We start from the raw sequence: 54,868 nt of genomic DNA on the forward strand, positions 1-54,868 counted from the left end.
GCCTTCGCCGGCATGCTGGAGGGGGCCGAGCGGGTGCGCGACATCGTGGCGGACCTGCGCCGCTTCTCGTCCGACCAGCGGGGCGCGCGCGAGCTGTTCGATCTCGGCTCGGTGGTGCGCTCGGCGGTGGACTGGGTGGCGAAATCCCAGATGCCGGACCTGGAAACCCACGTGGACCTGCCGGCGGATTTCGAGACCATCGGCCATCCCGGCCATATCCATCAGGTGGTGATGAACCTCGTGCAGAACGCGATTGATGCCATGGAGGGGTCTTCAGAAGGCCGTCCCGCCCCCCGCCTGGACATCCATGGCAGCCGCACCGCCGACGCGCTGGTGCTGGAGGTGCGGGACAGCGGGCCGGGCCTGTCGCCAGAGGCGGTGGGGCACGCGTTCGACCCCTTTTTCACCACCAAGCCGGTGGGCAAGGGCACGGGCCTGGGCCTCGCCATCTGCTATCGCATCGTGGAGGAGCATGAAGGCCGCCTCACGGTGGAGAACGCGCCCGGCGGCGGGGCGGTCGCGACCCTCACTTTGCCGGCGCCCTCCGGAGCCCGTGTGCGATGAGTGCGGTCCCCTTCAACATGCTCTGGCTGCAATCGGGCGGCTGCGGCGGCTGCACCATGTCGCTTCTGTGCGCCGAGGCGCCGGACCTGTTCGCGACCCTCGCCAGTGCCAATATCCGCATGCTCTGGCACCCGACCTTGTCGGAGGAGACCGGGGCGGAGGCGGTGGGGCTGTTCGAGCGCATCCTGGCCGGCGAGATCGTGCTCGACGCCTTGTGTGTGGAAGGGGCGCTGCTGCGCGGGCCCAATGGAACGGGGCGCTTCCACATCCTCGCCGGCACCGGCCGCCCCATGCTGGACTGGGTGCGCGAGCTGGCCGCGGTGGCGCGCCATGTGGTGGCGGTGGGCACCTGCGCGGCCTATGGGGGCGTCACCGCCGCCGGGGTCAATCCCACCGATGCCTGCGGCCTGCAATATGACGGGCGGCAGAAAGGCGGGGCGCTGGGCGCGGATTTTTCCGCCCGCGGCGGGCTGCCGGTGATCAATGTGGCGGGCTGCCCGACCCACCCCAACTGGGTCACCGAAACCCTGATGCTGCTCTCCGCCGGCCTCATCAAGGGGGATGATCTCGACGTCTATGGCCGGCCGCGCTTCTATGCCGATTACCTCGTGCACCATGGCTGCCCGCGCAACGAATATTACGAATACAAGGCCAGCGCCGAGAAGATGAGCGATCTCGGCTGCATGATGGAGCATCTGGGGTGCCTGGGCACCCAGGCTCATGCGGATTGCAACACCCGCCTGTGGAATGGCGAGGGCTCCTGCACGCGCGGCGGTTATGCCTGCATCAACTGCACTGCGCCGGAGTTCGAGGAGCCGGGCCACGCTTTCCTGGAAACGCCGAAGATCGGCGGCATTCCCGTCGGCCTGCCCACGGACATGCCCAAGGCGTGGTTCATCGCCCTGTCGTCCTTGGCCAAGGCCGCGACGCCGGAGCGCCTGCGCCGCAATGCCACCGCCGACCATGTGCTGACGCCGCCAAAGGTGCGGGACATCAAGAAGAGATGACCGAAAATTCGACCCGCCTCATCGTTGGCCCCTTCAATCGCGTGGAGGGCGACCTGGAAGTGCGCCTGGACGTGGCCGATGGCGCCGTGCGCGCGGCTTATGTCTCCTCGCCGCTGTTCCGGGGCTTCGAGCGCATCCTGGAGGGGCGCGACCCGCGCGATGCCCTGGTGATCGCCCCGCGCATCTGCGGCATCTGCTCGGTGTCCCAGTCCCATGCGGCGGCGCTGGCGCTGGCGGGGCTGCAGGGCATCGCGCCCACGCCCAACGGGCGCATGGCCACCAATCTCATGGTGGCCACCGAGAATGTGGCGGACCATCTCACCCATTTCCACGTCTTCTTCATGCCCGATTTCGCCCGCGCGCTTTATGAAAGCCGGCCGTGGTTCGCGGAGGTGGAGCGGCGGTTCAAGGCGGCGCGGGGGGCGAGCGTGACCCGCGCTCTGGCCACGCGGGCGACGCTGTTGCACGTGATGGGCCTCCTCGCCGGCCGCTGGCCGCACACTTTGGCCCTTCAGCCCGGCGGGGTGAGCCGCAGCGCCGATGCGCGCGACCAGATGAGATTGCTCGCCACCCTGTCCGCCGTGCGCGCGGCGCTGGAGGAGCATTTGTTCGCCGGGCCGCTGGAGGAAGTGGCCGCTCTGGCGAGCATCGCCGAGCTGGAGGCGTGGGCGGACGGGCGGGGCGGGGACCTCTCCTTGTTTCTCGCAATCGCCGATGACCTGGGGCTGAACCTCATGGGGCGGGCCTATGACCGCTTCCTGTCCTATGGCGCCTATCCGCAGGAGGACGGGCGCCGGCTCTATGCCGCCGGCACGTTCGCGCGGGGCCGGCCGGGCGCGCTCGACGTGGAGGCCATCACCGAGGACCACAGCTTTGCCCGCATGGAGGGGCGCGAGCGCCCGCACCCGCCTTTCGAGGGCTCGACCTTTCCCGATGCCGCCGACGAGGCCGGCTACACCTGGTGCAAGGCGCCGCGCCTCGCCGGCCAGCCGTTCGAGACCGGAGCCCTGGCGCGCCAGGTGGTGGATGCCCACCCCTTGGCGCGGGACCTGGCGGCGCGGGAAGGGGCGAGCGTGCGGGCGCGGGTGGTGGCTCGGCTGCTGGAGACCGCGCGCACGCTGCTCGCCATGACGGACTGGGTGCGCGCGCTGGAGCCTTCCGCCCCCTGGTGCGCCCAGGGCGATCTGCCCGTGAGCGGCCGCGCCTTCGGCCTGACGGAGGCGGCGCGCGGGGCTTTGGGCCATTGGGTGGTGGTGGAGAAGGGGCGCATTGCCCGCTACCAGATCATCGCCCCCACCACCTGGAATTTCTCGCCCCGCGATGCCTCCGGCGTGCCGGGCCCGCTGGAAGCGGCGCTGGTGGGCGCGCCCGTGCGCACGGGGGAGACGACGCCAGTGAGCGTGCAGCATATCGTGCGCTCCTTCGACCCCTGCATGGTGTGCACGGTGCACTGACCATGGCAGGCGAGCTGGAGAGCGCCATCGAGATCACCCTTGGCGGCATCGTGCAGGGGGTGGGCTTCCGCCCGTTCGTCTATCGGCTGGCGCGGCGGATGGGGCTTTGCGGCCATGTGTGCAACCTGGGTGACCGGGTCATCATCCGGGTCGCGGGGTCGCCTGCCGTTCTCGACGCCTTCGCCGCCGCGCTCCTGGCCGAGGCGCCGCCTCTGGCGCGGATCGACCAGGTCTCCCGCGCGCCCGCGCCCCGGCCGGACGAAATGGATTTCCGCATCATCGCGAGTGGGCCGGGCACGGTTTCAGTGGGGGTGGTGCCGGATGTGGCCACCTGTCCCGCCTGTCGGGCGGAGATGGCGGACCCCAAGGCCCGTCGGTTTCGCTACGCCTTCACCAATTGCACCGATTGCGGGCCGCGCTTTTCCATCGTCACCGGCCTGCCCTATGACCGCCCGGCCACCACCATGGCCGGCTTCATCATGTGCCCGGACTGCGCGGCGGAATATGCCGATCCCGCCGATCGCCGTTTCCACGCCCAGCCCATCGCCTGCCCCGTCTGCGGGCCGCGCGTGTGGCTGGAGAGGGGGGAGGGGCCGGGATCGCCTTCCGCGCCGGATGGGGGCGAGGCGGTCGCGCCTGATTCGGCCTCGGGGGCGGCACGGGTCGTCCAGGGCGGAGCGGGGCACATGGAAGAGGCCGGCTCCAGCATCGCGGCGTTCGCGGCCGGACGCGCTGCGGAAGAAGAGCGAGCGGCTGATGGCCCCCTCCGCCCCCCACTTCGGGCTTTGGATGGGGGGCTGGCAAGGACCGCTGATCCGGCGCGGTCCGGGCCGGCCGCAGGCTTTGACTCAAGTTCAACCCCGGCGTCGGTCGGTGCCGGCACGGGTCTTCCGTCCGGCGCGGGGGAGGAAGTGCTGCGCAAAGGGCCGGCTTCCGCCGAGGTCGATCCGCTCGCCCAGGCGGCCGCGCTCCTGTGTGACGGCGGAATCGTCGCGGTGAAGGGCATTGGCGGCTTTCACATTGCCTGCGACGCCACCAATGCCGCCGCGGTGGACGAACTGCGCCGGCGCAAGCGGCGCCCCGCCAAGCCCCTCGCCATCATGGCCGATGGCGCCATGGCGGCGCGGCTCTGCATTATCGGCACCGAAGAGGCCGCCGCGCTGGCCGCGCCCAGTGCGCCCATCGTCCTCCTGCCGCTGCGGGAGGGGGCCGGCCTTGCCGCGGGCATCGCGCCCGGACAGCGGCATGTGGGGGTGATGCTGCCCTACACGCCCCTTCATCATCTGCTGCTGGAGGCGGTCGGCCGCCCGCTGGTGATGACCTCGGGCAACAGTTCGGGCGCGCCGCAGGTGATCGGGAACGGGGAGGCGCGCGCGGCGCTCGCCGGCATCGTCGATGCCTTCCTGATGCACGACCGGCCCATCGCGCGGCGGCTCGATGACAGCGTGATGCGCCTTGCCGCGGGGCAGGCGCGGGTGCTGCGACGGGGGCGGGGCCTTGCGCCCATGCCCCTGGCTTTGCCCGAGGACTTCGCGCCAGCGCCGCCCATCCTGGCGCTGGGGGCCGAGCTGAAGAGCGCCATCTGCCTCACCCATGGGGCAAAGGCGCTCCTCTCCCACCATCTGGGGGACCTGGACGAGCCGGGCACGGCCGATGCGTTCGACGCGGCCATCGCGGATTACGGCGCCCTGTTCGCCCATGCGCCGCAGGTGGTCGCGGTAGACGCCCATCCCGGCTACCACGCCACCCGCCTTGGCACCGCGCGGGCACTGGCAGATGGCCTACCGCTGGAGATCGTGCAGCACCACCACGCCCACATGGCCGCCGTCATGGCCGAAAATGGCTGGCGGCGCGGTGATGGCCCGGTCATCGGCATTGTGCTCGATGGGCTGGGGCTCGGGGCCGACGGCACCATCTGGGGCGCGGAGATCCTGTGTGGAGACTATGTCGCGGCCGAACGGGTGGCCCACCTCTCCCCCATTCCCCTGATGGGCGGGGATGCCGCGAACCGCGAGCCATGGCGCGTTCTGCTCGCCCATCTCGACCGGGCCCTGGGGCGCGCGGCTGTGGACGCGGATGCGAGCCTGCGCCCGCTGTTCGCGCACCGTCCGGTGGCGACGCTGCGGGCCATGGCGGACAAGGGGCTGAACGCGCCGCCCGCCAGCTCCGCCGGGCGGCTGTTCGATGCGGTGGCGGCGCTGTTGGGTCTGGCGCCCACCCGCCTTACCCATGAAGGCGAGGCAGCCATGGCCCTGGAAGCGTGCGCGCGGCTGGAGGGGGAGCCCTATCCATTCGCTTTAACGCAGGAGAATGGCGCGGGCGGTGTCCAGGAGCTCGATCCTTCTCCCCTGTGGCGTGCCCTGGTGGCGGATCGGGCCGCGGGGCGCGACACGGGCGCCATGGCCGGCGCCTTTCATCTTGGCCTTGGCACCGCCTTCGCCGATGCGGCCGCGCTGCGCGCGGAGGAGAAGGGCGTGCGGGCCGTCGCCCTTTCCGGCGGGGTGTTCCAGAACGCGCTGCTGATGGAGATCGTGACGCGACGCCTGGCCGATCACGGCTTGCGGGTTCTTCTGCCGGCGGCAGTGCCGGCCAATGATGGCGGCCTCGCGCTGGGCCAGGCTGCGGTGGCTGCGGCCCGGCAACTCGCGCGCGAATGACGGAAATGAACGCCCGGCACCGCTCCGGAGGCAAAAGACCGCAGATACGGCTCCTTGCGCCCCTTTGGATAAATGTTGCGGCGCACCCGGAAGGTGACTAACGGTATTAGGCGGCATGGTCCGACCGCAATGCCGGGGCCGCAAGAGAATGTCTGATAGTTATTGGCGGGAATAACGCTGCTTTCAGGCATCCGCATGGTTGTTGTGAGGGGCGGTGGTCGGGCCGCATTGAGAGATCGGGTCCTTCTTTCACACCGCGGGATGCGCGCGAATGTGAGAGCTCTGGGGAGGGGAAAGGCCGGTGCGAGGCCATCCGCGGCAGTCATCTCGTTTTTCGTGCTGCTCGTGGCGTTTCAGGTTCTCGGCGCTGGTTCAGGTCTCCGATTTGTGATGTGAACGAGGTGTGGTCGGGTTCTGTTCGGGTTTTGGTCGTATTGAAACGATGCGATCCTGTGTTAGTCTAAGTAAAAATGCCTATCTTGTTATTGCGTTGGCATTGGAACGTGTTGTTCTGATCCGAGAGCCGCCTTTTTTCGGTGAGCAATCACGTTTTTATTTTTTGCGGGTTATTTCCTGTCGGATGGCGGGACAGGGCGAGAGGCAATATGTCGTCCGATCTGAATATGCGTGACCGGCTGAAATTTAATCTCATCGACAATGAGACCGCGGCGCTTCTGAAATCGTCAAAGGCAGATATTCTTCATCTTCTTTCCGATGTGCTTGATAGATTTTATGAGCATGTCGGCTCCGAGCCGGAAACGCGCCGCTTCTTCGGCAGCCCGGAACAGATGCAGCGCGCCAAGCGCATGCAGCTCAACCACTGGTCCGTCATCCTGGATGCGCGCTTCGATGAGGAATACGAGGCGTCCGTCACCCGTATCGGCGAGATGCACAACAAGCTGGGCCTGGATCCGCACTGGTATATCGGCGGCTACAGCTTCCTCATCAGCCATCTGGTGGCGTCCCTCGGCCACGAGCACATGAGTGGCGCCCTGTTCGCGCGCCGCAAGGCCGAGCACGCGATGAAGCTGCAGACGGCGGTCATCCGCGTCGCCATCCTCGACATGGATCTCGCCATCCAGGTCTATCTCCAGGCCGGCCAGCGCGACCGCACGGCGACGCTCAACCGCCTTGCCCATTCGTTCGAGGAGACGGTGGGATCGGTGGTGTCGGTGGTGTCGTCCTCGGTGGCGGACCTGCACACCACGGCCCAGGGCATGACGGCGTTCGTGGAACAGACCTCGGCCCAGTCCCAGGCGGTGGCCGCGGCATCGGAGCATGCCTCGGACAATGTGGCGACGGTGGCCGCCGCGACCGAGCAGCTCTCCGCATCGGTGCGCGAGATCAGCCGGCAGGTGGCCCAGTCCGCGGAGGTGACGACCCGCGCGGTGGCCGATGTGGGACAGGCGAGCAGCAAGGTGAAGACCCTGGCGGACGCCACCGATCACATCGGCAGCATCATCGGCCTCATCAGCGAGATTGCCGGCCGCACCAATCTGCTGGCGCTGAACGCCACCATCGAGGCGGCCCATGCGGGCGAGGCCGGGCGCGGCTTCGCGGTGGTGGCCGACGAGGTGAAGCAGCTGGCCGAGCAGACCAGCAAGGCCACCTCCGAAATCCGCTCGCAGATCGAGACCATCCAGGCGGACACGGAAGCCACCCTGGTCACCATCGAGGGCATTTCGGGAACCATCGGCACCATCAATTCGGTGGCCGAATCCATCTCGGATGCGGTGCGCCAGCAGGAGAGCGCCACCCAGGAGATCGCCCGCAACATCCACGATGCCTCCCAGGGCACCATCGAGGTGACCTCCAGCATCGGCCGGGTGACCGAGGCCATGACCGAGTCCAACTCGGCGGCCACGCGGGTGTTCTCCGCGGCCTCCGATCTCACGCGGCAGCTCGATACCCTGAACCAGGAGGTGCGGCGCTTCCTGAGCGACATCAAGGTGGCCTGACGACTGGCGTTTGACCGGACGCGCCGAGGACGGTGCGTCCGGCGGAAAGCTGGTTTTTGATTGCGCCCAGCGGCAGCCATCGCGCTATCCCGCCGGCGCCGTCGTGCCGGGGGCATGGCACCCATCGGCGTCCGCGCTGTCCTTCAGGTCATCCGGCGGGCGCGTTTCGCGCCGTCACCGCGCCGCCGGCGTGGAGGCTGGAGCAGAGCTGCGGCCGCGTTGGTGCGCGTCGCGTATTGTGTTGGGGAATGTAGCCGGCTCCCACGCTGCCGCCGTCTGTGATCTGGGCGAGCCCCTAGCGTGCGTCGATGCCGTCGCGGATGGCGCGGAAGCGGGGGTAGAGCTCGGGGAAGGCATCGAGCTTGGAAATGCCAACCATGCGAATGTGCCCGGTCTGGCCGAAGCGCAGCCATTGCACGATCTTCACCGCGTCGCCGGTCTTGGCGTCCACCGCCTGGGCCATCACCTCATAGCCGGGCAGCTGGGCGATGCGCAGGGGCTCGGCGCGCTCCAGCCGCATGTCCTTGAGGCCCGAAAGGGTGGAGAGGGCCCGCAGCGCGAACTGGCGGCGCTCATCCTCGCGCGGCGCGCCGGATGCCACCGACACGACGAAATAGGGCTGCTCCGCGCCCTCGATGGTGTTCTTCGGCCCATCGGTGAGCATCACGGTGGAGCCGCCGAATGTGCGCACCACGCGGAACCCGGCCAGGTCCGTCACGGTGAAGGGCAACGCCGCCACCTGGTCCTGCGGCGAGCGGAAGGCGAGGGTGGCGAGGGCCTTGCGCACCTCCGCGTCGGGCAGGGCCGCCGCATCGGTCTCCGCCACCTGCACGGTGACGAGGGCGGTCACGAGGTCGGTGCCGGCGAGGAGGATCCACTTGCGCACGCGGAAGGGGCCGGCGGTCTGCGTGCCGGTGACCAGATAGCCCTTCGCGCCGGGAATGGTGAAGGGCCCGCGGGATTCCACGGTGATGCCCTTGCTGGCCAGCGCGGTATCGGAAAAGCCATCCTCGATCTGCGCATAGGCCTGGGGCGGCATGTCCACCATCAGGATGGAGGCGTTGTGCGCCCGGTCCTCAAAGCCGGCGAAGGTGGTGCTTTCCACCATTCCGGGCGGAGGCTCCAGCCCCATCACCGAGCCGCGCGGAAACACCACTTCGCCCGCAAGGGCGGCGGCGGCCATCAGCGCCAGGGTCGCGACCGAAAGGCCAAGGGCGGCAAGCCCGTTCATTCCACGGCGCAGCAAGCCATGAAGCATCGGGAGGGGCTCCATCGAGGCGGCCGGGCGCACGCGGAAGGCGAATCGGCCCGGCAAATCCGCGTCAGGTTCGCACGAATGCGCGGTCCCAGTCACCCGCCCCCATCACCCGGCGCAGGTGACGCGCCGCAGGGTGAGATTGAAGCGCCCGCCTTCCGCCAGCAGCCGCGACGACCCGCCCATGATCCGGTCCACCCCGTGAAAGGCCAGGCGGCTCGCCCCCGAGAGCACGAACACGTCGCCGGAGGCCAGGCGGATGGAGCGCGTCGGCCCCGACCGCTCGGCGCCGCCCAGCCGGAACAGGGCCGTGTCGCCCAGGGAGATGGAAACCACCGGGGCGGTCAGGTCCGCCTCGTCGCGGTCCTGGTGCAGGCTCATGCGCGCGTCGGGGGCGTAATAATTGATGAGGCAGGCCTCCGCGGGGGCCATGGGTGTGCCGAAGCGGGCATAGGCGTCCTGCAGGCGCTCCGGCATGGGGGGCCAGGGGGCGCGGGTGTCGGGGTGGAAGGCCTGGTAGCGATAGCCGCCGGCATCGGAGACCCAGCCCAGCGGCCCGCAATTGCTCATGCGCACGGAGAGGCTCTTGCCGGTGCGCGGCATGGTGGGCGTGAACAGGGGCGCCTGCGCGAGCACCGCGCGGATATCGGCCAGCAGGGCCACCTGCTCCTGCGGGCCAATGGCTTCCGGATACCACAGGGCGCCGGGGGCGAGCTCAAGGACGTGGGTCATGGTGGCCTCCGGTCCGCGGACGCGCGCATCATACCATTGCCCAGCTCCCCGGGCGCGCCGTGCGCTGGCCTCGGGCCCGCTGTCCACCGGATCCCGCCGGATCGGCGAAATGGGTGCGAGCGCGGGCCTGGGTCATCGTGTACACAGGAGCGCCCAACAGGAGGAGGCGCCCATGGCCCAGCATGGAAAATTCTACTGGAACGAGCTGATGACGGACGACGTGGAAAAGGCCAAGGCCTTTTACGGCGCCACTCTTGGCTGGTCGTTCGCGGAAATGCCCACCGATGGGGCTCACCCCTATTACGTCGCCCATCTCGGCGAGGAGCCCGTGGCGGGCCTGATGGACAAGACTGAGATCCTGCCGCCGGAGGTGCCGCCCCACTGGTTCCCCTACATCAACGTGGACAATCTCGAGGCGCGCCTCAAGCTCCTGGAGGAGAATGGCGGGCAGGTGATCCGTCCCCCGTTCGAGGTGCCCGGGGTGGGCCGCATCGCGATCGTCACCGACGCCACCGGCGCGGCCATGGGCTGGATGACGGCGGAGATGTGAGCCCGCGAGGGCTCACGCCACGATATCGTCGAGCCGCAGCCGCCGGACCCCGGCGGCATCCATCTGGTCAAGGGCCCGCGCCAGGGAGCCGTTGACGTCGATGGCGCGGCAGGCGTCCTCCACCACATAGGTGGTGAAGCCGTGGCGGGTCGCGTCCACCGCCGACCACGCCACGCAGAAGTCGGTGGCCAGGCCCATCAGGTAGACAGTGTCGATCCCCCGCTCCTTGAGGTAGCCGGTAAGGCCTGTGGGGGTGGTGCGGTCGGCTTCGTAGAAGGTGGAATAGCTGTCGATGGTGCGATGGTGGCCCTTGCGGATGATGAGCTGGGCGTGGGGGATCTCCAGCCGGGTCGCGAAGCGGGCGCCGATGCTGTCCTCGACGCAATGGTCCGGCCACAGCACCTGCTCGCCATAAGGCAGGGCGATGGTGTCGTAGGGCGCCTTGCCCGGGTGGTTGGAGGCGAAGGAGACATGGTCCGCGGGGTGCCAGTCCTGGGTCAGGACGACATTGCGGAAGGAGCTCGCCGCGAGGTTGGCCAGGGGCACGACCTCGTGTCCGCCGGGCACGGCGAGGGCGCCGCCGGGCAGGAAGTCCACCTGCAGGTCCACCACAACCAGGACGGAGCGCGCATCGGCGCTCCGTCCCGAGGTTCCGACGGGGCGGGAGAGGGGCATGGTCGGCATCCTCGCGAGCGAGTGAAAAAGGGCGCATCCGCCTGCTACCACGCCTTGCGGCGCCAAACACCCCCCCCTATATCCGCCTCGATCGTCGTTTTCGCGACGAACCCCAATTTCAAGTGAAGGGGGCCGGCGGATCGGTTGCGGCAGGGGCCCGCGACCTATCCCAGGCGGGTGCCGAAAGGGCCCGGCCGGTCTGCCGGCAAGGAGAAACTATATGGCCAAGATCATCGGTATCGACCTCGGCACCACCAATTCGTGCGTTGCGGTGATGGAGGGAACCACCCCGAAAGTCATCGAGAACGCCGAGGGCGCGCGCACCACGCCGTCCATCGTCGCTTTCACGGAGGATGGCGAGCGTCTGGTGGGTCAGCCTGCCAAGCGGCAGGGCGTGACCAATCCGGAGCGCACCTTCTTTGCGGTGAAGCGCCTCATCGGCCGCCGCTTCGATGATCCCACCGTCACCAAGGACAAGAACCTGGTGCCCTACCACATCGTGCGCGCCGACAATGGCGACGCCTGGGTGGAGGCCGACGGCAAGAAGTATTCGCCTTCCCAGATCTCTGCCTTCGTCCTGCAGAAGATGAAGGAGACCGCCGAGTCGTTCCTCGGCGAGAAGGTCGAGAAGGCCGTCATCACCGTTCCCGCTTACTTCAACGACGCCCAGCGCCAGGCCACCAAGGACGCCGGCAAGATCGCCGGTCTCGAGGTGCTGCGCATCATCAACGAGCCGACTGCGGCGGCGCTCGCTTATGGCCTCGACAAGAAGTCGGCCGGCACCATCGCGGTCTATGACCTCGGCGGCGGCACCTTCGACGTGTCGGTGCTGGAGATCGGCGACGGCGTGTTCGAGGTGAAGTCCACCAACGGCGACACGTTCCTGGGCGGTGAAGACTTCGACATGCGGCTGGTGAACTACCTGGCCGACGAGTTCAAGAAGGAGCAGGGCATCGACCTGCGCAACGACAAGCTCGCCCTCCAGCGGCTGAAGGAAGCCGCCGAGAAGGCCAAGATCGAGCTCTCGTCCGCCGCGCAGACCGAGATCAACCTGCCCTTCATCACCGCCGATGCCTCGGGCCCGAAGCATCTCACCATGAAGCTCACCCGCGCCAAGTTCGAGGCGCTGGTGGAAGACCTGATCCAGCGCACCATCGAGCCGTGCCGGAAGGCGCTGCAGGATGCTGGCCTTTCCGCCGGCCAGATCGACGAAGTGGTGCTGGTGGGCGGCATGACCCGCATGCCCAAGGTCCAGGAAGTGGTGAAGCAGTTCTTCGGCAAGGAGCCCCACAAGGGCGTCAACCCGGATGAAGTGGTCGCCATCGGCGCCGCCATCCAGGCCGGCGTGCTCCAGGGCGACGTGAAGGACGTGCTGCTGCTCGACGTGACCCCGCTGTCGCTGGGCATCGAGACCCTGGGCGGCGTGTTCACCCGCCTCATCGACCGCAACACCACCATCCCGACCAAGAAGAGCCAGGTGTTCTCCACGGCCGAGGACGGACAGACCGCAGTGACCATCCGCGTGTTCCAGGGTGAGCGCGAGATGGCGGCCGACAACAAGATGCTCGGCCAGTTCGACCTCGTCGGCATCCCGCCGGCGCCCCGCGGCGTGCCGCAGGTGGAGGTGACCTTCGACATCGACGCCAACGGCATCGTGCAGGTTTCCGCCAAGGACAAGGGCACCGGCAAGGAGCAGCAGATCCGCATCCAGGCTTCCGGCGGTCTCAACGAGGCCGACATCGAGAAGATGGTCAAGGACGCCGAGGCCCACGCGGCCGACGACAAGAAGCGCAAGGCCCTGGCCGAGGCCAAGAACCACGGCGAGGCGCTGGTGCACTCCACCGAGAAGGCGCTGTCCGAGCACGGCACCAAGATCGGCGAGGGCGACAAGAGCGCCATCGAGACCGCCATCTCCGACCTGAAGGGCGTGCTCTCGGGTGAGGATGTCGAGGCCATCGAGGCCAAGACCCAGGCCCTGGCGCAGGTCTCCCTCAAGCTCGGCGAGGCCATGTATGCGGCCCAGCAGGGCGGCGGCGAGGACGGCGCGGCCGCCAAGCCGAAGGACGACGTGGTGGACGCCGAGTTCACCGAAGTGGACGACGACAAGAAGAAGTCGGCCTGATCATGAAGCGGCGGGCCTCAGCCCGCCGCTTCTTCCTTCCGCCCACCGTGGCGGAGCGTGTTGTTTCAACCGCTGCATGGAACCGGCCCCCAGGGGATGCCGGGATGCGGCGACAGATAGCGTGACCGCCTGTTCCCGGCGCCCGGCTGCGAGCGCCCCGCACATCCGGCGCATTCAGCCGGAGGCTTCGCCCAAGGTTCCTCTCCGGGTCGCTTCGGCGCCGGCGGAACGGGGTGAAAACGGACCAGGGCCGGTTGCGGCGGGTGAAGAGTGAGCATGGCCAAGCGCGATTTTTACGAGATCCTCGGCTGCGACCGCGGCGCCGACGAGACGGTGCTGAAGGCCTCCTACCGCAAGCTGGCCATGAAGTGGCACCCGGACCGCAACCAGAATGACGCGGACGCGGAAATCCGCTTCAAGGAAGTCAACGAAGCCTACGAGATCCTGAAGGATCCGCAGAAGCGCGCCGCCTACGACCGCTTCGGCCATGCCGCGTTCGAGAATGGGGGCGGCGGGGGCCCCGGCTTCGGCTCCGATTTCGCCTCGTCCTTCGCGGATATCTTCGACGACCTGTTCGGCGGCGCCATGGGGCGCGGCGGCGGTGGCGGCAGCCGTGGTGGCCAGTCGCGCGGGCGCGGCGCCGACCTGCGCTACAATATGGAGATCACGCTGGAAGAAGCGTTCTCCGGCAAGACCGCGCAGATCAAGATCCCCACCTCCGTCACCTGCGAGGCCTGCAACGGCAGCGGCGCCAAGGCGGGCACCAGCCCGAAGACCTGCCGCACCTGCGGCGGCGCCGGCAAGATCCGCCATGCCCAGGGCTTCTTCACCCTGGAGCGCACCTGCCCGAGCTGCCAGGGCCGCGGCTCCATCATCGAGGATCCGTGCGGCTCCTGCGGCGGCGCCGGCCGGGTGACGCGCGAACGTACCCTTTCGGTGCAGATTCCCGCGGGCGTGGAAGACGGCACCCGCATCCGCCTGGGCGGCGAGGGCGAGGCCGGCGTGCGCGGCGGGCCGGCGGGCGACCTCTATATCTTCCTGTCGCTGGAGCCCCATCCCTTCTTCCAGCGCGAGGGGGCGGACCTGTATTGCCGGGTGCCCATCTCCATGGTCACCGCCGCCCTCGGCGGGCAGGTGGAGGTGCCCACCATTGGCGGTGAGAAGACCAAGGTGAAGATTCCCGAGGGCACCCAGTCGCAGAAGCGCTTCCGCCTGACGGGCGAGGGCATGCCGGTCCTGCGCACCCGCAATTTCGGCGACATGTATGTGCAGGTGGTGGTGGAAACCCCGCAGAAGCTCACCAAGCGCCAGCGGGAGCTGCTCACCGAGTTCGACAAGGAATGCTCTGGCGAGACCCATCCCGAGTCCACGGGCTTCTTCTCCAAGGTGAAGGAGTTCTTCCAGGGCGCCACCGGCCAGGGCGCCAGCGGCGCACCCAGCGACGGCGCCTGACGGCGCCGCTCAGGCCGGGCGCAGGGCCCGCCGGGCGGCATCCATGGAGCGGGCGATGCCCTCCGCATAGGAGGTCTTCGTCAGCGGCCCGAGGAGCTGGGTGAGGGCGGTATCGTCGAAGATGACCGGGTCGGTCATCAGATAATGCATCTCCACCAGTTCGCGCATCAGCGGGTCGAACAGGCCCGCCAGGCGCAGCATGAGCCTGTTGGCGACGAACAGCCTGGGATTGCTGCGCACCAGCATGAAGGCCTGTTCCGCCACCTGCCGCACGGTGATGGTGCCGGCGCCGCCCAGATTGAAGGCGCGGCCGAAGGCGCCCTCGCGCATCAGCAGCCGGCGCACCACCTCCCCCACATCGGGCACGAAGACGAATTCATGGGGCGTGTCGATGGGGCCGATGACCTTGGCCCGGCGCCCGGCGGCCGCCGCGGCGAAGATGTCGGCCAGATAGCTGCGCTCCACCTGCGGCCCGTAGAAGTCGGGCAGGCGGAGGATGGCGGTGGCGATGCGGCCTTGCGCGCCGGCCTCCAGCACCAGGTCTTCCTGTTCCTTGCGCATGCGCCCCTTGAATGTGTGCGGTTCGCGCGGATGGCTCTCATCCACCCGGGCCGCGCGCGGCCGCCCGAAGGGGTAGGCGGTGCCGATGAGAAGCAGCCGGCGCACGCCTTCCGCCTCGGCGGCCTCCAGGGTGCGGCGCATGAGCTCCGGATGCAGGCGGAACGCGTCATAGGGAACACCCACCATATAGACCAGCGTTTCGAGCCCGCGCACGGCGGCGCGGATGCGCGCCGGGTCGTCGGGGTCCCACTGCCGCGCTTCCACTCCCGGCACGCCACGGAAATGGTCGGTGATGGAGGGGAGGCTGCGGCCGATCACGGCGAAGGGCGTGCCGGTGGCTGCAAACGCCGCGCCGATGCTGGCGCCAATGGGGCCGGTGCCGCCGACGAGGCCGATGCGGGCAGGCGCGTGTGCTTGCATGGAGGACGCGTCGGTCATAGAACCGCTCCTGAACACTGTTCATAAACTAAACGCCGTTCACGTCAACAGGTTTGCTGCGCCCATGGACGAAAATCAGAACCCCAGCCCCCGTGCCCGCCGGAAGGAGGATGCCCGCGAGCGCATCCTGCAGGCGGCCCGGCGCATCGTTCTCGATGAGGGATTCGCGGCGCTCACCATGCGGCGGATCGCCCAGCAGGCGGGTTATTCACCGGCGGCCCTGTACCTGCACTTCGAATGCCGGGAGGCCATTGCCCGCGAACTGGGCGAGGCAGGTATGCGCTCCCTTCATGCCCGCCTGTCCGAGGCGGGGTGCGAAGCGGGCCCGCTGGCCCGCCTTCGCGCGCTGAGCCGGGCCTATGTGCAGTTCGCCCGTGAGGAGCCGGAAACCTATCGCCTGATCTTCATGGAGCCGGGCTTTGCCGCCAGCGCCCTTGGCGGCAAAGATGAGACGGGGGCGGCCGCCTTTGCCCTGCTGGCGGGCGTATTTGCGGAGCTCGCCGCCGCCGGACGCCTGCGCGCCGGGGCGCAGCCGGAGAGCCTGGCGACCGGCCTGTGGGTGCTGCTCCATGGCCTTGCCAGCCTCAAGATCACCTGCTCCGCGTTCCTCTCCGCGCCGGAGGAGGAACTGCTGGCGGGAATGCTCGACAACCTGTTGCATGGGGTGCTGCGGGCGGCCCCTGAATCTTGACCATCGCCCCGATCCCGTCTAATCGCCTGACACTCCTTGATTGGGCGCCAGAGGTGCCGCTGATGTTTCATTCCCGAGAGCCGCGCAATTCTTCCCCGAAGGGGGGCCTCAACGACGAGGTGCGCTTCCTGCAGTCGTGGTTCCGGAACCCGCTGAAAACCGGTGCGGTCTCCCCCTCCAGCCCCGGCCTCGCCAAGATGATGGCGAGCTATCTCGATCCGAGCAAAGACGGCCCGGTCATCGAGCTTGGCCCGGGCACCGGCCCGGTCACCAAGGCGCTGCTGGCGCGGGGCTTCGCGCCCGAGCGGCTGTTCCTCATCGAGTACAATCCGGAATTCTGCGCCCTGCTGCGCCGCCGCTATCCGGGTGTCACCGTCATTCACGGCGATGCCTATGCCATGCGCAAGACCCTGGGCAATGCGCTGCCGGGCAAGGCCGTGGGCACCATTTCGTCGCTGCCGCTGTTCACCATGCCCCAGGCCGAGCGCCACCGGATGGTGAATGAGGCGTTCGACCTCACCGTGCCCGGCGCGCCGTTCGTGCAGTTCACCTATGCGGTCGTGTCCCCGGTGCCGCTCCTGCCTGGCAAGATCGAGGGCAAGGTGTCGCCGCGGGTGTGGATGAACATCCCGCCGGCCCGCGTGTGGGTCTATCACCGGCCCTGAGCCCCTCGGGGCCCTGAGCCGCTTGCTGTCGAGAATTCCGGCGGCGCACCTTGCCACCCATCGTCGCGGCGGCTACGCCTCCTCGATCCGGCGGTGAGATCGGGTGGAGCCGTCCACCCGCGCAGCCCCGCCGGAGCCATTGAGGAGGGGCCATGAGCGCAGCGCTTTCGGGCGGAGACCACCAGCAGCGCATCGACGCGGCGCGCGAACGTCTCATCGTCGCCCTGGACTTCCCCAGTGTGAGCGCGGCTGAAGCGCTCGTGTGGCAGCTCGGCGACGACGTCTCCTTCTACAAGATCGGGCTGGAGCTCACCATTGCCGGCGGGCTGGACCTCGCCGCCGACCTCATCGGCTCCGGCAAGCGGGTGTTCCTGGACCTGAAGCTGCACGACATCGGCAATACGGTGGAGCGCGCCACGGCCGCCGCCGCCGCCCGGGGTGTGAGCCTGCTCACCGTTCATGCCTATCCCCAGACCCTCGCCGCCGCCGCGCGCGGCGCCGCCGGCTCGCCGCTGAAGGTGCTGGGCGTCACCGTCCTCACCTCCTATGACGATGCGGACCTTGCCGCCGCCGGCTATGCCGCGGGCGTCACCGAAACCGTGCGCCGCCGCGCCGGGGATGCGCGCGCCGCCGGTGTCGCCGGCGTCATCTGCGCCCCCACGGATGCGGCCATGGTGCGCACCGTGCTCGGGCCGGACGGGCTGGTGGTCACGCCTGGCGTGCGCCCACGCGGCGCCGCCGTGGGAGACCAGAAGCGAATTGCGAGCCCGGCCGAAGCCGTGGCCGCCGGAGCCGACATGATCGTGGTGGGGCGTCCCGTGATCGCCGCGCCGGACCCGCGCGAGGCCGCGCGGCAGATCCTGTCCGAGCTCGCCGGCGACTGATGTGGGAGAGGGGGTAAGCATGGCCAAGGGATATTGGTTCATCAATGTCGACGTGGTCGATCCCGTCGATTTCATCACCTATGCCAACGCCAACGTGGCCTTCCTGGCCGAGCGCAAGGCCAAGTTCCTGATCGCCGGCGGCGATTTCGAGCACATGGAGGGCATCAAGCGCCACCGCAACGTGCTGGTGGAGTGGCCCTCCTATGACGAGGCCGTGGCGGCCTGCAACTCGCCCGAATACCGGAAGGTGGCGGCGCTGCGGGGTGACTGCGCCATCACCGACCTCGCCGTGGTGGAAGGCTATGATGGCGAGCAGCCGAGCGCCCAGGCCCCGGCCGAAAGCACGCACGAGTTCCCCCGCGGCTATTGGATGGTGCGCATGGATGTCACCGACCCGGCGGCCTATGACCAGTATCGCGCGGCCAATGTGAAGGCGTTGGCGGAGTTCGGCGGCTGGTTCCTGGTGCGCAGCGGGCGCAGCGTGGTGGTGGAGGGCAAGGGCCGCTCGCAGTACATCGTGATCGCCTTTCCCGATCTCGCCAGCGCGAAGGCCTGCTACCACTCCTTCGCCTACCAGCAGGCCTTCTCCCGCCGCAAGCGCGCGGCGGAAGGCGACCTCATCATCATTTCCGGCTATGCGGGCCGGCAGCCCGCTGCCTGAGCCCGTCCCCCCATTCTCTTGAGGAGCACGCGCGTGTCCGACCTGCGCATCGTCATCGCCGGAGCCGGCGGCCGCATGGGCCGCACCCTCGTCAAGGCCATTTCCGAGCAGAAGGGTTTGGTGTTGGCCGGTGCGCTGGAGCACGCCGGCAGCGCCTATCTCGGCGCAGATTCCGGCGTGGTGGCGGGGCTGCCGGCCAATGGCATTCCCGTTCGCAGCGATGAGACGGACCTCCCGCAGGTGCTCGATGGCGCGGATGTGGTGATCGATTTCTCCTCGCCCGCCGGCTCGGTGCGCCTCGCGGGCGTGGCGGCGGAACGCGGGGTGGCGATGGTGATCGGCACCACCGGCTTTTCCGCCCAGGACACGGTGGCGCTCACCGCGGCGGCGAAGGCCACGGCGGTGGTGAAGTCCGGCAATATGAGCCTCGGCGTCAACCTGCTGGCCGCGCTGACCCGGCGCGTGGCGGCCACGCTGGATGAGACGTTCGATATCGAAATCCTGGAAATGCACCACAACAAGAAGGTGGATGCGCCTTCCGGCACCGCTCTGCTGCTAGGCGAGGCGGCGGCCGAGGGGCGCGGGCGCGACCTGGATGAATGGTCCGAGCGCGGGCGTGACGGCCAGACCGGCGCGCGCAAGCCGGGCACCATCGGCTTTGCCAGCCTGCGCGGCGGCTCCGTGGTGGGCGAGCATGCCGTCATCTTCGCCGGCCCGGCCGAGCGCATCGAGCTGGTGCACAAGGCCGAGGACCGCATGATTTTCGCCCATGGCGCGCTGGTGGCGGCACGCTGGGTGAAGGGGCGCGCGCCGGCGCTCTATTCCATGGCCGACGTGCTCGGCCTGTCCGATTTCTGAACCCGCGTTTTCGGAGCTGTTGATGTCCGACCGTATCCTCGTGCTCGTCCGTCACGGACAGAGCGAGTGGAACCTCAAGAACCTGTTCACCGGCTGGCGCGATCCGGCGCTGACCGAGCAGGGCGTGATGGAAGCCAAGCGCGCCGGCGCCAGCCTCAAGGCGCAGGGCCTGGTGTTCGACGCTGCCTTCACCTCCGCCCTCAGCCGCGCCCAGACCACCTGCTCGCTCATCCTGAACGAGATGGGCCAGGGCGCCCTGGAGCCGGTGAAGAACCTGGCCCTGAACGAGCGGGACTATGGCGACCTCTCGGGCCTCAACAAGGACGACGCCCGCGAGAAGTGGGGCGAGGAGCAGGTGCATGCCTGGCGCCGCTCCTATGATGTCCCCCCGCCCGGCGGTGAGAGCCTGCGCGACACGGTGGCCCGCGTGCTGCCCTATTACGTGCAGGAGATCCTGCCGAGCGTGCTGCGCGGGAACCGCACTCTGGTGACCGCCCACGGCAACTCCCTACGTGCGCTCATCATGGTGCTGGAGAAGCACACGCCGGAAAGCATCCTGAAGCGCGAGCTCGCCACCGGCTCCCCCATCATTTACCGCCTGAACGCTGATTCCACCGTGGCGGAAAAGCAGGACCTGGCGGCCTGAGTGACATCGGGGCCCGGAGTGCCCGCGATGGCACTCCGGGGCACTGTTTCAATCGAGGACCTCTTTCAATCGAGGATCTGCGGCGTCGCGTGGGTCCAGGTGCCCGCTTGCGGCGCGGGCCCGTCGCGCACGGCTCGTTCCACCTCAGTGGGCGGCAGCACGTAGCGGGCGGCCAGGGCCTCGGCGCGCCGCGTATTGGCGGTGATGAGGCACAAGGCGCGCTCTTCGAAATTGCCGATGCCCCTTTTGCCCTCGAAGGGGGCGACGCTCTGGCAGTCGAAGTTGCGATAGAGCAGGAACCGCGACTGAGCCTCGTCCAGCAGGCTTTTCCAGCGGTTGCGCTGCACCGGGGCCAGATCACTGCGCGCGTCGATCACCCGCAGCGCATTGGCCAACTCGGCTTCCAGGGCCAGCTCGCTGGTGCGGATGGTATCGTAGAGGCAGCGGTTGCGCTCGGCGGCGGGCACCGCGTCCAGGGCGCAGGGACCGCTCCTGCCGGCCTCCGCGAGAGGCTGCGCCTCCGCCGAAAGCGTCGTGTCAGCCGGGGCGGGGGGGGCTTCGGCGGGCGCTTCAAGGGGCGAGGAATCCTTCGCCGGCACATTTCCCGCGATGATTCCCGGAGCAAGGGCCGGCTCGGGGCTGTGCCCCGGCGGGCGCAACGCCAGCACGGCCACGGGGCTCACGGCGAGAACCAGCGCGGCCAGGCCCATGGCCCACTGCTGCCTCACCTTCCCGCGCGCCTCTCCGGTTCCCGGCGTCATGGCGCGCCCGGCCCACGCATGACCCCACCCCCGACGGCATCGGAAAGCGGGCGCGCTGCGGCCGTCATTGCCGTTGGGCCGATGGGGCGGGCACCGGAAGGCGCGCCGCAGGGGGCGCCTCGCCTGGGTGAATGGCTGGGGTGGGAGCTGAAGGGGCCCCCCTGTTTCAAGGTGTCCCCGCGATGCTCCGGCGGATTGCCATGAAACGCCTTCGGCGCGTGCGTCCGCAGTCGCTTCACCGGGGTGGGCTTCACGTCGCGTGTCTCGGGCCGCGAAGGCGACATGCGGGCGCTGGCCCCGGCGCTGGCACGACCGTTTTCTGAGCGGATGCCTTTGGCGCGCAGCAGCTTGGCGAAGGGGCTGGGCACGGGCCATCCTCTCGAATGATGCGTCGAAGGCGACGGCCAATGGGTGGCCGGTCGCGGTCGTCCGGCGCCCGCCGGGCGCTTCGGTGGCCCTGGATAGCATCATTGAGGGGCGGTGCGCGAGCGGGCCGGGCGGAACCGATGAGGAGCCCGCAGCCCCTAGGGCTGGGCGGGGCCGACTTCCACGACCGTGATGCGCCGCCGGTCATTGCTGCCGGTGGAACGGGGGCGTGAACGACGGTGGGCGTATGGTTGGGCGATCTCAGTTTCTAAGGAAACGCCGAACCGCCCGGGCTCTTGTTTCGACCCGTGCCCTTCACGCGAACCGGTTCCCCCTTCGCTCGCAGACGCTCTCGAGCGTCTCCCCCTCGCGCGATTAAGGGAGGACGCTGGATCATTGCGCTAAGGCGCCGTCCTGAAGCGAACTTGCGTACCCGGCGCTCGCAGGGGTTTTGGGGCAACTCCCGTCTCAGCAATTCGGGACATGCCCGGGCGTCTTGAGTTCGCGCATTCTCTCCGCGCGGCCGGGAGCGGCCGTGCGCGAAAAACCTCGGACGGATCGTGTGCAGGACCGAAGGCGGACACAGGGGCTGCCCTGACCGCCCGTGCCCATGCGCGCCCACGAAGGGCCGGCCCGCCTCTCACGAGGCCGGCGAGCGCTTGGCGTCAGGCCGTGGCGAGAGCGGCGCGGGCGTGGTTGCGGATGCGTTCCACCATGGAGCGCAGGCCGTTGGAGCGCTGGGGCGTGAGATGCCCCTCAAGCCCGATCTGCCGGAAAATGGCGAGAACGTCCGTTTCCAGGATCTCCTGGGGGCTATGGCCGGAAACGAGGGTGAGCAGAACCGCCACCAGCCCCTTCACGATATGCGCGTCGGAATCGCCCTGGAACTCCAGAATGGTGCCCTTGGGCGTCGTCTTCAGCTCGCTGATGAGCCACACCTGGCTGGCGCAGCCCTGCACCTTGTTGGCTTCGTTGCGCTCCGATTCCGGGAAGGGCGGCAGCGCCTTGCCGAGCTCGATGACGTGGCGGTAGCGGTCTTCCCAATTGTCCAGGAATTCGAAATCGGAGATCAGGTCGTCCTTCGTGGTCATGAAACCGGTCCCTTCGTCCAATGCGCCGGGCCTATGGATGGTCTAGCAATGGGCGCCGCTGAGGCGGCGTGCGTGCAATGCATCATCCAGCATATCGCGAGAGCCGCGGCGGGGCAAAAGGAACCTCGGCGCACCCTGGTGCGTGTTCCGGCGCGGGGGAGACCGGTTCGCGTCAAAAAGCGCGAGCGCGAGAGGCGCGCCCGTGTCCCTGAGGGCGAGAGACGGGGAAACCCACCCCGCCGGTCGTGCTCAGCTCGGCCGCTTGGCGGGGGCGGGAGCACCCTGGGGAGCACTGGCGGGCTGCACCTTGTCTCCGTTGCCCCAGGCGGGGGCGAGGTCCTGCGGGGTCAGCCCCTGGCTGTCGGCGGCACCGGTGGCGGGCGTTGCCGCCGGGGGCGTGCCGGGCGCGTGGGGATCATGGGAGCCGAGGGTTTCCGATAGCCACTGCGCGCCGGCCTGGGCCTTCTCCACCAGGTGGCTCGCCATCTGCCCGCCCACGGCGCAGGCCTCGGGCTGGCGATCGCAGAAGCCGCGTGCGTCCGCCACCACGGCCTGCACCGCGCCGAAGGCGTCGAACACGCTCACATCCTGCCCGGTGGTTCCCTTGAGGCCGAGCGGCAGCAGCAGGAGCACCAGGGCGATCCAGAAGGCCATACGCAGCAGGAAGAACATGGCGCCCTCGTCAGATCGAGCCGTCGCCCGCGCCCCTTGTGAGGGCACCGCGGGCCGGGACGGCAAAGGTCTTGCCGGCGTGCCGCGGGGCGGATGAGATCCTCATGCTCCCTTTCCAGGCCTGACGCCGCACGCCTCGCGAACATACCATCGCCGGGCCGCCCCGTGAGCGCTGGCGGCGTGCGCGCACAGGGTCTTTTCAAGACATCGTTAATGCTGGTGTCGGTCCCGGCTTAGCGTTCGCTTAAAGGCTGGCGTGGCAGAGTGCTCCCATTCCGGATCACAACGGGGACCGATTCATCCCCCTGTGGGTCCACATGTCGGTCATTCCCATGTCGGCGGTTGAGATGTCGGCGGTTGAGAGGAAGATGGTGCGGCCACGCGGTTTGGACAGGCTCGGCGATCAGGCCCGCGCGACGTCGCAGGCCGAGGCTGAAGGCCTGCCGCGCCTGGCGGTGCTCGGCCGTGTGATGGCCATGGTGCTGGGCGTGCTCGGGGTGCTGGCGCTGGTGAGCGCCGGTGTGGTGCTCGTGGCCCAGGCCGTCGGCCTGTTCGCCGGAGAGCCCGCCGATGCGCTGTCGCTGCTGGCGGCCGGCTTGTTGTGCGGCACGCTGGCGGCCATGTCGGCGGGGGTCGCCCGCGCCGCCACTGGTGTCTCGGATGCGGAGCTGCGCTCCGGCGCCGTGCTGGTGACCATTCACGATGCCCAGGGCGATGTGGTCCGCGTGGAATTGCAGGATGGCGCTCTGGCCCGCGCCCCGCGCGAGGGGCTCCAGGGGCCGGGCCTGTTCGGCCGTGTCCTGGTGGCGGATCGCCCCGCTTTCATGTCCGCGGTGCGCGAGGCGGCCGAGGGGCGCAGGCCCGTGGCGTGCGACGTCCGCCTGAGCTGTGCCTCCGAGGCCGATGGCACATCGTTCCTGCCTCTGGAGATCCGCTGCCTGCCGGCGCCGGAAGGCCGGGCTCGCCTGGTTTGGCGCGAGGCCCGCGTGTCGCGCCAGGAGGTGGATGAGGAGGCCCGCGCCCGCGCCGACGCGGAGCAGGCCAATGCCGCCAAGAGCCGTTTCCTGGCCGCCATGAGCCATGAGCTGCGCACGCCGCTCAACGCCATACTGGGCTTTTCCGAGCTGCTGGCGACCGATACGGGCGCGCCGATGGATGATGCGCGCAAGGCGGAATACGCCCGCATCATCCATGAGAGCGGCCAGCACCTGCTGGGGCTCGTCAACGATATTCTCGACCTCTCCCGCGTCGAGGCCGGGGCCTACGCGCTGGAGCCGGAGAGTATCGACATGGTCGAGCTGGTGGCCGGCTGCGGCGAGATGGTGGGGCTGGAGGCCACGCGCAAGAGCGTGCGGGTGCGCACGCTGGTGACCAGCGCGCTGCCGCCGGTCTGCGCCGACCGGCGGGCCCTGCGCCAGATCGTGCTCAATCTTCTGTCCAATGCAGTCAAGTTCACGCCCGAGGGCGGCCGCGTGCAGCTGACGGCGCGCCGCCGGGGCGACCGGCTGGCCCTTCGCGTGCGCGACACCGGTCCCGGCATCCGGCCGGAGGACGTGGCGCGCCTGGGCGAGCCCTTCTTCCAGACCGGGGAGGTGGCCCAGCGCGCCCGTGGCAGCGGCCTTGGCCTCGCCGTGGTGAAGGGGCTGGTGAAGCTGCATGACGGCACCTTCCGCGTGGACAGTGTGCCCGGGCGTGGAACGACTGTGACCGTGACCCTGCCGCTGGCGCCCGCGCGCGCCGCGTCGGATGAGGCGACGGTTCGGAATTCAGCCCGCGAGGGTGACGTGGTGGCCGCCTTTCCGGCCCGTCGCGGCGCCGAACCCCGGGTGAGGAGAATGGCATGACGCTCGACACCGCCGCCGCGCTTTCCGAGGCACCCTCCATCGGCGGGCCCGGAGATCCGTTCGCGCCGCCGCCGCCCCGCGGGGGGCGCCGGCTGAAGGTGCTGGACGTCCTCGTGGCCGCCGTGGTGGTGGCGGCGGGCGGTGCCGTCGCGGCGAATGCGCTGTTGATGCAGGTGCCGCCGCCCCACGTCCTGGCGGCCATGCCGGGGGCCCCGGCGGCCCTGGCCGGGAGCGAGAAGGGCAAGGCGCCGCGTGGCACTTCCGGCCCGGTCTCCATTCCCCTGCCGCCGGTGAATCCCAATGGCCACGGTTCCACCGCCGCCGGCGGGGAGACCAATGGCACGCTGGGCTATCTGGCGTCCAAGACCTCGGTCACCGGCATGACCACGCAGCTCAAGCCGGTGAGCGCGGAGGAGGCGGCAGCTGGCGCCATCGCCGCGCCACGGCCGGTGTCCAGCCTGCGGCCGCCGCTGAAGGTGGGGCCGCTCTCCGCCACCGGGCCCATGACGGTGTCGACATCCTCAAGCGGGGCCGGTGCCTCGGGCGCGGGCGCGCCCATTCGCCCGCCGGCAAACGTGCCCGCCTCGCCGCGCGTGGCCTCGGTGCAGCGGGCGCTCGACAAGCTGGGCTATGGCCCGCTCAAGGCGACAGGCGTCCTGAACGTGGAAACGCGCGAGACCATCCGCCGCTTCGAGCGGGATCGCCGCATGCCGGTGGATGGCGAGCCCACGGACGCGCTGGTGCGCGAGCTGAGCCTCATTTCCGGCATCGCGATCAACTGAGCGGCGAACGATTCAGCCATGCGCCTCAAGAGTGGAATTTTCGTCTCGGCCCTGCTGCGCCTTGCCCAGGTGGAAGGCGCCTTCGGTGTCGTCGCCCGGCGCGGCTCGGAGGAGGCGGGCGCCGTCTTCGTCAAGGTGACGCCGCTGGACGGCACCGCCGCCCTCTATGGGCCGGCCCCGCAGAGCGCGTTCGGCGAGGATGATGACGGCGACCGCAAGTTCTGCCTGCTGGTGCCCCCGGGCCGCCCGGAGGCGGAGGCCGATGCGCGCATGGCCAAGGAGATCCGCTTCGACCCCGATCTCTATCTGGTGGAGATCGAGGACCGGCAGGGGCGGCATTTCCTCAACGTCGTGGAGCCTTGACGCAGCGTCGCCTCCGCGCGCTTGCCCCGAAGGTTTGCCTTTACGCCTTTCGGCGAATGATCCAGTGCGCCGCCTGTTCACCCAAGGAGAGCATTAACGGGGCGTTAAGCTTCGTGAAACCATAAGAGCGCGATCGACGTTGTGGTCATGGCTGTCGCACTGGAGGACCAGGGCATGAGCACTGTCATTGCGTTTCCCTCGAGGCGGGAAGCGCGGGCGCGGTCAGCGCCCATAGACCGGCGGGCGGAGCTGCCGGGACCGAAAATCGTCATTCTTCCGGTGGTGCGAATCGAGCGTCACGCGGATCCGGTTGCCGCTGACCCCGTGCATGTGGAAGCGGGGCCTGGCGCGCCGGTGCGCCTGGATGCGGGCCGTGCCCCACGGGGCCTGGAGCCGGCCGGGCGGCGTCACTGAGCCCCCGGGTCGTCAAGCGAGCCCTTGGGCGGTTGAGAGAGTCCTGGCGCGGTTGAGTAGAGGCGGGTTGAACGGCCCGGCAACCTGCGGGGCGCCGCGTCAGTTGGCCGGCGTGCAGGTGGCCGCTTCCAGCTGGCGACGCACCAGCTCGCGCATGCTGCGATCACGCACATGGGCGCGCACCAGCACGATGCCTTCTTCCGAGGGGGATTCGATCACCAGCCGGTCGGCGGCGGTGATTTCCTCGTCTTCCGGCAGCGCGGCCTTCTGGTCGGCATTCATGAGATCGAGCTCGATCACCTTGCCGGCGGCCTGGTCCGAGAGGGCGTAGAAGGGCAGAGCCTGGTCCGTGTAAAACGAAACGGACGTGTAGTCGGCCGTGGCCGGCACCCTCACCTTCAGCGGCTTGTCATTGAGATCATAAAGGCACACGGCCGAAATGAAGGCCGGGTCCTGCATGGGCAGCACCGCCGACAAGGGGGTGGGGTCCGGCAACAGCTTCATCTCATTGCTGTCGGTGAGCGCGGCGAGGCGCGCGAAGGCGTTGTGCTCCGCCAGCGCCGGCATGGCGAGGATGGATACGATATGGGCGATGCCGGCCAGCACCAGCGCCACCGCCGCCGGCAGCAGCAGGCCGGCGGGCCACAGCCAGTTCACCCGCGCCAGCTGGCGGCGGAACCAGCCGCGCCCATTGCTCCCCTTGCCGTCCTTGCCCGGCCGGGGCACCCGCACGGTGAAGGTATCGAACAGGCTCACGGGCAGGCCTCCTGCACGATATGGGGCAGCACCGTGGTGGCATCTCCCGCGCCCGAGGCGAAAGAGAAAGGCGCGTCATAAAGGCGAAGCGCCACCTGCAGCCGCCCGCGCGCGCCGGTGGGCAGCCAGTTGCCGGGCCGGGCGCGCGGCGAAAGGCGGATGTCCAGGGCGCCGTCGGCCCGATAGAGCGCCTCGGAGCTGGTGAGGCCGTAGCGCTCGGCGTCGTTGGGAATGAAACGGCCTTCCTCGTCCATCACCGCCAGCGTCCACAGCCGGGCCTGGGGCAGGGTGCCGGTGATGCGCGTTTCGCATCGCCCGTCGATGGGCCGGCCCTTGTCGTCGGTGGTGGCGAGGAACAGCAGTCCGTCCGCCAGCTCCAGCGGCAGCTCGCCGGAACGGGCGACGGCGGCGCGCGAATACGGATCGGCCTTCACCGTGCCCGAGCGGGGCCAGCCCTGCCAGGGCCCCGCCTGCACCACGTCGAGCCCGCGCGAATGGGTGACCATGAACAAGGTCACCCCCAGCCCGAGCGCGATGGCGACGAGAAGGGTAAAGGCGAGAGGCAAGAGGCGCACGGCACCGTTCCGGCTATTTTCCCCCGCGAGGGAGCGACGCGCATCAGTAGAGCACAATCGTGGCGGGGCAAAGAGACCTGCGCCCCGCTATGCCCCTCACATATATTGCGACAGGAACGCGCGGCTTTCCGGCGGCAGCTCGGCGGCGCGGCGGGTCTGCGGGTCGAACAGCACAAGCACCGTGTCGGCGGTGGCGACGCACTTGCCGTCCTGGAACAGCCCCTGGACGATGCCCACCGAGCTGCGGCCGAGATTGGACACGCGGGTGCCGATATCCACCGTGCCCGGCCAGATGATCTCGGCGCGATAGTCCAGCACCAGGCGCACGATAACGAAGGCGAAGCCTTCCGGCGCCGCGCTGTGGCCGGGGCCGAGCAGCATCTGCGAGCGCCCGCTCTCCAGATAGCTGGAGAACACTGCGTTGTTCACATGGCCCTGCTTGTCCGTGTCGCCGAAGCGGATGGTGTCGAACGACTTCAGGGGGAAGTCGTCCAGCGTGGGCAGCGGGGCCTTTTCAGGCGGGCTCGAGGGTGCGGTCATCGCGACACCTTACGGCACCGGGCGCAGCGCGCGCCAGCCGATGTCGGAACGGTAGAAGCCGTCCGGCCAGTCGATGCGGGCGATGGCGGCATAGGCCCGCTCGCGTGCCTCCGCCAAGGTGGGGCCGGTGGCGGTGACGTTCAGAACCCGCCCGCCGTTGGAGACGAGATCGGCGCCCTTGCGCCGGGTGCCGGCCTGGAACACCAGGACGTCGTCAGTGCCCGCTTTGTCGAGGCCGGAAATGATGCTGCCGGTCTGGTGCGGCCCAGGATAGCCCCGGCTCGCATAGACCACGGTCATGGCGCTCGCGTCGTGCCATTGGGGGGTCACGCCGGCGAGGCTGCCGGTGGCGGTGGCGTAGAGCAGCTCCAGGAGGTCGCTGGCCAGGCGCGGCATCAGCACCTGGCATTCGGGATCACCGAAGCGGCAATTGTATTCCACCAGCTTCGGGCCGTCCTTGGTCAGCATGAGGCCGGCATAGAGCACGCCGCGATAGGGCGTGCCGGCCGCCACCATGGCGCGGGCCGTGGGGCGGATGATCTCTTCCATGGCGCGGCGCTCCAGCTCGGGCGTCAGCACCGGAGCCGGCGAATAGGCGCCCATGCCGCCGGTATTGGGGCCAAGGTCGCCGTCGAAGGCGCGCTTGTGGTCCTGGGCGCTGCCGAAGGGCACAACGGTCTCGCCGTCCACCAGAGCGAACAGGCTGGCCTCCTCGCCCTCCATGAATTCCTCGATGAGCACCTCGGTGCCGCCGCTGGCGAACACCTGCTCCACCGCGTCCACCGCGTCATCCACGGTGAGGGCCACCACCACGCCCTTGCCGGCCATCAGCCCGTCGGCCTTGATGACGATGGGCGCGCCCTGGGCCTTCACATAGGCCGCCGCCGCGGCGGCATTGTCGAAGCGGGCGAAGGCGGCGGTGGGAATGGAATTGGCTTTGCACAATTCCTTGGTGAAAAGCTTGGAGCCTTCAAGCCGCGCGGCCGCAGCGGTGGGGCCGAAGGCGGGAATGCCGGCCGCCTGCAGCCGGTCCACCAGGCCCGCCACCAGCGGCGCCTCGGGGCCCACCACCACGAACTCGATGCCGTGGTCCTTGCACCAGTTCACCAGCGTGTCGTGGGCGGAAAGGGGAATGCCCTCGATCAGCTCGGCATGTTCGGCGATGCCGGGATTGCCGGGCATGGCATAGAACTGGCCGATGTCGCGGCTCTGCGCCAGCTTCCAGGCGAGCGCATGCTCGCGGCCTCCTGAACCGAGCAGCAGAATGTTCATCGGCTCTCCACCCCCGCGCCTGTGATCGTCCTTGGGATTCTTCCTTGGCAGGGGTCATTGGCTATCGGCTCGGACGCGCGCATACAAGACCCTTCGCTCTGCGCTCGCCGCATAGGGGTGCCGCGGGCTATGCTCCGCACCCATTTCCGGTTGGATTGATTCGATGGCCGATCTTCCCGAATCGCGCGGCAATGCGCCTGAATGGAGCGTGTCCGAGCTCTCCGCCGCGCTCCGGCGCACGGTGGAGGATGCCTACGGGCATGTGCGCGTGCGCGGCGAAATTTCCGGCTATCGCGGCCCCCATTCCTCGGGCCACGCCTATTTCAGCCTCAAGGATGCGGGCGCCCGCCTTGATGCGGTGATCTGGAAGGGCACCTTCCAGCGCCTCAAGCTGCGGCCGGAAGAGGGGCTGGAGGTGGTGGCCATCGGCCGTCTCACCACCTATCCCGGCAAGTCCGGCTACCAGATCATCATCGAGTCGCTCGAATTCGCCGGCGCCGGCGCCATCATGGCCATGCTGGAGGAGCGCAAGCGCCGGCTGGCCGCCGAAGGCCTGTTTGATCCCGCCCGCAAGCAGGAGCTGCCCTACCTGCCGCAGGTCATCGGCGTCGTGACCTCTCCTACCGGCGCCGTCATCCGCGACATTCTGCACCGGCTGGCGGATCGCTTTCCCCGCCGGGTAGTGGTGTGGCCGGTGCGGGTGCAGGGCGAAACCTGCGGGGCGGAGGTGGCGGCCGCGATTCGCGGCTTCAATGCGCTGCCCGAAGGCGGGCCCATCCCACGCCCCGACGTGATCGTGGTGGCGCGCGGCGGCGGCTCGCTGGAAGACCTGCTGGGCTTTTCCGAGGAAGCGGTGGTGCGGGCCGCGGCGGACAGTTTCATTCCCCTCGTTTCCGCCGTGGGCCACGAGACTGACGTGACCCTGATCGATTTCGCCTCCGACGTGCGTGCGCCCACCCCCACGGCCGCCGCCGAAATGGTGGTGCCCGTGCGGTCCGACCTCGTGGCGGCGGTGGAGGGGCTTGGCGCCCGGCTCGCGAGTGCGCCGTTGCGCATGCTGGAGCGCCGCCGGGCCGACCTGCGCGGCCTCACGCGGCTCTTGCCGACCGCGGAGGACCTGTTCGCCATTCCCCGCCAGCGGCTCGATGCGGTGGGGGACCGGCTTCCGCTGGCCCTGAAGGCCAATGCGGCGGCCCATCGCCTGCGCCTGCTCCAGGCCGGCGCGCGGCTGTCGCCGCTCACCCTGCGCGCGCGCTTCGAGCGGGTGGGCGAGCGGGTGGACGGGCTCTCCGGCCGCCTGTCGCGGGCGGTGGAAATGACGCTGCGGCAGGCGCAGGAGCGGCTGCGGAGCAGCGGCCAGAGCTTCGCCCTGGCGCGCGGCGCCCATTTGCGCGCCCAAAGGGAGCTGAACGCCCGCCGCGCCGAATGGGTGGCCGCCTTCGGCCTGCGCGCCAGCCGTGCCATGGCGGGCCGGCTGCGGGATGATGGCCGCCGGCTGGATGGCCTGGCGCAGCTTCTCTCCGCTTTGTCCTACCACGGTGTCCTGGAGCGCGGCTTCGCCCTGGTGCGTGATGCGGAGGGCCGCGCCGTGCGCCGTGCCGGCGGCCTCGGGCCCGGCGCTGTCATTGAGATCGAGTTCGCTGACGGCCGGGTGGGGGCGCAGACATCAGGCGCGTCCGCGCACGCTGGCGTGTCGCCCGTCGCCGATGTGGGGGCGGCTGATCCCGTACTGTCGCCGCGCCGTGCGCCCGTCCGCCGCAAGAAGCCGGATCCGGGGCCAACCCTGTTCGATTGAGGACCCGATGACGGACACGCGCTCAACGGGAACGGGCCGCGCCTCTTTCGCGCGCCTCATGGAGGCATTATGCTTAAGGCCTCTCTTGAGGACGTTTCGTAAAGTGATGAACCGATTTGAACGCTTCCCCGAGCCCCACGGCGAGGCGGAGCTGCGCTATCTCGACGGGGAATTCCGCATTGTCCGTCCCGGCAGCTTCGTGCGCTGCGCGGTGACCGGCCAGTCCATCCCCCTCGACGACCTGCGCTATTGGAGCGTGGACCTGCAGGAGGCCTATGCCAGCCCCGAGGCCGTGCAGACCCGCATGCAGGAGCGCGGCCGCCCCGTCCCCTGAGCGCGGCTGTTCCGCGTGGGGGGAGCCAGCAGGCATCGGGTCCACACCGTTGGCATCGCGCTGAGCGTAAGCGCGTCCTGCCTCCCTTCAGCCCCTTCACGTGCCTGATCGTCAGGGAATCGCCCCTGAGCCGGCTGCTCGGGTCTCCGCAAGGGCAGGGGGCCCTGCGCCTCAGTCAAAGGGCGCGGCGCACTGTGCCCGCTCGCCACGGACTTCGGCGTGCCATCCGCGACTGAAATGACCACGCCGTGGAACCGCGCCGCTCAGCAGTGCTTTTCTGGCGGTGGTGAGCCGGAGGGCAGGCCGCATGGGTGCGGACTTGCGCCGGTTTTCGTGGTGAGCGCGGCGGACCACGTGGCTTTTGGCCTCCGCCTCTGAGCGCTGTCCCTGTGAGCGATCGCCGTCCAGGGAGGCCGTCCGCGAGCCGAGCAGCCCACGTTCACCATGCTCTTCCGGCTGTGGTCACCGATGGCTAGGCGAGCCCCATTCGCACGGACTTGCGCCTTTCTTCATGAGGAGCGTGGCAGGCTGCGGACCTATGCTCGGAAGCCTCCTGCCCTCGATCGCCCGCCTGTGAGCGATCCACATCGAAGGAAGCAGTCCGCGAGCTGCGTAGCCTCGCTCACCCATGCTCTTCCAGCGATGGCGACGCGATGGGGCGGCGAGCTCCATTCGTGCAGACTTGTGCCTGTCTGCGTCAGGAGTGCGTCAGGCCGCGAGCCTTTGTCGGGAAAGCCGCCCGCGCTGGGGCGCCACCCTTGTGAGTGATCGCCAACCAGGGAGCGGTCGGCGAGCTGCGTAGCCTCGCTTCCCCCCACTCTTCCGGCGGTAGGTACCAGATAGGCAGCAGAGCCTCATTCGCACGGACTTGCGCCTGCCTGCGTGAGCAGCAGGGCAAGCCGGGTCTTTTGCACGGGAGCTTCCCGCCTCCGGGCGCTTCCCCTGTGAGTGATCGCCATCCAGGGAAGCGGTCTGCGCCGCCTTGCTCACCAGTGCTCTCCCGGCTGTGGGCGCACGATGGACAGGTGAGCCCCGTGCGCGCGGACTTGCGCCTGCCTGGGTGAGGAGCGTGGCAGGCCTCATGCCTCTGCCTGGACGCCTTTCCCTCCAGGCTCGCCTCTGAAGAGGGATCGACATTTATGCGCCAGGGGCGGCAGGGCGCGCGCTCACTCTTCCGCTTCGAGGGGCTGTCGCTGCGGTTGGCGGTGAAGATCGGCGCTCCATGCGTAACGGTGCTGCGGCTTTTCGGGGCAGGTGGTCCGCGCCGCGGGCTCCGCGTTCGCGCTGCTTTGCCCCTCCAGGCGCAAGCAGGGAGGTGGGCGCCTGCTGGCGGATCGCTGCCGCCCGCCTATGCCCGCGCCGCGCCAAGGCGTGTGCGGGCGCGCTCCTCGGCCAATCGCAACAGGGCGTCGAAGGCGGAGGGGTCGTCCGGAACCAGAGTGACGGATAGGACCGCGATGTGCGCCGCGAGGTCCTTCAATGGTGTGGTGCCGAGACGCGCCATGTCCTTGGCGGTGGTCACCAGGGTGGCGTTTGCCGCCCGCGCCTCGCCCCGCAGCGTCTCGATTTCCTGGCGGTCATAGGGGTGGTGATCGGCGAACGCCGTGCGGCGGCGCAGGTCGAGCCCCTGGGCCGTGAGTGTTTCGAAGAATTTCTCCGGCCGTCCGATGCCGGCGAAGGCGTGGAGCGGCCGGCCCCGGAGCGCGGCCACCGCCTGCGGCGCGGGCGCGAGGCGGGCGCGCAGGACCGGTCGCCGGAGCCGCTCGGCGATCCGCGCGACGGCGTCGCCGGCAGCGCCCTCGCCCACCAGAAGAACCGCATCGGCGCGGGCGATCTGCGGGGCGAGCGGCGCGCGCAGGGGGCCGGCGGGCAGCACCGCGCCATTGCCCACGCCCACGGCCGCATCCACCACCAGCAGGCTTGCATCCTTGGCGAGGCTGGCATTCTGGAAGCCGTCATCCATCACGATGTGGCTGGCGCCCAGGGAGGCGGCAAGCCGCGCGCCGCCGGCCCGGTCTCCGCCGGCCACGATGGTGGGGGCTGCCACCGCCAGCAGCAGTGCCTCATCACCCACCGCCTGTGCATCGTGAAGATCGGGCTCGACCCGGACCGGGGCGGAGACGGAGCCGCCATGGCCGCGCAGCAGAGCGAACGGGCGGTGGCCGCCCTGCGTCAGCCGGTCGAGGCACCACAATGCGGTCGGCGTCTTGCCGGCACCGCCCACCGTGGGATTGCCGATGCAGAGCACCGGAATCGGTACGCTCTCGCCGGGCCGCGCCATGCGGCGGAGCGTGATCGCCCCCACCAGGGCGCCGATGGGGGACAGCAGCGCGGCCATGAGCCCCGGCGGACGCCACCAGAAGCCGGGCGCGCGGGCGCTCATCGATGCTGCAGGCGAATGTGGATGAGATAGGGCTCGATGGCGCGCAGCGTATGCTCCAGCGCGCCGCCGAGGGCTTCCATGGTCTTCAGCCCCTGGCTTACCGCCTGCGCCCTCAGGTCGGGATCTCGCATGAGGGCGAATGTGGTGCGCGCCAGCGTCTCCGCGTCCTTTACCGGCAGGGCGCCGTAGTGGGTGTCGAGATGGCTGTAGATCTCGGCGAAGTTTTCCACATGGGGGCCGTGCAGGACCACGCTGCCCAGCTTCACCGCCTCAATGGGATTCTGGCCGCCATGGGGCACCAGGGAGCCACCCACGAAGGAGACGGGGGCCAGGCGGTAGAACAGGCCGAGCTCGCCCACCGTGTCCGCCACATAGAAGTCGGCATCGGGTGCCGGCAGTTCGTCGTGGCTGCGCTGGGCCGCCGCCCAGCCCCCCGCCTCGGCCAGGGCGACGATGGCGCGGCCGCGTTCGGGATGGCGCGGCACGATGACGGTGAGCAGATCGGGGATCTGCTCACACAGCAGCGCATGGGCCGCCATCACCACCTGATCCTCACCCGGATGGGTGGAGGCGGCGAGCAGCAGCGGCCGGTTGCCGATGGTTTCGCTGAACTCGCTGAAATCCGCGGGGTCGGCGGCCGGGGGCGGCACATCGAACTTCAGGTTGCCGCACACTTCCACCCGCTCGGAGCCGAGGGAGCGGAAACGCTGGGCATCCTCCTCGGTCTGGGCCAGGCAAAGGTCCACCCGCGAGAGTAGAGCGCGGGCGCTGCCGGGCAGCTTGGCCCAGCGCTCCGCCGAGCGGTTGGACAGGCGCCCGTTCACCAGCACCACCGGCGTGTCCCGCCGGCTCAGCTCCGACAGGAGGTTGGGCCACAGCTCAGATTCTGCCAGCAGCACCAGGTCAGGCTGCCAGTGATCGAGAAAGCGCCGCACGAAGGCGGCCGCATCCAGCGGGCAGAACTGGTGGATGACGCCCTCCGGCGCGCGGTGGGCCGCCACCTTGCTGGAGGTGAGGGTGCCGGAGGTCAGCAGCACCTCATAATTATGGGCGCGCAGGTGCTCGATCAGCGGCAGAACGCAGCTCACCTCGCCGACGCTGGCACCGTGTACCCAGATGAGGGGGCCTTCGGGGCGTTCCGCGCTGGCATAGCCGCGGCGCTCGGAGAGGCGCTCGGGATCTTCCTTGCCCTTGCGGACGCGATAGCCGAGCCATGCGGGCGTGAGCAGGGCGGCGGCGGAGCTGGCGCCGCGATACAGCCGCAGGGCCATCGGCAGCGCGCGCGATTTCTTCATGCGAGCCTCGATGGGGTGGAGCTGGCGCGGCCGCGGGCCAGGGCCTCCGCCCGCTTGGTGACGGCTTCGAGCCGCGTCTGCAATTCGTCGCGGGCGGCGGCCAGGGCGGCTTCGTCCGCGTCGCGCGGCACGTAGAGCGGTTCTCCGACCACAGCCGCGCCTTGCCCGAACGGCAGGTTGAGGCTGGCGCGATCCCAGCTTTTCAGGGTGATGCGATGTCGGGTCGCCATTGCGACCGGGATGATAGGCCGTCCCGAGTACCGTGCAATAGTAACGACGCCGAGGCCGACCTTGCGCGAGATCTTGGGCACGTCGGCGGTCATGGCGACGTTGATTCCGGCCTCCAGGGTGGCCAGCATCTCATAGGTGGCGGAAACGGCGCCCTTGCGGTGGAAGTCCCGGCGCGAGGTGGCGCCGGAGCCGCGGATCGTGCCGACACCCAGTTTTTCGGCCGCGATGGCGTTGATTTCCGCATCGGCATGACGGGAAATCAGCACCTTGGCTCGGTGGTGGGGCTTTTTGGCGAACGGCGTGAGGAAGTGCTGGCCGTGCCAGAAGGTCAGGATGGCCGGCAGCAGGGGATCGATCTTGTCGAAAACGTCGGGTGGTTCGATCACGAACCTCGTGGTGTGGGCCACGAGCTTGAAATAAGAAGCAAAGGTCGTTCCCGCCGCGAGTTGGAACGCGCGGTTGGTCCTCAGTCGCCGCCACATTGTTTTTTTTGCTCGCTGTGGTGAGAGGCACGCGGCCATGGACGGCCGCGCACGGCGCCATCCATAGCCGCTCTCGGGCTCCAGTCAAAGGGCGGGAGCGGATATGCCTCGGTCAGCGGGCGTTTTGGCTGGCTTTCCGCGGTGTCCCGATGGGTCACACCTCGTGGGTAGTGCCGGTTTCCGGGTCCAGCAGGCGGTGCAGGTGCACCACGAAATAACGCATCATGGCATTGTCCACATTCTGCTGGGACTTCGCCTTCCAGGCGGCCGCGGCGCTGGCATAGTCGGGAAAGATGCCGACGATGTCGAGCTTGGACAGGTCCTTGAACTCGGACCCGTCGAGGGCGGTGAGCTCGCCGCCGAAGACGAGGTGGGGCAATTGTTTGGAAGAGCTGGTCATGGCGTGTCCGGATGGATGGTCACGGTCGGGGTTGGGCCGCCCGGGACTGGGCAGAAAAAGCGGATGGGTCGTTCGCGGCGTCGAGCGCGACCTGATGCAGCGCGCCGCCGGCGCACAACAGAGCGGGGTGGCGCGGCACGGCGCGATTGTAGAGCAGGGGGGCGGCGTCCAGCGTGGTCAGGCGGCCGCCGGCTTCTTCCACCAGCAGGTCCGCCGCCGCCAGATCCCAATCGTGGCTGTCGGCGCGGGAAAGGGCGATGTCCACCTCGCCGGTGGCGACGCGCGCCAGCCGCAGCGCCAGCGAGTGGCCGCGCGGCATGCGGGTGATGGCGGCGGCGCGGGCCAGGGTGTCTAGGGCGTCGGCCGGACCGGCGCTCAGCGCGCCTTCGAGCGCGGTGCGGGAGCTGGCGGCCAGGGCGGCGCCATTGCGGGTCGCGCCCGCGGCCCGCGCGGCCAGGAACATCTCGTCGAGCATGGGGGCGAACAGGGCGGCCAGCACGGGCCGGCCATTCTCCACCAGGGCGACCGACACCGCCCAGTCGGGCGCACCGTTCATGTAGCCGCGGGTGCCGTCGATGGGGTCCACGATCCACAGCCGGCGGGCCGCGAGGCGGGCGGGATCGTCGGCGGTCTCCTCGGACAGCCAACCATAATCGGGGGCGAGGGCCGTAAGATGCTGGTGCAGGAAGCGATCAACCGCGAGGTCGGCTTCGGTCACCGGGGAATTGTTGCCCTTGGTCCAGGCCTTCACGCCGGCGGCCGCCATGGTGCGCGCAAGCTCGCCCGCACCCGCCACCACATCGGTGAGGTGGCGGGCCAGGGTTTCGTCGTCCGGGTGAGGGGCGCTGGCCCCGCCGGCGGCGGCGCTGACTGGCTCGACGCTCATGGCCCCGCCACATAGGAGCCCCGGGACACGATGGCAATGGGCCTTCCGTCTGCCCGGTGCCGCAAACGAAGGGGGAGAGGGCGCTCCAAGGGATGAAACACAGTGCAATTCATTGGTATACAACGAAGAAAGAATTTACGCCGCACCCTGCTTCATTTTGCATCTTCATTGGGCGCTGCTTAAGGCAGCAGCACCTGCAGCAAAGCGGGCACCACCATGTCGAGGCTCAGGCCGGCGAACAGGATGAGGCCGGCATCGCGATTGGAGCGGAACAAAGCCAGGCAGCGCGCGGAATCGTCGATGTCCAGATTCACCACCTGCCAGCGCAGATGGAGGCCGAAGCCGATCAGGCCGAGCATGGAGAACAGGCCCGCCGGCACCAGCATCAAGGCGCCCGCGAACAGCGCCACCACCAGCGTGTAGCACACCGCCACCGCAAGGCGGGTGCTGCGCCCGAACAGGAGCGCGGTGGAGTGCACGCCGACGATGGCGTCATCTTCCTTGTCCTGGTGGGCATAAATGGTGTCGTAGGCGAACACCCACAGCACCGAGCCGGCGAACAGCAGCAAGGCGGGGTCGGAGATGGTGCGGAACACGCTCGCCCAGCCCATCAGCGCGCCCCAGGAAAAGGCGATGCCCAAGGTGAGCTGCGGCACCGACGTGATGCGCTTCATGAGCGGATACACTGCCACCACGCCCAGGGAGGCGATGCCGGTGACCACGGCGAAGCGCGGCAGGCTCAGCAGCACGGCGAGCCCGATGAGGCATTGGAGCGCAAGGAACGCGAAGGCGCCGGGCAGGCTCACGGCACCGGAGGCGAGCGGGCGCGAGCGGGTGCGGGCCACCGCGCGGTCGATCTTGCGATCGAGAATATCGTTCCAGGTGCAGCCCGCCCCGCGCATGGCCACCGAGCCGATGGCGAACAGGATGAGCAGCGTGGGGTCCGGATAGGGCGAGCCGGCGGCGATGCCGGCGAGCGCGGTGGACCACCAGCAGGGCAGAAGCAGCAGCCAGGAGCCGATGGGGCGGTCAAGCCGCGCCAGATGCAGATAGGGACGCACCGGGGCCGGCGCGTGGCGATCGACCCAATTGTCCGGCGGCGCATCGGCGACCGTGGGACCCACGGCCCCCTGCTGTGTGCTCAAGGCGAGGCCTATTTCTGCAGAACGTTGCCGCTCAGGGTGTCAAACACGCCGCTCTTGCCGTCCGAGGCCTTGGTGGCGGAATAGCCGGTGGTGATGCCGAGCGCACTGGACAGGGAGCCCTGGGCCGGGGGCTTGGCCGGGCCGCTGGGGCCGGCGCCGCCATTGGCGGCCACCTGGCACACCTTGTCGCGAACCTCGTTGGTCTTCTTGTGGCTGGCGGCGGCCTGCTTGATGGCCTGCTCGGGAATCTGGCACCAGTCCTTGTTCTCGGTGAGGAACTTCACCCACTTGGCCTCGGCGGTGGAGAAGGCGCGGAACAGGGGGCACAGGGTCTGCGGGTCGGCCTTCTTCTTGCCGGCCTCGTTCAAAGCCTTGCCCTTTTCCTCCAGCTCGGCGCGCGCGGCGGTGACGTCGCTCTGGCAATCCGCCCACGCGGTGGCGATGGACAGGGCGCTCACGACGGCGACCACCGCGATCTTGAGCGTCGTCTTCTGCATCGAACACAGCCCTCTTCTTGTCCGCCCCTGATGGGCTCTAGATATACAGAGCGCACACATGGGGCAATATCGCGGCGAAGCCGACGGAAATGCCGGCGGACGCAACGGCAGCATGTCAGGAGACTCCTAACAGCTTGCTTCCATGGGAGCGAGTCTTCCGATAGGTCAGTGTTGTTGCGCGGCCTTGCCCTGGCGGCGTCCGTGTGGGACAGGCAGCGGCCCGGCCGGCGGCGGGCCGGAGATTTTGCGACCCGGATGATGCGGATGAGCTTAGCGGAACAGCAGCCGGCCCCAGGGCCGAAGGCAACGGAGCAGGTCTCCGCGGCCCCCTTCGCGGATCTCGTTCCCGAGCTCAAGGCCCGCATGCCCGGCCTGCGCGGCCGGCTGGAGGCCAATGCGCCGCTGGCCGAGCTGACATGGTTTCGCGTCGGAGGACCCGCCCAGGTGCTGTTCCAGCCAGCGGACGCGGAGGATCTCGCGGCCCTGCTGGCGGCGCTGCCGGCCGAGCTGCCGGTGATGGTCGTTGGCCTGGGCTCGAACCTCATCGTGCGTGATGGCGGCGTGCCCGGGGTGGTGATCCGGCTCGGCAAGGGGTTCACCCAGATCGAGGTCGAGGGCCATCGCATCACGGCCGGGGCCGGCGCGCCGGACGTGAAGGTGGCCCGCGCGGCGGCGGAAGCGGGGCTCGACGGGTTTGCTTTCCTGCGTGGCATTCCCGGGGCCATCGGCGGGGCGCTGCGTATGAATGCCGGCGCCTATGGCGGCGAGGTTAAGGACGTGCTGGTGCGCGCCGAGGCGGTCACGCGCGGCGGGCGGCAGGTCGTGCTCGAGGCCGCCGACATGGGCTTCAGCTATCGCCACTGCGATGCCCCGGCGGACCTGATCTTCACCCGCGCGGTGTTCGAGGGGCGGCCTGGAGACCGGGAAGAGATCGCCGCGCAGATGGCCAAGATCACCCAGAGCCGCGAGGCCACGCAGCCCATCAAGAGCCGGACTGGCGGTTCCACCTTCAAGAATCCCCCCGGCACCAGCGCATGGAAGCTGGTGGATGCGGCCGGGCTGAGGGGCTTCACCCTGGGCCGGGCGCAGGTGTCGGAGCTGCACACCAATTTCCTGGTCAATCTCGGCGGCGCGACCGCGGCCGAGATTGAGAGGCTGGGCGAGGAGGTGCGCCGCCGGGTGCTGGCCCATAGCGGCATCGAGCTCCAGTGGGAGATCAAGCGCATCGGCCTTCCCGCCCGCTGACGTCGCCTGCCCGCTGACGTCGCCCGGCCGCAGAAGCCGGGCGAGGCGCTCAGTGGCTGGCCGGGGCCCTCAATGACTGGCGGGGTCCTTGCGCGGGCCGGCACGGTTCTGGACGATGACGCCGTACCAGCCGAGGCCGCGATAGGTCTCGTATCCCGGCGTCAGGGCAAAGCCCACCATGGCGCCGTTTTCGTCGGTGTAATGGCCACTCTCGCCGGATGCCCGCAAGGGAAAGGTTTCCGAGAGAATGCCCACATTGTCCGAGGCGGCGATCACCCGGTAATGGGAATCGAGCAGCAGGCAGCGGGTGCGCGAGCGCTCATCGTCGCTGCGCCGCCCCCCGCCCACCACGGCCGCGGCCTGGGGGCGCCAATCGAAGAAGATGCCGAGCGCGCCCAGCGGGCGGCCGTTCACCGCGCCGCCGGCGCGCACCGCCGCGCTGTAGACCGCGGCCTGGGCACGATCGAGCGGGCCCACCGTGTCCACGTCCGCCACCGAGAAGTCCTCGCCGGAGCGGGTGGCCATGGCGGCGCGGAACCATTCGGTCCGCGACACGTCGGTGCCGACCACGCCGGGATAGTGCTTGGGCCGCCCATTGGCCACCACCCGGCCTTCGGCGTCGACGATCCAGAGGTCAAGATAGACGGTGTAGCTCTGCAGGATCACGCCGAGCCGTTCGGCCGCGTGGCGGCTGTTCTCGGGGCTTGGTGCTTCCAGGCAGTCCACCACGGCTTTGTCGGTGGCCCACCAGCGCACGTCGCAGGAGCGTTCATAGAGGTTGCGATCGATGATCTCGATCATGTTCAGCGCCTGGTCCGCCAGCCGCTGGCCGCGCACCTGCTCGGCCATGCGGCGGCCGATCTCGGTGAGTTCGACGATGGACTGGGAAAGGTCGCTGGACAAGGCGCTGGAAATGTCCTGGATCCGCTGCGAAACCGCTTTTACCTCGTTGGCGACCACCGAGAAGCCGCGCCCCGCATCCCCCGCCCGCGCCGCCTCGATCAGCGCGTTGAGAGCCAGGGTTCGCGTTTCCCGCGTGACGCCGTTGATAAGAGCGATCTTCTCGTGAGCAATGGTGCCGATGTGCTCGGAGAGCATCACCACCCGTTCCGGTTCTGCGCTCATTTGACCACCTCAGTAAGGGAGGCTGACGAATTGATCGCCAGCAAGAGCCGGGCCAGATCTCGGCGAGGGGGCAGGCGGACCCCTGGGGGAACGGAGTTAACCCCATACCGCTACGGTTTTGAGACGGTAAGGCTTAAGCTTATGTCCTTACCACCACAGGACTCTTTCGCATTGCGGCGGGCCGGCCGAAGTCGCGGCAACCCATGGGGGAGGGGGACTGCGGGGGTCGCCTTAGGCGGGTGGCAGGCGCGCGGGCGGCGGCGGGACGGCGTCTTTGCAGGACAATCCTGCGGCAGGTGCTGAAAGAATGGGCATGGCTTTAGGGAATTGCACACCGAAGCCGGTCTTCACTGGCCGCGCTGTGCGGCAGGCGCGAACCCTGGCGCCGGCGACCGGATTTTTGCTACACCCCGCCGCTCCGGGCGGGGTTTCAGGAGCAGTGAGCGATCATGGCGAAACATGTGGCGGTGCTGATGGGCGGCTGGTCGTCCGAGCGGGAGGTTTCGCTGCGTTCGGGCGCTGCCTGCGCGGCGGCGCTGGAGGGCGCGGGCTATCGCGTCACCCGGGTTGATGTGCAGCGGGACGTGGCCGAGGTGCTGGCGCGGCTGCAGCCGGATGCGGCGCTCAACGTGCTCCATGGCCATCCCGGCGAGGACGGCACCATTCAGGGCGTGCTGGAGATCCTGCGCATTCCCTACAGCCATTCGGGCGTGCTCTCCTCCGCTCTGGCCATGGACAAGGCCCAGGCGCGGGTGATGCTGGCGGCGGCCGGCGTGCCGGTGGCGAAGGGGCGCAGCGTGAGCCGCGCGGAGGCGGCCAAGGCCCATGTGATGGAGCCGCCTTATGTTTTGAAGCACGTGGTCGGCGGGTCCAGCATCGGCGTGTTCATCGTGCGCGAGGGGCAGGCCCATCCACCCCAGGAACTCCACAGGGAAGATTGGGCCTTCGGCGAGACCCTTTTGGCGGAAGAATTCATCCCCGGCATGGAACTGACATGCGGCGTGATGGGCGACAAAGCCTTGGGAGTCATTGAGGTCGAGGCGGTGCAGCCGTTTTACGACTACGAAAGCAAGTATGCGCCCGGCGGCTCCCGCCACATTCTTCCGGCCCGGATTTTACCTGAAATTTACGAGCAGGTGCAGATGTTAAGCCTAACGGCGCACCGAGCTCTCGGCTGCCGGGGGGTGTCTCGCGCGGATTTCCGCTTCGATGTTTCCAAGGGCGATGCCTCCGGGCTCGTCTGCCTGGAAGTGAACACCCAGCCTGGCATGACCGAGACGTCCCTGGTGCCCGACATGGCGGCCCACGCGGGCATTTCATTCGGCGAGCTTGTGACATGGATGGTGGAGGACGCGTCGCTGGATCGGTAGGGCCCCGCAAGGGGACGGCGCCGCATGGTGCGACGCCCAAGGTCGCGCCGCCGCCCGGCCGGCACAAGCGCCTGCCCGTCGAGCCGCGCCCGGCGAGCCGCACCGCCATCCTGCTGCGGCGGCTCACGGTGCGCCTCGGCGCCTCGCGGCTGGGCCGGCATGGCGCGGGGGTGCTGACGGCGGTGGTCATCGGCGGCTTCTCGGCCTACGGCATCGCCCTCGGCGGCCACATGGAAGAGGCGAAGGGCGTGGGCATGGACCTCGCCGACGCCGCCGCCAACGTGGCCGGCTTCAAGATCCGCGAGGTCAATCTCTCGGGTCATAATCACGTCACGCCGCAGCAGATCCTCGATGCGGCGGGCATCAAGGGCTCCACCTCCATCCTGTTCGTGAACGCGGACGAGATGCGCGTGAAGCTGGAGGAGCTGCCCTGGATCCAGTCGGCGAGCGTGCGCAAGCAGTTTCCCGACCGCATCGACATCGCCGTCGTCGAGCGCCAGGCTTTCGCCCTCTGGCAGGTGAATGGCGAGATCAAGGTGATCTCCCGTGACGGCACGCCCATCGCCCCCTATTCGGACGATCCGCGCTATGTGGAGCTGCCCATCGTGGTGGGCGAGGGCGCACAGAAGCATGTGGGCGAGATCGTCGACGCCTTGGCCCGCCTGCCGGACCTGAAGGCCCAGGTGCGCGCCGCCATCCTGGTGGCCGAGCGCCGCTGGACCCTGAAGATGCACAACGGCATCGACGTGCGCCTGCCCGAAAAGGGCATGGAAGGTGCGCTGACGCAGCTGGTCGCCCTTGATCGGGACAAGAAGCTGCTCACCCGAGACATCACCATCATCGACATGCGCCTGCCCGATCGGGTGGCGGTGCGCCTGTCGGACGCCGCCGCCGCCGCCCGCGATGAAATGCTGAAGGCGAAGGCCAAGGCCAAAAAAGGAGGCCCCGCATGAGGTCCCGGCTCGCCCAGGGGTTCGCGCCGAAGATGCGTCCGTTGCCGCCGCGCAAGGGTGGCATCGTCGGCGTGCTCGACATCGGCACCAGCAAGGTGGTGTGCGCCATCGCCAAGCTGAAGCCCCGTGGCGCGTCGGACGTGCTGAGCCGGCGCACCCATTCCATCGACGTTCTCGGCATCGGCCACACCCGCGCCTATGGCATCAAGGGCGGCGCGGTGGTGGACATGGCCAAGGCCGAGCTCGCCATCCGCCAGGCCGTGGACATGGCGGAGCGCGCCTCCGGCGTGCAGATCGCCTCGGTGGTGGTGGGCGTTTCCGGCGGCCGGCTCGCCTCGCAACATTATGAAGCGGCGGTGCGCCTGACCGCGCCGGCGGTGGAGGAATTCGACATCCGCCGCGTGCTGGAGGCCGCGTCCACCTATGCGGTGGGCGACGGGCGGGCCGTGATGCACGCGCTGCCGGTAGGCTATTCCCTGGACGGGCGCTCGGGCATCGGCGAGCCGTGCGGCATGCTGGGCCGCGAGCTTGGCGCTGACATGCACGTCATCACCGCCGACCTCACGGCGCTGAAGAATCTGGTGCTGTGCGTGGAGCGCTGCCACCTCTCCATCGAGGCCATGGTGGCCGCGCCCTACGCGGCCGCGCTCTCCTCCCTCACCGATGATGAGATGGAGCTGGGCGTCACCCTCATCGACATGGGGGCCGGCACCACCACCTTCGCCATCGTGGATGGCGGGCACTGCGTCTATGTGGACGGCGTCGCCCTCGGCGGCCACCACATCACCAACGACGTCGCGCGCGGCCTGCCGGCGCGCTTGGCCGACGCGGAGCGCCTCAAGGCCCTGCACGGGGCGGTGGTGGCCGTCTCCTCCGACGAGCACGACATGCTCACCGTGCCGCCGCTCTCGGGAGATTCCCGCGACCAGGCGCAGATGGTGCCCAAATCGCGCCTCGTCACCATCGTGCGTCCGCGCGCGGAAGAAATCGTGGAATTGATTCGCGAGCGACTGAAGTCTTCCGGTCATGCCGGGGATGCCGGCCGGCGCATCGTCCTCACCGGCGGCGCGGCGCAGCTGCAGGGGCTCGCGGACCTGGTGGCGCGGGTGATCGGGCCGCAGGTGCGCATCGGCCGTCCGTTAGGAGTTTCGCGCCTGCCGGAAGCGGCGCGCGGGGCGGCGTTTGCGGTCACGGCGGGCCTGCTCGTCTACCCGCAAGCCGCTGGCCTTGAACACTTCGAGCCGCGCCGGCGGCAGGCCGTGGGCGCCGAGCCCCAGGGTTATTTCGGCCGCGTTGGGCGCTGGCTGAAGGACAGCTTTTAGACATGGTTAACCAAATCAGCAGTAACAAAGTGGTCAACGGGATTCATCGACAGGCGGTCTGAGCCGAGCGGGTTCGACGGAGCTAAAACATGACGATCAACCTTCAGATGCCCGACATTCGTGAGCTCCGTCCGCGGATCACGGTGTTCGGTGTGGGCGGTGCCGGTGGCAACGCTGTCAACAACATGATCGCCTCGGGGCTGAGCGGCGTGGAGTTCGTGGTTGCGAACACCGACGCCCAGGCCCTCACCCTCACCAAGGCCGAGCGCGTGGTGCAGATGGGTGTGGCGGTGACGGAAGGCCTCGGCGCCGGCTCCCAGCCGGAAGTCGGCCGCGCCGCCGCGGAAGAGGTCATCGACGAGATCCGTGACCACCTGTCCGGCTCGCACATGGTGTTCATCACCGCCGGCATGGGCGGCGGTACCGGCACCGGCGCTGCCGCCGTGGTGGCCCGCGCCGCCCGCGAGCTCGGCATCCTCACTGTGGGCGTGGTGACCAAGCCCTTCCACTTCGAGGGCCTGCGCCGCATGCGCGTGGCCGAGCACGGCATCACCGAGCTCCAGAAGAGCGTCGACACCCTCATCGTCATCCCGAACCAGAACCTGTTCCGGGTGGCCAATGAGAAGACCACCTTCGCCGACGCGTTCGCGATGGCCGACCAGGTGCTCTATTCGGGCGTGGCCTGCATCACCGACCTGATGGTGAAGGAAGGCCTCATCAATCTCGACTTCGCCGACGTGCGCGCCGTGATGCGCGACATGGGCAAGGCGATGATGGGCACCGGCGAGGCATCGGGCGAGAAGCGCGCGCTGCAGGCCGCCGAGGCCGCCATCGCCAACCCGCTGCTCGACGAGACCTCCATGCAGGGGGCCCGCGGCCTGCTCATCTCCATCACCGGCGGCAAGGACATGACCTTGTTCGAGGTGGACGAGGCGGCGACCCGCATCCGCGAGGAAGTGGACCCCGACGCCAACATCATCCTCGGCGCCACCTTCGACGAGATGCTGGACGGCATCATCCGCGTGTCCGTGGTGGCCACCGGCATCGATCCGCTCTCCATCCCGGACCAGATCCAGCCGCCGGCCGATCTCGGCGGGCGCAAGATGTCCAATGCCGGCCGCGTGGCCGTGGAAGCCGCCCGTGAGGCGCAGATCCACTCGGCGGTGGCCTCCATCTCCGCCGAGGACCTCATCGGCCTCGAGGATTTCGCCCCCGTTTCCCAGCAGCCGGCGCCCGCGCCCATGCCGGAAGAGCCCGTGGCCATCGACGAGGTGACCATTCGCGCCGCCGCGCCGCGCCAGTCCTATCTGGCCGAGCCGGAGCCGGCTCCCGCGCCCGCCCAGGTGCAGGAAGAGGACGACTTCGCCCCCTATATCCCGCCGCCGAGCCAGCGCGTGCGCACCACCCGCATGCCGCGCGTGGACGAGCTGCCGCTGCCCGCCCAGAACCAGATCCGCGCCCAGCGCGGCGAGCCGCCGGTGGAGCAGGCCCAGCCCGACAAGAAGCGCATGACCCTGCTTCAGCGTCTCGCCCATGTGGGCCGCCGCGAGGAGCCGGAACCCGAGCCGGTGCGTCGTGACCAGCCCAGCATGCGCGCTCCCGAGCGTCGCCCCGCGGAGCCCCGCTACCAGGATCAGCCGCGCGGCTACCAGGACCAGCGCCCCGTGGTCGGCGGTCATCCCGGCGAGGCGGTTTCCGAGTTCGCAAAGCGCCCGCAGAGCCGGCCCGTGATGGAGGTGCCCACCCGTCCCGCGCCGCAGCGTGGGGATGAGGACGATCACCTCGAAATCCCCGCCTTCCTGCGCCGCCAGGCCAACTGAGTCGCGCCGGAACACGCTCCGACCCTGTAACAAGAGCCTTAAGGCCGACCGTCATGGCCGGCCTTAAGCTTTTGTTAAATAAGGAAAATAACCTATTTCAAGACAGTAACAGGCGGTAAGCAAGCGTGATTTGGCGCAGCCACGCGCGGGGACTAGGGTGCCCCCAATCCTGATCGACCCACACGCTGCGCGTTGACAGTTTCTTTGGACAACCGCGGCGAAAGTGGGAAGGCAAGGTGGAGCTTTGGGGGAAGGTTGGGGACCGTTTCGTGGTCCGCGCTCCCCGCGCATGGGACGACACCGATTATGCAGACCACTCTGGCTCGCGAGATTGCCCTGAAGGGGGCCGGCGTTCACGCCGGGGTCGAGGCGACCCTCACTCTGAAGCCGGCAGCCGCGAACACTGGAATCGTTTTCGTTCGTTCCTTCGCCGACAGCGCCCCTCGCAAGGCCACCGTTTCCCATAAGTCCGTGCAGGCCACCGACCTCGCCACCGTGCTCGGCGACCGCTCCGGCGCGCTGGTCTCGACGGTGGAGCACCTGCTGGCCACCTTCAATGGCCTCGGTGTCGACAACGCCGTGGTGGAGATTGACGGGCCGGAAGTGCCGATCCTCGACGGCAGCGCGGTGGAATTCGTCGCGGCCATCGACGCCGCCGGCATCTCCACCCTCAATGGCCGTCGCAAGTATCTCAAGATTCTGAAGCCCGTGCGGGTGGAAAATGGCGCTGCCTTCGGCGAGCTGCTGCCCTATGACGCCGGCTTCCGCCTGGAAGTGGAAATCGACTTCACCCACGAGGCCATCGGCCGCCAGCGCTTCGCCGCCACTATGTCCCCCTCGGTGTTCCGCCGCGAGCTGGCCAAGGCCCGCACCTTCGGCTTCCTGAAGGATGTGGAGCGCCTGCGCGCCGCCGGCTATGCCCGTGGCGCCGCGCTGGAAAACACCGTGTGCCTGGATGAGGGGGGCGTCATCAATCCGGACGGCCTGCGCTTCTCCGACGAGTTCGTGCGCCATAAGGCCCTCGACGCGGTGGGCGATCTCGCCCTCGCCGGCCTGCCGCTGCTGGCCCGCTATCGCTCCTTCCGCGGCGGCCACAAGCTGAATTTCCAGATGGTCAACGCCTTGCTGGCCGACCGCTCCGCCTATGCGGTGGTGGACGAGGCTCGCCCGGTGCGCGAGACCGTGGGCGCCGAAATCGCCGGTGCCACCCCGGTGCCGGTGTTCGCTCCCGATCTGTGAGGCTTTCGCGACCCGGAGCGCTTGTTTCGGGCCGAGCTGAAATCGAGATTTTGCCATGGCCCGGCTGGCGCAAGCGCCTCGCCGGGCTTTGTATTTTGCGCGGGGTGCTGTCGGTTCGTGGCACGTGGTCATCCACGGCTGGCTGCGGCATCGGACACCGCGGCGTGTGCCAAAGGACTTGCGGCGAGAAGCCGGAATGCCCTGCGCAATAGGGCGGCAAAGGCTCGAGCCCATTCGCGCGTTTCCTATATTCACGACACCGGCCACCTCGCACCGCGGCGCACGGCGGCGCGTGAGCGCGCCCCGCGGAATGCCAACGAACAGGGCAACGCAACTGCGTGCCCTTTCCGTCCCGTCGCGGCCCTTTTTGCCCTGTCCGGGCCGTCGGTACTTCTGTTTTGAGACGACTCCTCCCGCCTGGGAGCAGGAACACGCTCGAGGCCCGATCGACATTTAAGAGGCACGGTTTGCCGGCGACTCGGTCCTTCTCCGGCCTGCGGGGGAGGGTGAGGGGGCAGGCAGGGCCGCCTTGGCCCGGACCGCACCTTGGCCCGGACCGAACCTTGGCCCGGACCGCACCTTGGCCCGGACCGAACCTCGGCCCGGACCGAACCTCGGCCCGGACCGCACCTGGGCCGGCACCGCCCAGTGGTGCAGAGCCAGTGGATGCAAGGCTTTTGAGCCTTTCGAGGCGTTGCCCTTCGCTGCGCTGCCGGGGCCACCTACCGACATTTTGCCCCCACCCCAGCCATCCCCCCAAGCGGGAGATGGGGCCGCGCCATGAGGACCACGGTGGTGGGGCATATCCGCGCCCCGTGCGCTGGATGTCGGTAGCTCCTAGTCCCCGGAGCTGAGTCGTTTTTTGTTCGCCTGCCGGTCTCCGGCTCGTTCGAAAACGCTCCAAGATTCATCGCCATTCAGCGCATGGAGCGCGGCCCACGTTCCGCCACCGGGGTGCTGGTGCCGCCCCGTTCCCACTTGCGGGGGAGGACGAACATTGAGCCTGGGGGTTCTGCAGCGGCGCTGAAGGGTCCTCCTCAGGAAGGCCGGCGCCTTGAAGCCGCTTTCCGCGCACAAGGGCGGTTCTCGCCACGCCTCCGCCCTCCCGCTCGCGGGAACGAGCCCAGCGGGGCGCCCGTGTCTCTCGAATGTCTATTGATCCCACGGCGAGCGAGGCGTGGAATCAGTTGCTCTCTCGCAAAGGATCTGCCGCTGTCGCCGTCGCCTGAATGTATCGGTGCACCTGCCGCCGATTCCCGGCTCGGCTTTCCGATGTGCGGACGGCGGCGGCTGAGGGCCGGATTCCACCGGATGCTTGGCGAGGCTGCGTCGGAGCCCGACTTGCGTCGCCTTTTGCTCCGGCGCCGAAGGCCGGGGCAACGGCGCCCGGCGGATCGTCAATAGCCGGCGGTGCGATCCACCACGTTCAATAGCGGCAGGCCGGCACGGTGGCGGCGGATGCCCTCGATCACCATGGGCGCCGCCGTTTCGGGGTATGTGGGCGCCGCGACGTGGGGGGTGACGATGATGCGCGGATGGGCCCAGAACGGGTGCTCCGGCGGCAGCGGCTCTTCATGAAAGACGTCGAGGCTGGCGCCTGCGATCTGGCCGCTCGCCAGGGCCGCCAGCAGATCCTCATCAACCAGATGGCCGCCGCGCGCCACATTGATGATGTGAGCACCCTTCGGCATTTGCGCGAAGGTGTGGGCGTTCAGGATGCCGCGCGTATCCGGGGTCAGCGGCAGCAGGCAGACCAGGATCTCGGTTTGCGAAAGGAAGGGGCCGAGGCCCTCGTTGCCGTGGAAGCCGGTGACACCCGGCAGCGCGCGGGCGGAGCGGGACCAGCCGCGCACCGAAAAGCCGAGGCGCAGCAGATGCTCCGCGCAGGCCCGCCCCAGCTCGCCCAGGCCCATCAGGCCCACCACCCGATGGCGCGCCAGGGGCACCGCCAGCTCGCGCCATTCGCGCCGGGCCTGCTGCGCGGCGAAGCTCTGCATGGCACGATGATAGTGAAGCGCCTGCATGAGCACGAATTCACTCATGCCCGCCTTCAGACCCGGATCGGCCATGCGCACCAGTGGCAGGTGGGGCGGCACCACTTGGGGGGCGACCAGCCGATCCACCCCGGCGCCGAGTGAGAACACCGCCTTGAGATTCGGCAGGCCCGCGAGCACGCCCGGCGCAACCTTCCATACGAAGGCATAGGCGATGTCCTCCACCCGCCCCATGTCCGGCCATTGGCGGATGTCCAGCTCAGGCATCTCCTGAGCGAAAGCCGCGAGCCACGGGGCAGGGTCAATGTCGGTGCAGGCCCAGAGCATGACAGGGGTGGCGGACGAAGGGGCCATGGGGAATCCCGAAAATGAAGGCGGGGCCGTCTGAGCCGCCGCGAGGCCGGCCACATTGTCACAAACCGGACCGGGCCGCAGCCCGCTTCGGGCGGTGTTGCACGCGGTTCGTCGGCGTTCCGCGCGGTGGCGAGCGCATCCGCCGCGTTGCATTCGTGTGTGCGGCGTGCAAGAGCTTTGCCCGATTTGGCCGATTGGCTTCCATGGGCAGGATTCGTCATGAAGAAAGCGTCTTTGTTCGCTGCCGTCGCCGCGCTCGCGCTCTGTGCGATGCCCCGCATGGGTCTGGCGCAGACCGGAAAATTCGAATGCGCCTGGCTGCCGGCCGGGCAGAAGCCGTCTGCTGAGGTGGCCGCCCTTCTCGCGGCGGGCGATCCCCTCGATAATCCGCCGGTGCTCAACGCCGCGGTGGACAAGCTCAAGGCCAGCGGCCTGCGTCCGGCCCTTATCATCGATGGGCTCATGAGCGCCTACTGCCCCACCGTGGCGGCCAGCGCCTCCTATACGGACGAGCAGAAGACCGCCCGCATGCAGGCCTTCGCCGCCCGCACCGTGCGTCTGGTCTATGCGCTGGAATCCGCCGACAAGATCATTCTCGACGTGACGCTGCCGCCGTCGGTGGTGGACGCGGTGAATGCCAAGGCCCGCGCCGGTGGCGTGAGCCAGCAGGAATGGCTGGCCGGCGTGGTCACCACCGCCGCCCAGGCCAAGTGAGCTTTCGCGCGAGCTGAGTCGTGCGTCGCAGAGACATCGCCAACCCCTTGGCGGGCTGGCGATGTGAAAGCGGGCGATTGTCGGGCGCCCGGTGAAGCAATTTCACCGGGTGAGGCTTCGCGCGTGGCCCCACTTTTCGCAGGGATCAAGGCGTCCGCCGTGGGGCAGGCCCTTGTGCGAAAGCGCTGCGGATCGCAGGCGCGGACCGCCTGAGCTTCTTCCGACTTCGGCATGCCGCAAGGGCGCATGGACCCGGGCACGCGCGGGCGCGCGCTTTCGGTGCAGAGACGGCGGTGGCTGCGGGCCAAGGGCGCCTGCGCCTGTTCCGTAGAACCTGGAAACTGCTAAATCATTGAATGAATGCTGTTTCTACGGGGCTGTTCGCTTCCCTGGAGCGGCGACCGCTTTCGGTGCGCTGCATTCCCCTCGACGCGCGTCACCAGGCGGGCACACGGCTGGAGCGTTTCCCGGCGGAGCGGGGGCCGTGCGGGTGAAGGAAATGTGTAGAAACAAAAGGCTAGACCGCTTCCGTGTTTCCACACGGAGTTGAAGCGGTCTAGCCCTGCGGCCCGCGTGCTGGGTGCGCGGGTTCGGTTGGCCTGTGCGCGCCGGGTGCCGGGCGCGAGGGGGCTCAGGAGGCCGGGGCGAGGATGCCCTTTTCGCTGAGCAGCGTGGCCAGCTCGCCCGCCTGGAACATCTCGCGCACGATGTCACAGCCGCCGACGAATTCGCCCTTGATGTAGAGCTGGGGAATGGTCGGCCAGTTGGAATAGGCCTTGATGCCCTCGCGGATGAAGGGATCCTCCAGCACGTTTACGGCGGCGTAAGGCACGCCGACCTGGGCCAGCACCTGCACCACGGCAGAGGAGAAGCCGCACTGCGGCGCCTGCGGCACGCCCTTCATGAAGAGCACGACGTCGTTATTCTCGATGAGATCCTTGATGCGTTCGGCGGTGTTGGCCATCGGGGCGATCCTTGCGGTGATCAGGCGTTGACAGGGGAGAGGGCGGGCGGTCCCGCCTTTGGGGCCGCGCGGGGCCGGGGAAGGGGCGGCAGTGGGCGCGGGGTCCGGCTTATTTCGGAACGATGGTTTCGAGCGCGAGAGCGTGGAGCACCCCGCCCATCTGTCCCTGAAGGGCGGCGTAAACCATCTGGTGCTGCTGCACGCGGCTCTTGCCCTTGAATGCTTCGGACGTGACGCGGGCGGCGTAATGGTCGCCGTCTCCGGCAAGGTCCACGATCACAACGTGGGCGTCCGGAAGGGCGACTTTCACCAGCCGTTCGATTTCGGCTCCGTCCATGGCCATGGTCTGTGCTCCTCTTTCGCAGGCCCTCATGCAAGGTCGGCACCAAGTGGCGTCGGCTCGTGTTCACAGGAGTTTCGGCCGCGCGGCTGCGGGAGATGGACGGCGCGAAGGGGGTGAACCGGCGCGTTCGCGCCATCCATCCTGTCACCTTTGCGACAGGCCGCGTCGCTGGGTCGCCGGGCCGGGATTTCAACGGACGAAGCCGCTCGCGCCGGTGCGCGGGTGTTCCCAGGTGCTCATGGTGCCCGTTGCGGATGTGGTGGGGAAAATGTGGCGGTTCATTGAAATCGGCCCAGCTCTTGCTTACCAGTCTCAGCTTCCGTGATGAGAGACGGATCATGAGCGAAACACGACACGAGGGCCCTCGCCGGACACCGCATTTCGCGGTCATCCTCGGGACCAATGAGATTGCCTCGGCGGTGGCGGTGCATCTGCATCGTTCCGGCTACGGCGTTGTTTTGTCTCACGATCCCGTCCCGCCCGTCATTCGCCGCAAGATGGCCTTTCACGATGCCCTCTTCGACGATCTGGTGGAGGTGGATGGCGTCTTTGCGACGCTGGCGGATAGCTCCATGTCCATCCGCAGCGGCCTTGCGCGCCGTGACGGCGTGATGGTCACCAATCTGGGCCTGCTGGATCTCATCGTCATCGGTAGCATCGACCTGCTGGTGGATGCGCGGATGAACAAATATCAGGTCACGCCCGATCTGCGCCGTCTCGCCGGTGTCACCATCGGCCTTGGTCCGGGCTTCAGCGGCGGCGCCAATTGCGACCTTGCCATCGAGACGCGGCCGGGCAAGGAGGGGCGGATCATCCAGCATGGCCCGACCGACGCGCCGGACGGCGTGGCGCGCCCCCTCGGCAACAGCCGCTCCGAGCGCTTCGTGCATGCGGAAGTGCCGGGCCGCTGGCACACGGCCATCGAGATCGGCACCCGTGTCTATAAGGATTTCCTTGTCGGGCAGCTCGGCGGAGAGACGGTGCGCGCGCCGTTCGACGGCGTGGTGCGCGGCGTGGTGCGCGACGGAACCGAGGTGCCCGCGGGGGTGAAGCTGCTGGAGCTGGATCCGCGCGGCCGCAACGCCAATTGGACGGGTCTCGATGCCCGCGCGCTCATCATCGCGAAGGCGGTCACGCGCGCCTTGTCCTTCCGTAAAGTCAAGCCGGCGGAGAGGGGGGCTTCGCTTCCCGTGAAGTGAGGGGCCTTCGTCTCTGTGTCCGTCGGTCGCCACAGAGGCCGTCGTTCATGATCGAATTGTTTCCCGACACCGACGTCATCAATTTTGGTGACCTTCCCCCCGGCATCAATGCCCTGCTTCAGCAAGGCGTGATTGCCTATCGGCGGGATCGGGAGCGGGCGGACCAGCTGTTTCGCCAGGCCCTGGCGGCGGCGCCGCACGAGCTGCCCACCTATTTCTGCCTCTACAAGATCCACACCTACCAGGGGAATCTGGATGAGGCCCAGCGCGCCGCCGAAGGCGGGCTGAAGGAAGCCGCCATCCAGGCCGGCTGGGATACGGACTGGCACAATTGGGTTCCGGAAGATCCGTTTCCGGACGGGGCTGGCCGCTTCGCGCTCTATACCTTGAAAGCGCTCGCCTTCATCCACCTGCGGCAGAACCTGCCGTCGGCCGCCGCCGAGAAGCTCGAGGCCCTGAAGGTTCTGGACCCGAGCGGTGCCGTGGGCTGGCCGGTGGTGGCGGCCCTGGCCGAGGGCCTTGCCTGATATCCGCCATTGGCACCGCGCTTGCACTGCTGAAGGGGAGGGCCGCCGTAAGGCTCTCCCATGGCCCGAGGGTCGCAAATTGTGCGCAAAGTCGTATGACGATTGCGTCGCATTAGCGAAGCGGCGCAGAGATAAGAGGATTCCATTTGCCTTCGGCAGGCGCGCTGCCGGCCCGGGGGCGGCTTCACGAGCGGGCGATGCGGCGGGCGGCCTCAGGTCGTGGACCTTGAGGCGGCAAGGGCGCGTGCGTCCGCAATGACCGGCTTGGCCGTGGGTGGGCGCACCCTCGCGGCATTGGGAATGCAAATGCGCGATGTGGCGGGGCGGGCCTCTGTCGCAGCTATGCGTGAAAGCCTACATCAGCAGGGATGATGCAGGCCCGTGACTGGATTGGTTGCTGGAGGCGACTGTCAGATGACGGAGAACATTGATTACGGCTTCGAGGCCCCTTCCGCTCCGGCGCTGTATGCGGAGGGAGAGGCGAAAGCCTATGTTGATTTCGCGCCGACGGACGCGACACGCCTGGAGGGCATCGTCAGCGCGCTGCGCACGGTCAACGATCCGGAAATCCCGGTGAATATCTACGATCTCGGCCTCGTCTACCGCATCAACCTGAAGGCGGACGGCATGGTGGAAATCGACATGACGCTGACCGCCCCCGGCTGCCCGGTGGCCGGCACGCTCACGGGCTGGGTGCAGGACGCTGTGAGCAAGGTCGAGGGTGTGAGCGGCGTGACGATGAACCTGGTGTTCGACCCGCCATGGGACAAGTCGCGCATGTCCGAGGAAGTGCAGCTGGAACTCGGCCTGCTCTGACAGGGGGGAGCATCGCCCCGTTGCACGCCAATGGGGACATGCTTTGGCTCACCACATTGACCGCATGCCTTCGCGCGATACGGCGCCACTGTGCCGGATGACGCTCGGGGCAGTCTCCCCCTTAGGTGTGCCCCGCCGCAGGGGCGGCGGCCCCCTGCCCGGCCTTGCG

General features: G+C 68.8%; 51 protein-coding genes (1 of these 51 only partly in view). 29 read left to right on the forward strand and 22 right to left on the reverse strand.

The annotated features are described in order from the left end of the window. The 5 genes from V5F26_RS06130 to V5F26_RS06150 form a co-directional block, all read left to right on the forward strand. Window positions 1-564: the 3' end of a sensor histidine kinase gene (locus V5F26_RS06130; RefSeq protein WP_394946938.1), read on the forward strand. It extends 816 nt beyond the left edge of the window; the window shows 564 of its 1,380 coding nt (coding positions 817-1,380); its start codon lies beyond the left edge, outside the window; the stop codon is at window positions 562-564. Beyond that, entirely contained in the window at window positions 561-1,571 is a 1,011-nt protein-coding gene (locus tag V5F26_RS06135) for an NADH-quinone oxidoreductase subunit B family protein (protein ID WP_394946939.1), read from the forward strand. Before V5F26_RS06130 ends, V5F26_RS06135 begins: the two co-directional genes overlap by 4 nt. Then, on the forward strand, window positions 1,568-3,025 hold the full coding sequence (locus V5F26_RS06140; protein ID WP_394946940.1) for a nickel-dependent hydrogenase large subunit: 1,458 nt from the start codon (window positions 1,568-1,570) through the stop codon (window positions 3,023-3,025). The genes V5F26_RS06135 and V5F26_RS06140 overlap by 4 nt, the downstream gene beginning before the upstream one ends. Window positions 3,026-3,027: 2 nt before the next feature. Continuing rightward, window positions 3,028-5,682 (forward strand): carbamoyltransferase HypF, encoded by a 2,655-nt coding sequence (gene hypF, locus V5F26_RS06145; protein WP_394946941.1) that lies wholly within the window; start codon window positions 3,028-3,030, stop codon window positions 5,680-5,682. A gap of 605 nt (window positions 5,683-6,287) precedes the next feature. Continuing rightward, entirely contained in the window at window positions 6,288-7,640 is a 1,353-nt protein-coding gene (locus tag V5F26_RS06150) for a protoglobin domain-containing protein (RefSeq protein WP_394058737.1), read from the forward strand. A 295-nt stretch (window positions 7,641-7,935) separates the two neighbouring features. On the opposite strand, the gene V5F26_RS06155 is transcribed toward V5F26_RS06150, so the two are convergent. Further along, complete coding sequence (locus V5F26_RS06155) at window positions 7,936-8,898, reverse strand: hypothetical protein (protein ID WP_394946942.1); 963 nt, start codon at window positions 8,896-8,898, stop codon at window positions 7,936-7,938. Between the two features lie 105 nt (window positions 8,899-9,003). Further along, window positions 9,004-9,627 (reverse strand): alpha-ketoglutarate-dependent dioxygenase AlkB, encoded by a 624-nt coding sequence (locus V5F26_RS06160; protein ID WP_394058735.1) that lies wholly within the window; start codon window positions 9,625-9,627, stop codon window positions 9,004-9,006. Between the two features lie 172 nt (window positions 9,628-9,799). Between V5F26_RS06160 and V5F26_RS06165 the strand changes: the two genes are divergently transcribed. Continuing rightward, window positions 9,800-10,177: a VOC family protein gene (locus V5F26_RS06165; RefSeq protein WP_234053889.1), complete on the forward strand. Its 378-nt coding sequence runs from the start codon at window positions 9,800-9,802 to the stop codon at window positions 10,175-10,177. A 12-nt stretch (window positions 10,178-10,189) separates the two neighbouring features. Here V5F26_RS06165 and pncA read toward each other — a convergent pair whose 3' ends face one another. After that, on the reverse strand, window positions 10,190-10,852 hold the full coding sequence (pncA, locus tag V5F26_RS06170) for a bifunctional nicotinamidase/pyrazinamidase (protein ID WP_394946943.1): 663 nt from the start codon (window positions 10,850-10,852) through the stop codon (window positions 10,190-10,192). Window positions 10,853-11,072: 220 nt separating this feature from the next. Here pncA and dnaK point away from each other — a divergent pair, with 220 nt between their 5' ends. Then, window positions 11,073-12,974 (forward strand): molecular chaperone DnaK, encoded by a 1,902-nt coding sequence (dnaK, locus tag V5F26_RS06175; protein ID WP_394058732.1) that lies wholly within the window; start codon window positions 11,073-11,075, stop codon window positions 12,972-12,974. 276 nt (window positions 12,975-13,250) lie between these two features. Beyond that, entirely contained in the window at window positions 13,251-14,426 is a 1,176-nt protein-coding gene (dnaJ, locus tag V5F26_RS06180) for a molecular chaperone DnaJ (RefSeq protein ID WP_234053886.1), read from the forward strand. A gap of 9 nt (window positions 14,427-14,435) precedes the next feature. On the opposite strand, the gene V5F26_RS06185 is transcribed toward dnaJ, so the two are convergent. Then, entirely contained in the window at window positions 14,436-15,425 is a 990-nt protein-coding gene (locus tag V5F26_RS06185) for an NAD-dependent epimerase/dehydratase family protein (protein ID WP_394946944.1), read from the reverse strand. A gap of 64 nt (window positions 15,426-15,489) precedes the next feature. On the opposite strand from V5F26_RS06185, the gene V5F26_RS06190 reads away from it, so the two are divergent. The 6 genes from V5F26_RS06190 to V5F26_RS06215 all read left to right on the forward strand — a co-directional run bounded on the left by V5F26_RS06190 (window position 15,490) and on the right by V5F26_RS06215 (window position 19,830). Further along, the gene (locus V5F26_RS06190; protein WP_394946945.1) at window positions 15,490-16,116 is read left to right on the forward strand and encodes a TetR/AcrR family transcriptional regulator; all 627 of its coding nucleotides are present in this window, start codon (window positions 15,490-15,492) and stop codon (window positions 16,114-16,116) included. A gap of 62 nt (window positions 16,117-16,178) precedes the next feature. Continuing rightward, window positions 16,179-16,781: a class I SAM-dependent methyltransferase gene (locus tag V5F26_RS06195; RefSeq protein WP_234053883.1), complete on the forward strand. Its 603-nt coding sequence runs from the start codon at window positions 16,179-16,181 to the stop codon at window positions 16,779-16,781. 152 nt (window positions 16,782-16,933) lie between these two features. After that, a complete protein-coding gene (gene pyrF / locus V5F26_RS06200; protein ID WP_394058726.1) occupies window positions 16,934-17,665 on the forward strand; it encodes an orotidine-5'-phosphate decarboxylase in 732 nt (243 codons plus the stop codon). A gap of 19 nt (window positions 17,666-17,684) precedes the next feature. Beyond that, entirely contained in the window at window positions 17,685-18,326 is a 642-nt protein-coding gene (locus V5F26_RS06205) for a DUF1330 domain-containing protein (protein ID WP_394058724.1), read from the forward strand. A 33-nt stretch (window positions 18,327-18,359) separates the two neighbouring features. Further along, entirely contained in the window at window positions 18,360-19,184 is an 825-nt protein-coding gene (dapB, locus tag V5F26_RS06210) for a 4-hydroxy-tetrahydrodipicolinate reductase (protein ID WP_234053880.1), read from the forward strand. A gap of 22 nt (window positions 19,185-19,206) precedes the next feature. Next, window positions 19,207-19,830, forward strand: coding sequence for a 2,3-bisphosphoglycerate-dependent phosphoglycerate mutase (locus tag V5F26_RS06215; protein WP_234053879.1), 624 nt, complete (start codon window positions 19,207-19,209; stop codon window positions 19,828-19,830). A 65-nt stretch (window positions 19,831-19,895) separates the two neighbouring features. Here the strand turns inward: V5F26_RS06215 and V5F26_RS06220 are convergent, their stop codons facing one another. From V5F26_RS06220 to V5F26_RS06230, 3 genes are all read right to left on the reverse strand, one after another. After that, the gene (locus tag V5F26_RS06220; RefSeq protein ID WP_394946946.1) at window positions 19,896-20,558 is read right to left on the reverse strand and encodes a lysozyme inhibitor LprI family protein; all 663 of its coding nucleotides are present in this window, start codon (window positions 20,556-20,558) and stop codon (window positions 19,896-19,898) included. Between the two features lie 1,064 nt (window positions 20,559-21,622). After that, the gene (locus tag V5F26_RS06225; RefSeq protein ID WP_394946947.1) at window positions 21,623-22,048 is read right to left on the reverse strand and encodes a SufE family protein; all 426 of its coding nucleotides are present in this window, start codon (window positions 22,046-22,048) and stop codon (window positions 21,623-21,625) included. Window positions 22,049-22,297: 249 nt separating this feature from the next. Continuing rightward, window positions 22,298-22,720 carry a DUF5330 domain-containing protein gene (locus tag V5F26_RS06230; RefSeq protein WP_394058720.1) on the reverse strand — a complete coding sequence of 141 codons (423 nt, stop codon included), beginning with the start codon at window positions 22,718-22,720 and terminating at the stop codon, window positions 22,298-22,300. A gap of 317 nt (window positions 22,721-23,037) precedes the next feature. Here V5F26_RS06230 and V5F26_RS06235 point away from each other — a divergent pair, with 317 nt between their 5' ends. The 3 genes from V5F26_RS06235 to V5F26_RS06245 are packed head-to-tail and all read left to right on the forward strand — an operon-like array spanning window position 23,038 to window position 25,709. Further along, window positions 23,038-24,564 carry a sensor histidine kinase gene (locus V5F26_RS06235; RefSeq protein WP_394946948.1) on the forward strand — a complete coding sequence of 509 codons (1,527 nt, stop codon included), beginning with the start codon at window positions 23,038-23,040 and terminating at the stop codon, window positions 24,562-24,564. Next, window positions 24,561-25,346, forward strand: a complete 786-nt coding sequence (locus V5F26_RS06240) for a peptidoglycan-binding domain-containing protein (RefSeq protein WP_394946949.1) — start codon at window positions 24,561-24,563, stop codon at window positions 25,344-25,346. The genes V5F26_RS06235 and V5F26_RS06240 overlap by 4 nt, the downstream gene beginning before the upstream one ends. 18 nt (window positions 25,347-25,364) lie before the next feature. After that, complete coding sequence (locus V5F26_RS06245; protein ID WP_234053873.1) at window positions 25,365-25,709, forward strand: DUF1491 family protein; 345 nt, start codon at window positions 25,365-25,367, stop codon at window positions 25,707-25,709. Window positions 25,710-26,222: 513 nt separating this feature from the next. Here the strand turns inward: V5F26_RS06245 and V5F26_RS06250 are convergent. The 4 genes from V5F26_RS06250 to purD form a co-directional block, all read right to left on the reverse strand. Next, window positions 26,223-26,879 carry a DUF1254 domain-containing protein gene (locus tag V5F26_RS06250; RefSeq protein WP_394058714.1) on the reverse strand — a complete coding sequence of 219 codons (657 nt, stop codon included), beginning with the start codon at window positions 26,877-26,879 and terminating at the stop codon, window positions 26,223-26,225. After that, entirely contained in the window at window positions 26,876-27,454 is a 579-nt protein-coding gene (locus V5F26_RS06255; RefSeq protein WP_234053871.1) for a DUF1214 domain-containing protein, read from the reverse strand. Before V5F26_RS06255 ends, V5F26_RS06250 begins: the two co-directional genes overlap by 4 nt. Window positions 27,455-27,550: 96 nt before the next feature. Beyond that, window positions 27,551-27,994, reverse strand: coding sequence for an acyl-CoA thioesterase (locus V5F26_RS06260; RefSeq protein WP_234053870.1), 444 nt, complete (start codon window positions 27,992-27,994; stop codon window positions 27,551-27,553). A 9-nt stretch (window positions 27,995-28,003) separates the two neighbouring features. Then, window positions 28,004-29,266 (reverse strand): phosphoribosylamine--glycine ligase, encoded by a 1,263-nt coding sequence (purD, locus tag V5F26_RS06265; RefSeq protein ID WP_394058711.1) that lies wholly within the window; start codon window positions 29,264-29,266, stop codon window positions 28,004-28,006. 163 nt (window positions 29,267-29,429) lie between these two features. Here purD and xseA point away from each other — a divergent pair, with 163 nt between their 5' ends. Both xseA and V5F26_RS06275 read left to right on the forward strand, forming a co-directional pair. After that, window positions 29,430-31,061 (forward strand): exodeoxyribonuclease VII large subunit, encoded by a 1,632-nt coding sequence (gene xseA / locus V5F26_RS06270; protein WP_394946950.1) that lies wholly within the window; start codon window positions 29,430-29,432, stop codon window positions 31,059-31,061. Window positions 31,062-31,167: 106 nt separating this feature from the next. Then, the gene (locus V5F26_RS06275; RefSeq protein ID WP_234053867.1) at window positions 31,168-31,395 is read left to right on the forward strand and encodes a DUF2093 domain-containing protein; all 228 of its coding nucleotides are present in this window, start codon (window positions 31,168-31,170) and stop codon (window positions 31,393-31,395) included. 1,348 nt (window positions 31,396-32,743) lie between these two features. Here V5F26_RS06275 and lpxK read toward each other — a convergent pair. The 7 genes from lpxK to V5F26_RS06310 form a co-directional block, all read right to left on the reverse strand. Beyond that, complete coding sequence (gene lpxK, locus V5F26_RS06280; protein WP_394946951.1) at window positions 32,744-33,778, reverse strand: tetraacyldisaccharide 4'-kinase; 1,035 nt, start codon at window positions 33,776-33,778, stop codon at window positions 32,744-32,746. After that, window positions 33,775-35,073 carry a 3-deoxy-D-manno-octulosonic acid transferase gene (locus V5F26_RS06285; RefSeq protein WP_394946952.1) on the reverse strand — a complete coding sequence of 433 codons (1,299 nt, stop codon included), beginning with the start codon at window positions 35,071-35,073 and terminating at the stop codon, window positions 33,775-33,777. Before V5F26_RS06285 ends, lpxK begins: the two co-directional genes overlap by 4 nt. After that, entirely contained in the window at window positions 35,070-35,786 is a 717-nt protein-coding gene (locus tag V5F26_RS06290) for a lysophospholipid acyltransferase family protein (protein ID WP_234053864.1), read from the reverse strand. Before V5F26_RS06290 ends, V5F26_RS06285 begins: the two co-directional genes overlap by 4 nt. A gap of 154 nt (window positions 35,787-35,940) precedes the next feature. Next, a complete protein-coding gene (locus V5F26_RS06295) occupies window positions 35,941-36,186 on the reverse strand; it encodes a DUF4170 domain-containing protein (protein WP_234053863.1) in 246 nt (81 codons plus the stop codon). Window positions 36,187-36,205: 19 nt separating this feature from the next. Further along, window positions 36,206-37,072 carry a 3'(2'),5'-bisphosphate nucleotidase CysQ gene (locus tag V5F26_RS06300; RefSeq protein WP_234053860.1) on the reverse strand — a complete coding sequence of 289 codons (867 nt, stop codon included), beginning with the start codon at window positions 37,070-37,072 and terminating at the stop codon, window positions 36,206-36,208. 179 nt (window positions 37,073-37,251) lie between these two features. Then, a complete protein-coding gene (ubiA, locus tag V5F26_RS06305) occupies window positions 37,252-38,196 on the reverse strand; it encodes a 4-hydroxybenzoate octaprenyltransferase (RefSeq protein WP_394058703.1) in 945 nt (314 codons plus the stop codon). 29 nt (window positions 38,197-38,225) lie between these two features. Continuing rightward, on the reverse strand, window positions 38,226-38,714 hold the full coding sequence (locus tag V5F26_RS06310; RefSeq protein WP_394058701.1) for a hypothetical protein: 489 nt from the start codon (window positions 38,712-38,714) through the stop codon (window positions 38,226-38,228). Window positions 38,715-38,978: 264 nt separating this feature from the next. Between V5F26_RS06310 and murB the strand changes: the two genes are divergently transcribed. Beyond that, entirely contained in the window at window positions 38,979-39,959 is a 981-nt protein-coding gene (murB, locus tag V5F26_RS06315) for a UDP-N-acetylmuramate dehydrogenase (protein ID WP_394946953.1), read from the forward strand. A 69-nt stretch (window positions 39,960-40,028) separates the two neighbouring features. Here the strand turns inward: murB and V5F26_RS06320 are convergent, their stop codons facing one another. Next, window positions 40,029-41,084: a methyl-accepting chemotaxis protein gene (locus V5F26_RS06320; protein WP_394058697.1), complete on the reverse strand. Its 1,056-nt coding sequence runs from the start codon at window positions 41,082-41,084 to the stop codon at window positions 40,029-40,031. A 449-nt stretch (window positions 41,085-41,533) separates the two neighbouring features. Between V5F26_RS06320 and V5F26_RS06325 the strand changes: the two genes are divergently transcribed. The 5 genes from V5F26_RS06325 to lpxC all read left to right on the forward strand — a co-directional run bounded on the left by V5F26_RS06325 (window position 41,534) and on the right by lpxC (window position 47,788). Then, a complete protein-coding gene (locus V5F26_RS06325) occupies window positions 41,534-42,454 on the forward strand; it encodes a D-alanine--D-alanine ligase (RefSeq protein WP_234053847.1) in 921 nt (306 codons plus the stop codon). Then, the gene (locus V5F26_RS06330) at window positions 42,421-43,407 is read left to right on the forward strand and encodes a cell division protein FtsQ/DivIB (RefSeq protein ID WP_234053846.1); all 987 of its coding nucleotides are present in this window, start codon (window positions 42,421-42,423) and stop codon (window positions 43,405-43,407) included. The genes V5F26_RS06325 and V5F26_RS06330 overlap by 34 nt, the downstream gene beginning before the upstream one ends. Continuing rightward, window positions 43,404-44,729: a cell division protein FtsA gene (gene ftsA, locus V5F26_RS06335; RefSeq protein ID WP_234053844.1), complete on the forward strand. Its 1,326-nt coding sequence runs from the start codon at window positions 43,404-43,406 to the stop codon at window positions 44,727-44,729. The genes V5F26_RS06330 and ftsA overlap by 4 nt, the downstream gene beginning before the upstream one ends. 89 nt (window positions 44,730-44,818) lie before the next feature. Further along, window positions 44,819-46,549, forward strand: a complete 1,731-nt coding sequence (ftsZ, locus tag V5F26_RS06340) for a cell division protein FtsZ (protein ID WP_234053843.1) — start codon at window positions 44,819-44,821, stop codon at window positions 46,547-46,549. Between the two features lie 306 nt (window positions 46,550-46,855). Beyond that, complete coding sequence (gene lpxC, locus V5F26_RS06345) at window positions 46,856-47,788, forward strand: UDP-3-O-acyl-N-acetylglucosamine deacetylase (RefSeq protein WP_234053842.1); 933 nt, start codon at window positions 46,856-46,858, stop codon at window positions 47,786-47,788. A gap of 1,397 nt (window positions 47,789-49,185) precedes the next feature. Here the strand turns inward: lpxC and V5F26_RS06350 are convergent. Beyond that, the gene (locus V5F26_RS06350; protein WP_394946954.1) at window positions 49,186-50,136 is read right to left on the reverse strand and encodes a 2-hydroxyacid dehydrogenase; all 951 of its coding nucleotides are present in this window, start codon (window positions 50,134-50,136) and stop codon (window positions 49,186-49,188) included. Window positions 50,137-50,355: 219 nt separating this feature from the next. Here V5F26_RS06350 and V5F26_RS06355 point away from each other — a divergent pair, with 219 nt between their 5' ends. Continuing rightward, window positions 50,356-50,850 (forward strand): hypothetical protein, encoded by a 495-nt coding sequence (locus tag V5F26_RS06355; protein ID WP_234053840.1) that lies wholly within the window; start codon window positions 50,356-50,358, stop codon window positions 50,848-50,850. Between the two features lie 631 nt (window positions 50,851-51,481). On the opposite strand, the gene grxD is transcribed toward V5F26_RS06355, so the two are convergent. Both grxD and V5F26_RS06365 read right to left on the reverse strand, forming a co-directional pair. Next, window positions 51,482-51,814, reverse strand: a complete 333-nt coding sequence (grxD, locus tag V5F26_RS06360; RefSeq protein ID WP_394058690.1) for a Grx4 family monothiol glutaredoxin — start codon at window positions 51,812-51,814, stop codon at window positions 51,482-51,484. 109 nt (window positions 51,815-51,923) lie between these two features. After that, window positions 51,924-52,157, reverse strand: coding sequence for a BolA/IbaG family iron-sulfur metabolism protein (locus tag V5F26_RS06365; protein ID WP_234053837.1), 234 nt, complete (start codon window positions 52,155-52,157; stop codon window positions 51,924-51,926). A gap of 338 nt (window positions 52,158-52,495) precedes the next feature. On the opposite strand from V5F26_RS06365, the gene V5F26_RS06370 reads away from it, so the two are divergent. The 3 genes from V5F26_RS06370 to V5F26_RS06380 all read left to right on the forward strand — a co-directional run bounded on the left by V5F26_RS06370 (window position 52,496) and on the right by V5F26_RS06380 (window position 54,699). After that, complete coding sequence (locus V5F26_RS06370) at window positions 52,496-53,356, forward strand: xanthine dehydrogenase (RefSeq protein WP_234053836.1); 861 nt, start codon at window positions 52,496-52,498, stop codon at window positions 53,354-53,356. A gap of 47 nt (window positions 53,357-53,403) precedes the next feature. Continuing rightward, complete coding sequence (locus V5F26_RS06375; RefSeq protein WP_394946955.1) at window positions 53,404-53,883, forward strand: hypothetical protein; 480 nt, start codon at window positions 53,404-53,406, stop codon at window positions 53,881-53,883. Window positions 53,884-54,297: 414 nt separating this feature from the next. Further along, window positions 54,298-54,699, forward strand: a complete 402-nt coding sequence (locus V5F26_RS06380; RefSeq protein WP_234053834.1) for a DUF59 domain-containing protein — start codon at window positions 54,298-54,300, stop codon at window positions 54,697-54,699. Window positions 54,700-54,868: the final 169 nt, after the last annotated feature.

The organism is Xanthobacter variabilis (assembly GCF_043831965.2).
Classification (GTDB): Bacteria; Pseudomonadota; Alphaproteobacteria; order Rhizobiales; family Xanthobacteraceae; genus Xanthobacter.

Bases quoted from the DNA above. Each gene is read 5' to 3' on its own strand.
- V5F26_RS06325 (WP_234053847.1), top strand. From the start codon at position 41,534: ATGGCGAAACATGTGGCGGTGCTGATGGGCGGCTGGTCGTCCGAGCGG.
- xseA (WP_394946950.1), top strand. From the start codon at position 29,430: ATGGCCGATCTTCCCGAATCGCGCGGCAATGCGCCTGAATGGAGCGTG.
- purD (WP_394058711.1), bottom strand. From the start codon at position 29,266: ATGAACATTCTGCTGCTCGGTTCAGGAGGCCGCGAGCATGCGCTCGCC.
- lpxC (WP_234053842.1), top strand. From the start codon at position 46,856: ATGCAGACCACTCTGGCTCGCGAGATTGCCCTGAAGGGGGCCGGCGTT.
- V5F26_RS06235 (WP_394946948.1), top strand. From the start codon at position 23,038: ATGTCGGTCATTCCCATGTCGGCGGTTGAGATGTCGGCGGTTGAGAGG.
- V5F26_RS06290 (WP_234053864.1), bottom strand. From the start codon at position 35,786: ATGTGGCGGCGACTGAGGACCAACCGCGCGTTCCAACTCGCGGCGGGA.
- V5F26_RS06370 (WP_234053836.1), top strand. From the start codon at position 52,496: ATGAGCGAAACACGACACGAGGGCCCTCGCCGGACACCGCATTTCGCG.
- V5F26_RS06140 (WP_394946940.1), top strand. From the start codon at position 1,568: ATGACCGAAAATTCGACCCGCCTCATCGTTGGCCCCTTCAATCGCGTG.
- V5F26_RS06240 (WP_394946949.1), top strand. From the start codon at position 24,561: ATGACGCTCGACACCGCCGCCGCGCTTTCCGAGGCACCCTCCATCGGC.
- V5F26_RS06150 (WP_394058737.1), top strand. From the start codon at position 6,288: ATGTCGTCCGATCTGAATATGCGTGACCGGCTGAAATTTAATCTCATC.
- V5F26_RS06195 (WP_234053883.1), top strand. From the start codon at position 16,179: ATGTTTCATTCCCGAGAGCCGCGCAATTCTTCCCCGAAGGGGGGCCTC.
- V5F26_RS06350 (WP_394946954.1), bottom strand. From the start codon at position 50,136: ATGGCCCCTTCGTCCGCCACCCCTGTCATGCTCTGGGCCTGCACCGAC.
- V5F26_RS06310 (WP_394058701.1), bottom strand. From the start codon at position 38,714: ATGCAGAAGACGACGCTCAAGATCGCGGTGGTCGCCGTCGTGAGCGCC.
- V5F26_RS06215 (WP_234053879.1), top strand. From the start codon at position 19,207: ATGTCCGACCGTATCCTCGTGCTCGTCCGTCACGGACAGAGCGAGTGG.
- V5F26_RS06355 (WP_234053840.1), top strand. From the start codon at position 50,356: ATGAAGAAAGCGTCTTTGTTCGCTGCCGTCGCCGCGCTCGCGCTCTGT.
- V5F26_RS06155 (WP_394946942.1), bottom strand. From the start codon at position 8,898: ATGCTTCATGGCTTGCTGCGCCGTGGAATGAACGGGCTTGCCGCCCTT.
- ftsA (WP_234053844.1), top strand. From the start codon at position 43,404: ATGAGGTCCCGGCTCGCCCAGGGGTTCGCGCCGAAGATGCGTCCGTTG.
- pncA (WP_394946943.1), bottom strand. From the start codon at position 10,852: ATGCCCCTCTCCCGCCCCGTCGGAACCTCGGGACGGAGCGCCGATGCG.
- V5F26_RS06205 (WP_394058724.1), top strand. From the start codon at position 17,685: ATGGCCAAGGGATATTGGTTCATCAATGTCGACGTGGTCGATCCCGTC.
- V5F26_RS06135 (WP_394946939.1), top strand. From the start codon at position 561: ATGAGTGCGGTCCCCTTCAACATGCTCTGGCTGCAATCGGGCGGCTGC.
- V5F26_RS06330 (WP_234053846.1), top strand. From the start codon at position 42,421: ATGGATGGTGGAGGACGCGTCGCTGGATCGGTAGGGCCCCGCAAGGGG.
- V5F26_RS06365 (WP_234053837.1), bottom strand. From the start codon at position 52,157: ATGGCCATGGACGGAGCCGAAATCGAACGGCTGGTGAAAGTCGCCCTT.
- V5F26_RS06225 (WP_394946947.1), bottom strand. From the start codon at position 22,048: ATGACCACGAAGGACGACCTGATCTCCGATTTCGAATTCCTGGACAAT.
- V5F26_RS06275 (WP_234053867.1), top strand. From the start codon at position 31,168: ATGAACCGATTTGAACGCTTCCCCGAGCCCCACGGCGAGGCGGAGCTG.
- V5F26_RS06300 (WP_234053860.1), bottom strand. From the start codon at position 37,072: ATGAGCGTCGAGCCAGTCAGCGCCGCCGCCGGCGGGGCCAGCGCCCCT.
- dnaJ (WP_234053886.1), top strand. From the start codon at position 13,251: ATGGCCAAGCGCGATTTTTACGAGATCCTCGGCTGCGACCGCGGCGCC.
- dnaK (WP_394058732.1), top strand. From the start codon at position 11,073: ATGGCCAAGATCATCGGTATCGACCTCGGCACCACCAATTCGTGCGTT.
- V5F26_RS06380 (WP_234053834.1), top strand. From the start codon at position 54,298: ATGACGGAGAACATTGATTACGGCTTCGAGGCCCCTTCCGCTCCGGCG.
- V5F26_RS06285 (WP_394946952.1), bottom strand. From the start codon at position 35,073: ATGAAGAAATCGCGCGCGCTGCCGATGGCCCTGCGGCTGTATCGCGGC.
- lpxK (WP_394946951.1), bottom strand. From the start codon at position 33,778: ATGAGCGCCCGCGCGCCCGGCTTCTGGTGGCGTCCGCCGGGGCTCATG.
- V5F26_RS06190 (WP_394946945.1), top strand. From the start codon at position 15,490: ATGGACGAAAATCAGAACCCCAGCCCCCGTGCCCGCCGGAAGGAGGAT.
- V5F26_RS06375 (WP_394946955.1), top strand. From the start codon at position 53,404: ATGATCGAATTGTTTCCCGACACCGACGTCATCAATTTTGGTGACCTT.
- V5F26_RS06185 (WP_394946944.1), bottom strand. From the start codon at position 15,425: ATGACCGACGCGTCCTCCATGCAAGCACACGCGCCTGCCCGCATCGGC.
- hypF (WP_394946941.1), top strand. From the start codon at position 3,028: ATGGCAGGCGAGCTGGAGAGCGCCATCGAGATCACCCTTGGCGGCATC.
- V5F26_RS06260 (WP_234053870.1), bottom strand. From the start codon at position 27,994: ATGACCGCACCCTCGAGCCCGCCTGAAAAGGCCCCGCTGCCCACGCTG.
- V5F26_RS06230 (WP_394058720.1), bottom strand. From the start codon at position 22,720: ATGTTCTTCCTGCTGCGTATGGCCTTCTGGATCGCCCTGGTGCTCCTG.
- pyrF (WP_394058726.1), top strand. From the start codon at position 16,934: ATGAGCGCAGCGCTTTCGGGCGGAGACCACCAGCAGCGCATCGACGCG.
- V5F26_RS06245 (WP_234053873.1), top strand. From the start codon at position 25,365: ATGCGCCTCAAGAGTGGAATTTTCGTCTCGGCCCTGCTGCGCCTTGCC.
- V5F26_RS06160 (WP_394058735.1), bottom strand. From the start codon at position 9,627: ATGACCCACGTCCTTGAGCTCGCCCCCGGCGCCCTGTGGTATCCGGAA.
- grxD (WP_394058690.1), bottom strand. From the start codon at position 51,814: ATGGCCAACACCGCCGAACGCATCAAGGATCTCATCGAGAATAACGAC.
- V5F26_RS06165 (WP_234053889.1), top strand. From the start codon at position 9,800: ATGGCCCAGCATGGAAAATTCTACTGGAACGAGCTGATGACGGACGAC.
- murB (WP_394946953.1), top strand. From the start codon at position 38,979: ATGAGCTTAGCGGAACAGCAGCCGGCCCCAGGGCCGAAGGCAACGGAG.
- V5F26_RS06320 (WP_394058697.1), bottom strand. From the start codon at position 41,084: ATGAGCGCAGAACCGGAACGGGTGGTGATGCTCTCCGAGCACATCGGC.
- ftsZ (WP_234053843.1), top strand. From the start codon at position 44,819: ATGACGATCAACCTTCAGATGCCCGACATTCGTGAGCTCCGTCCGCGG.
- V5F26_RS06295 (WP_234053863.1), bottom strand. From the start codon at position 36,186: ATGACCAGCTCTTCCAAACAATTGCCCCACCTCGTCTTCGGCGGCGAG.